Source organism: Marinoscillum sp. (assembly GCF_040222955.1).
Classification (GTDB): domain Bacteria; phylum Bacteroidota; class Bacteroidia; order Cytophagales; family Cyclobacteriaceae; genus Marinoscillum.
This window is the reverse complement of record NZ_JAVKCA010000025.1, coordinates 1-57671: the sequence shown is the minus strand read 5'-3', so window position 1 is coordinate 57671 and position 57671 is coordinate 1. Positions and strand designations below refer to the sequence as shown.

Annotated in this window: 54 protein-coding genes (1 of these 54 running past the window's edge); 35 read left to right on the top strand and 19 right to left on the bottom strand. The window is 46.4% G+C overall.

Going from position 1 to position 57671, the window contains the following annotated elements; genetic code table 11:
* Positions 1-40 carry the 5' portion of an alginate export family protein gene (locus RIH33_RS21310; RefSeq protein ID WP_406651559.1) on the bottom strand. It extends 1226 nt beyond the left edge of the window, so 40 of the gene's 1266 nt are visible here — the first part of the coding sequence; its start codon is at positions 38-40; its stop codon lies beyond the left edge, outside the window.
* Between the two features lie 188 nt (positions 41-228).
* Complete coding sequence (locus RIH33_RS21305) at positions 229-927, bottom strand: Crp/Fnr family transcriptional regulator (RefSeq protein WP_406651558.1); 699 nt, start codon at positions 925-927, stop codon at positions 229-231.
* Positions 928-1027: 100 nt separating this feature from the next.
* Between RIH33_RS21305 and RIH33_RS21300 the strand changes: the two genes are divergently transcribed.
* Genes RIH33_RS21300 through glp form a run of 7 tightly spaced genes read left to right on the top strand, consistent with a single transcriptional unit; the run spans position 1028 to position 6253 of the window.
* Positions 1028-1753: a sulfite exporter TauE/SafE family protein gene (locus tag RIH33_RS21300; RefSeq protein ID WP_406651557.1), complete on the top strand. Its 726-nt coding sequence runs from the start codon at positions 1028-1030 to the stop codon at positions 1751-1753.
* Positions 1753-1989, top strand: coding sequence for a MoaD/ThiS family protein (locus RIH33_RS21295; protein ID WP_406651556.1), 237 nt, complete (start codon positions 1753-1755; stop codon positions 1987-1989). Before RIH33_RS21300 ends, RIH33_RS21295 begins: the two co-directional genes overlap by 1 nt.
* Positions 1986-2762: a HesA/MoeB/ThiF family protein gene (locus RIH33_RS21290; RefSeq protein WP_406651555.1), complete on the top strand. Its 777-nt coding sequence runs from the start codon at positions 1986-1988 to the stop codon at positions 2760-2762. Before RIH33_RS21295 ends, RIH33_RS21290 begins: the two co-directional genes overlap by 4 nt.
* Positions 2752-3201, top strand: coding sequence for a molybdenum cofactor biosynthesis protein MoaE (locus RIH33_RS21285; RefSeq protein WP_406651554.1), 450 nt, complete (start codon positions 2752-2754; stop codon positions 3199-3201). Before RIH33_RS21290 ends, RIH33_RS21285 begins: the two co-directional genes overlap by 11 nt.
* Positions 3202-3225: 24 nt before the next feature.
* Positions 3226-4125 (top strand): bifunctional molybdenum cofactor biosynthesis protein MoaC/MoaB, encoded by a 900-nt coding sequence (gene moaCB, locus RIH33_RS21280; protein ID WP_406651553.1) that lies wholly within the window; start codon positions 3226-3228, stop codon positions 4123-4125.
* Complete coding sequence (gene moaA, locus RIH33_RS21275) at positions 4125-5099, top strand: GTP 3',8-cyclase MoaA (RefSeq protein ID WP_406651552.1); 975 nt, start codon at positions 4125-4127, stop codon at positions 5097-5099. The genes moaCB and moaA overlap by 1 nt, the downstream gene beginning before the upstream one ends.
* Positions 5099-6253 (top strand): gephyrin-like molybdotransferase Glp, encoded by a 1155-nt coding sequence (gene glp, locus RIH33_RS21270; RefSeq protein WP_406651551.1) that lies wholly within the window; start codon positions 5099-5101, stop codon positions 6251-6253. Before moaA ends, glp begins: the two co-directional genes overlap by 1 nt.
* A gap of 455 nt (positions 6254-6708) precedes the next feature.
* On the opposite strand, the gene RIH33_RS21265 is transcribed toward glp, so the two are convergent.
* The 3 genes from RIH33_RS21265 to RIH33_RS21255 form a co-directional block, all read right to left on the bottom strand.
* The gene (locus tag RIH33_RS21265) at positions 6709-7239 is read right to left on the bottom strand and encodes a hypothetical protein (protein WP_406651550.1); all 531 of its coding nucleotides are present in this window, start codon (positions 7237-7239) and stop codon (positions 6709-6711) included.
* 421 nt (positions 7240-7660) lie between these two features.
* On the bottom strand, positions 7661-11317 hold the full coding sequence (locus RIH33_RS21260) for a metallophosphoesterase (protein ID WP_406651549.1): 3657 nt from the start codon (positions 11315-11317) through the stop codon (positions 7661-7663).
* Positions 11314-12207: an SdiA-regulated domain-containing protein gene (locus RIH33_RS21255; protein WP_406651548.1), complete on the bottom strand. Its 894-nt coding sequence runs from the start codon at positions 12205-12207 to the stop codon at positions 11314-11316. Before RIH33_RS21255 ends, RIH33_RS21260 begins: the two co-directional genes overlap by 4 nt.
* Positions 12208-12325: 118 nt before the next feature.
* Between RIH33_RS21255 and RIH33_RS21250 the strand changes: the two genes are divergently transcribed.
* On the top strand, positions 12326-13552 hold the full coding sequence (locus RIH33_RS21250; RefSeq protein WP_406651547.1) for a Pycsar system effector family protein: 1227 nt from the start codon (positions 12326-12328) through the stop codon (positions 13550-13552).
* 3 nt (positions 13553-13555) lie between these two features.
* Here the strand turns inward: RIH33_RS21250 and RIH33_RS21245 are convergent, their stop codons facing one another.
* The 5 genes from RIH33_RS21245 to nirB all read right to left on the bottom strand — a co-directional run bounded on the left by RIH33_RS21245 (position 13556) and on the right by nirB (position 20262).
* Entirely contained in the window at positions 13556-14824 is a 1269-nt protein-coding gene (locus tag RIH33_RS21245) for an adenylate/guanylate cyclase domain-containing protein (protein WP_406651546.1), read from the bottom strand.
* 24 nt (positions 14825-14848) lie between these two features.
* Positions 14849-15520, bottom strand: coding sequence for a response regulator (locus RIH33_RS21240; protein ID WP_406651545.1), 672 nt, complete (start codon positions 15518-15520; stop codon positions 14849-14851).
* Complete coding sequence (locus RIH33_RS21235) at positions 15513-17303, bottom strand: type IV pili methyl-accepting chemotaxis transducer N-terminal domain-containing protein (RefSeq protein ID WP_406651544.1); 1791 nt, start codon at positions 17301-17303, stop codon at positions 15513-15515. The genes RIH33_RS21240 and RIH33_RS21235 overlap by 8 nt, the downstream gene beginning before the upstream one ends.
* Positions 17304-17375: 72 nt before the next feature.
* Complete coding sequence (gene nirD, locus RIH33_RS21230; RefSeq protein ID WP_406651543.1) at positions 17376-17750, bottom strand: nitrite reductase small subunit NirD; 375 nt, start codon at positions 17748-17750, stop codon at positions 17376-17378.
* A 4-nt stretch (positions 17751-17754) separates the two neighbouring features.
* The gene (gene nirB / locus RIH33_RS21225; RefSeq protein ID WP_406651542.1) at positions 17755-20262 is read right to left on the bottom strand and encodes a nitrite reductase large subunit NirB; all 2508 of its coding nucleotides are present in this window, start codon (positions 20260-20262) and stop codon (positions 17755-17757) included.
* Between the two features lie 87 nt (positions 20263-20349).
* Between nirB and cobA the strand changes: the two genes are divergently transcribed.
* The gene (gene cobA, locus RIH33_RS21220) at positions 20350-21111 is read left to right on the top strand and encodes a uroporphyrinogen-III C-methyltransferase (protein WP_406651541.1); all 762 of its coding nucleotides are present in this window, start codon (positions 20350-20352) and stop codon (positions 21109-21111) included.
* A gap of 37 nt (positions 21112-21148) precedes the next feature.
* Positions 21149-22171 carry a formylglycine-generating enzyme family protein gene (locus RIH33_RS21215; protein WP_406651540.1) on the top strand — a complete coding sequence of 341 codons (1023 nt, stop codon included), beginning with the start codon at positions 21149-21151 and terminating at the stop codon, positions 22169-22171.
* A gap of 26 nt (positions 22172-22197) precedes the next feature.
* Here RIH33_RS21215 and RIH33_RS21210 read toward each other — a convergent pair whose 3' ends face one another.
* Complete coding sequence (locus RIH33_RS21210; RefSeq protein ID WP_406651539.1) at positions 22198-22824, bottom strand: 2OG-Fe(II) oxygenase; 627 nt, start codon at positions 22822-22824, stop codon at positions 22198-22200.
* Positions 22825-23968: 1144 nt separating this feature from the next.
* Between RIH33_RS21210 and RIH33_RS21205 the strand changes: the two genes are divergently transcribed.
* From RIH33_RS21205 to RIH33_RS21145, 13 genes are all read left to right on the top strand, one after another.
* Complete coding sequence (locus RIH33_RS21205) at positions 23969-25081, top strand: ImmA/IrrE family metallo-endopeptidase (protein ID WP_406658509.1); 1113 nt, start codon at positions 23969-23971, stop codon at positions 25079-25081.
* Complete coding sequence (locus RIH33_RS21200; protein ID WP_406651537.1) at positions 25078-25650, top strand: DUF4411 family protein; 573 nt, start codon at positions 25078-25080, stop codon at positions 25648-25650. Before RIH33_RS21205 ends, RIH33_RS21200 begins: the two co-directional genes overlap by 4 nt.
* 196 nt (positions 25651-25846) lie before the next feature.
* Entirely contained in the window at positions 25847-26413 is a 567-nt protein-coding gene (locus RIH33_RS21195; RefSeq protein WP_406651536.1) for a Crp/Fnr family transcriptional regulator, read from the top strand.
* A 79-nt stretch (positions 26414-26492) separates the two neighbouring features.
* Positions 26493-27233 carry an SDR family NAD(P)-dependent oxidoreductase gene (locus tag RIH33_RS21190; protein ID WP_406651535.1) on the top strand — a complete coding sequence of 247 codons (741 nt, stop codon included), beginning with the start codon at positions 26493-26495 and terminating at the stop codon, positions 27231-27233.
* A gap of 645 nt (positions 27234-27878) precedes the next feature.
* Positions 27879-28163, top strand: a complete 285-nt coding sequence (locus tag RIH33_RS21185; protein WP_406651534.1) for an addiction module antidote protein — start codon at positions 27879-27881, stop codon at positions 28161-28163.
* Positions 28164-28482: 319 nt separating this feature from the next.
* A complete protein-coding gene (locus tag RIH33_RS21180) occupies positions 28483-28791 on the top strand; it encodes a nucleotidyltransferase family protein (RefSeq protein ID WP_406651533.1) in 309 nt (102 codons plus the stop codon).
* The gene (locus RIH33_RS21175) at positions 28781-29122 is read left to right on the top strand and encodes a DUF86 domain-containing protein (RefSeq protein WP_406651532.1); all 342 of its coding nucleotides are present in this window, start codon (positions 28781-28783) and stop codon (positions 29120-29122) included. The genes RIH33_RS21180 and RIH33_RS21175 overlap by 11 nt, the downstream gene beginning before the upstream one ends.
* A gap of 390 nt (positions 29123-29512) precedes the next feature.
* On the top strand, positions 29513-30151 hold the full coding sequence (locus RIH33_RS21170; protein ID WP_406651531.1) for a LysE family translocator: 639 nt from the start codon (positions 29513-29515) through the stop codon (positions 30149-30151).
* Between the two features lie 97 nt (positions 30152-30248).
* Positions 30249-30719, top strand: a complete 471-nt coding sequence (locus RIH33_RS21165; protein ID WP_406651530.1) for a nuclear transport factor 2 family protein — start codon at positions 30249-30251, stop codon at positions 30717-30719.
* 118 nt (positions 30720-30837) lie between these two features.
* A complete protein-coding gene (locus RIH33_RS21160) occupies positions 30838-31386 on the top strand; it encodes a GNAT family N-acetyltransferase (RefSeq protein ID WP_406651529.1) in 549 nt (182 codons plus the stop codon).
* Between the two features lie 2 nt (positions 31387-31388).
* The gene (locus RIH33_RS21155; RefSeq protein WP_406651528.1) at positions 31389-32282 is read left to right on the top strand and encodes a sugar phosphate isomerase/epimerase family protein; all 894 of its coding nucleotides are present in this window, start codon (positions 31389-31391) and stop codon (positions 32280-32282) included.
* A 355-nt stretch (positions 32283-32637) separates the two neighbouring features.
* A complete protein-coding gene (locus RIH33_RS21150) occupies positions 32638-33240 on the top strand; it encodes a class I SAM-dependent methyltransferase (RefSeq protein ID WP_406651527.1) in 603 nt (200 codons plus the stop codon).
* A gap of 619 nt (positions 33241-33859) precedes the next feature.
* Positions 33860-35548, top strand: coding sequence for an AMP-binding protein (locus RIH33_RS21145; RefSeq protein WP_406651526.1), 1689 nt, complete (start codon positions 33860-33862; stop codon positions 35546-35548).
* On the opposite strand, the gene RIH33_RS21140 is transcribed toward RIH33_RS21145, so the two are convergent.
* Positions 35545-36396 (bottom strand): DUF3298 and DUF4163 domain-containing protein, encoded by an 852-nt coding sequence (locus tag RIH33_RS21140; RefSeq protein ID WP_406651525.1) that lies wholly within the window; start codon positions 36394-36396, stop codon positions 35545-35547. The two genes, RIH33_RS21145 and RIH33_RS21140, sit on opposite strands and share 4 nt — an antisense overlap.
* A 104-nt stretch (positions 36397-36500) precedes the next feature.
* Here RIH33_RS21140 and RIH33_RS21135 point away from each other — a divergent pair, with 104 nt between their 5' ends.
* On the top strand, positions 36501-37403 hold the full coding sequence (locus RIH33_RS21135) for a DUF3078 domain-containing protein (protein ID WP_406651524.1): 903 nt from the start codon (positions 36501-36503) through the stop codon (positions 37401-37403).
* Between the two features lie 140 nt (positions 37404-37543).
* A complete protein-coding gene (locus tag RIH33_RS21130; RefSeq protein WP_406651523.1) occupies positions 37544-38293 on the top strand; it encodes a DUF2490 domain-containing protein in 750 nt (249 codons plus the stop codon).
* Here the strand turns inward: RIH33_RS21130 and RIH33_RS21125 are convergent.
* Both RIH33_RS21125 and RIH33_RS21120 read right to left on the bottom strand, forming a co-directional pair.
* Positions 38277-39197, bottom strand: a complete 921-nt coding sequence (locus tag RIH33_RS21125; protein WP_406651522.1) for a mechanosensitive ion channel family protein — start codon at positions 39195-39197, stop codon at positions 38277-38279. The two genes, RIH33_RS21130 and RIH33_RS21125, sit on opposite strands and share 17 nt — an antisense overlap.
* A 17-nt stretch (positions 39198-39214) precedes the next feature.
* On the bottom strand, positions 39215-40396 hold the full coding sequence (locus RIH33_RS21120; protein ID WP_406651521.1) for an S-adenosylmethionine:tRNA ribosyltransferase-isomerase: 1182 nt from the start codon (positions 40394-40396) through the stop codon (positions 39215-39217).
* 15 nt (positions 40397-40411) lie between these two features.
* Here RIH33_RS21120 and RIH33_RS21115 point away from each other — a divergent pair, with 15 nt between their 5' ends.
* The 4 genes from RIH33_RS21115 to RIH33_RS21100 all read left to right on the top strand — a co-directional run bounded on the left by RIH33_RS21115 (position 40412) and on the right by RIH33_RS21100 (position 45899).
* Positions 40412-41482, top strand: coding sequence for an o-succinylbenzoate synthase (locus tag RIH33_RS21115; RefSeq protein WP_406651520.1), 1071 nt, complete (start codon positions 40412-40414; stop codon positions 41480-41482).
* A gap of 99 nt (positions 41483-41581) precedes the next feature.
* Positions 41582-44080 carry a PIG-L family deacetylase gene (locus tag RIH33_RS21110; protein ID WP_406651519.1) on the top strand — a complete coding sequence of 833 codons (2499 nt, stop codon included), beginning with the start codon at positions 41582-41584 and terminating at the stop codon, positions 44078-44080.
* Positions 44081-44082: 2 nt separating this feature from the next.
* Positions 44083-44220 (top strand): hypothetical protein, encoded by a 138-nt coding sequence (locus tag RIH33_RS21105; protein ID WP_406651518.1) that lies wholly within the window; start codon positions 44083-44085, stop codon positions 44218-44220.
* Positions 44217-45899: a sodium:solute symporter gene (locus tag RIH33_RS21100; protein WP_406651517.1), complete on the top strand. Its 1683-nt coding sequence runs from the start codon at positions 44217-44219 to the stop codon at positions 45897-45899. The genes RIH33_RS21105 and RIH33_RS21100 overlap by 4 nt, the downstream gene beginning before the upstream one ends.
* A gap of 74 nt (positions 45900-45973) precedes the next feature.
* Here RIH33_RS21100 and RIH33_RS21095 read toward each other — a convergent pair whose 3' ends face one another.
* Positions 45974-46846, bottom strand: a complete 873-nt coding sequence (locus RIH33_RS21095) for a DUF2911 domain-containing protein (RefSeq protein WP_406658730.1) — start codon at positions 46844-46846, stop codon at positions 45974-45976.
* Between the two features lie 23 nt (positions 46847-46869).
* Between RIH33_RS21095 and RIH33_RS21090 the strand changes: the two genes are divergently transcribed.
* On the top strand, positions 46870-47496 hold the full coding sequence (locus RIH33_RS21090) for a DNA-3-methyladenine glycosylase (protein ID WP_406651515.1): 627 nt from the start codon (positions 46870-46872) through the stop codon (positions 47494-47496).
* A 140-nt stretch (positions 47497-47636) separates the two neighbouring features.
* Entirely contained in the window at positions 47637-49163 is a 1527-nt protein-coding gene (locus RIH33_RS21085; protein ID WP_406651514.1) for an OmpA family protein, read from the top strand.
* On the opposite strand, the gene ggt is transcribed toward RIH33_RS21085, so the two are convergent.
* From ggt to RIH33_RS21070, 3 genes are read right to left on the bottom strand one after another with little or no spacing between them, the layout of a single operon-like run.
* Positions 49160-50845 (bottom strand): gamma-glutamyltransferase, encoded by a 1686-nt coding sequence (ggt, locus tag RIH33_RS21080; protein WP_406651513.1) that lies wholly within the window; start codon positions 50843-50845, stop codon positions 49160-49162. The genes RIH33_RS21085 and ggt overlap by 4 nt on opposite strands.
* Positions 50835-51056: a hypothetical protein gene (locus RIH33_RS21075; protein ID WP_406651512.1), complete on the bottom strand. Its 222-nt coding sequence runs from the start codon at positions 51054-51056 to the stop codon at positions 50835-50837. The genes ggt and RIH33_RS21075 overlap by 11 nt, the downstream gene beginning before the upstream one ends.
* Before the next feature lie 34 nt (positions 51057-51090).
* Positions 51091-52647 carry a SulP family inorganic anion transporter gene (locus RIH33_RS21070; RefSeq protein WP_406651511.1) on the bottom strand — a complete coding sequence of 519 codons (1557 nt, stop codon included), beginning with the start codon at positions 52645-52647 and terminating at the stop codon, positions 51091-51093.
* 274 nt (positions 52648-52921) lie between these two features.
* On the opposite strand from RIH33_RS21070, the gene RIH33_RS21065 reads away from it, so the two are divergent.
* Genes RIH33_RS21065 through RIH33_RS21050 form a run of 4 tightly spaced genes read left to right on the top strand, consistent with a single transcriptional unit; the run spans position 52922 to position 57045 of the window.
* Positions 52922-53722, top strand: coding sequence for a hypothetical protein (locus RIH33_RS21065; protein ID WP_406651509.1), 801 nt, complete (start codon positions 52922-52924; stop codon positions 53720-53722).
* Between the two features lie 44 nt (positions 53723-53766).
* Entirely contained in the window at positions 53767-54786 is a 1020-nt protein-coding gene (locus RIH33_RS21060) for an oxygenase MpaB family protein (RefSeq protein WP_406651508.1), read from the top strand.
* Positions 54787-54788: 2 nt separating this feature from the next.
* Positions 54789-55967 carry a tetratricopeptide repeat protein gene (locus RIH33_RS21055; RefSeq protein ID WP_406651507.1) on the top strand — a complete coding sequence of 393 codons (1179 nt, stop codon included), beginning with the start codon at positions 54789-54791 and terminating at the stop codon, positions 55965-55967.
* A 19-nt stretch (positions 55968-55986) separates the two neighbouring features.
* Positions 55987-57045 carry an amidohydrolase family protein gene (locus RIH33_RS21050; protein WP_406651506.1) on the top strand — a complete coding sequence of 353 codons (1059 nt, stop codon included), beginning with the start codon at positions 55987-55989 and terminating at the stop codon, positions 57043-57045.
* A 61-nt stretch (positions 57046-57106) separates the two neighbouring features.
* On the opposite strand, the gene RIH33_RS21045 is transcribed toward RIH33_RS21050, so the two are convergent.
* The coding region (locus RIH33_RS21045) for a T9SS type A sorting domain-containing protein (RefSeq protein ID WP_406658729.1) at positions 57107-57671 on the bottom strand (565 nt) is incomplete at its 5' end.

Here is a 57671-nt window from a genome sequence, read left to right as displayed (position 1 = left end):
GGGCGACAATTAGCGCGATTAGGTAGGTCGTTTTTTTCATGGTCTTGGTTTGTTTAGCTTTTCAATTGCTACGTAATTAAACTAAGTATTATTACGTATTTATTGCAAACGTAGACCCTGAGGTAATTATAATTGCTGTTGAGCAGGCAGGTTAAATCATTCTTTTATCACATAAAAAAACCTGCGGTTTGGCAGGTTTATATGATTAAGTGTCAGTATTTGTGCGGCTTAGCTGTCAATAAAATAATTGTGTTCCGAAATTTCCTTTCTAAGTAATTCTACGTCTTTTATGTGAATCCTTTTACCCGGCGTTTCTATTAACCCGTCTTTGCGCAGGCCGGAGAGCGTTCTGATGACCTGCTCTTCGGTGGTGCCGGCAAAGTCTGAGATCTCCTTGCGTGACAGCTGTATGTTGATGATGCCTTTCGTATGCCCGAATTTGCGGTTGATGTACAAGAGTGCATCTATTACTTTCTCGCGCACGGTCATCTGGGCGAATTTCTTCACCTTGGCTTCACTGCGGTTGAGCTCCTCGGCATAGAAGGTCATCAGGTCGTAAGTGAGGGTGGGTACTTCCATCAGCATGGCCTTCATGGTTTCAGTAGAGAAGTTGCACAAGGTGGTTTTTTGGAGTGCTACGGCACTTATCTGATAAAAGTGACCCGCACCAAATCCCCGATGGCCGATGGTTTCACCATTCCCGGTAAACCGGACAATCTGCTCTTTGCCATAGAGCCCGGTTTTGGCCACTTTTACCTTGCCTTCACGGATGAAGTAAAGGCCATGAACCGGAGCCCCCTCAATGATAAAATTCTGACCTTTCTTGCATACCAGGGTTGATTTCTTTTCAAGATAGGCATGCATCTTATCGAAGTGATAGTTCTTTTTGATGATGCATTGCGCGTTAGTACAGCTTAAGCAATCCATAACAGGGAGCCTTTAGTGTGTAAGTAATATTAATACGTAAAATTACGTAGAAATACTGAGATGATCTACATAATTCTATCATATTACGTATAATTGCATTGTGGACTATGGCTTGTTATTGATATTGCTAATCGTGTCAGCGCTCTATGCTTCTGTGGGGCATGGGGGAGCCAGCGGGTACCTGGCCATTATGGCGCTGTATGGTTTTTCACCTGATGTGATGAAGCCCACCGCATTGGTACTCAACCTCTTTGTAGCCGGGGTGTCATTTATCCATTTTTATCGAAATGGTTACTTCAAGCCGGGACTGTTTAGCTGGTTTGTGATTACCTCCATTCCTGCAGCTTTCGTAGGGGGCATGATTGACCTGGATCCTTACATCTATAGAAAGGTGCTGGGTGTACTGTTGATATTCGCAGTGCTGCGGATGCTGGGGGTATTTGGCAAGATGCAAAAGGAAACCCAAAGCCCCTCCAGGGTATTGGCCATGTTCGTGGGGCTCTGCATCGGTTTTTTCTCGGGCATCATTGGGATTGGAGGCGGTATTTTGTTGAGCCCGGTGATCTTACTGTTGGGTTGGGCAGATGTGAAACAGACGGCTGCCATTTCAGCGCTTTTCATCTGGATTAATTCCCTCGCCGGATTGGCGGGTGATTATAGCAATGGGCTGGAGCTCTCAACCCAGATCCTACCATTAATAGTTGTCACAATTTGCGGTGGATTTTTGGGAAGTTACCTGGGTAGTTTTAGGTTTAATGAAGTGCGCTTGAGACAGGCCCTTTCGTTTGTACTGGCGCTGGCGTGCCTGAAATTAATACTGATGTGATGGACATGAACCTTAAATATTTTGGTATTCTATCGGAGATCACCGGCAGGCCCGAGGAATGGCTGGAATCTAAATCGGAGACTGTGGGTGATTTGCTGGAAGAATTGAATGAAAAATATCCTGGAATGAAGCTGGTACAGTGTCAGGTTTCTGTGAATCAGCAACTGGCAGAAAGGGTACTGGTACTCAGGAAAGGAGATGAAATAGCTATTTTACCACCATTTTCGGGAGGATGAACGACGAATACTATGCGCGGTATCAACGACACTTTACACTCACCGAAGTAGGTGAGGAGGGGCAGGTACGCCTGGCCCAATCAAAGGTGTTGGTGGTAGGCGCCGGAGGTCTGGGTTGCCCGGTTTTACAGTACCTGGTGGGTGCGGGAGTGGGACATGTGGCGGTGATTGATGGAGATCAGATTTCTCTGAGCAATCTCCATCGTCAAACGCTGTATACCACAGAAGAAACAGGCCGCTTCAAGAGCACCGTGGCCAGAGACAAGCTGGTGAAACTGAATCCAACGGTGCAAATCAGTGCTGTTGCGGAGTTTCTTACTATGGAGTTGGCCTTGAAACTGTTTCCCGATTTTGACCTGATCATTGATGGTACGGATAATTTTGAAGCAAGATACCTCATCAATGATGCGGCCGTGTTCACCGGCAAACCATTCGTTTCAGGTTCGGTGTTCAGGCACGAGGGGCAGGTATCCGTGTTCAATTATCAGGGCGGACCCACCTATAGGTGCCTTTTTCCACAGAGGGATCTTCCTGGCTTTGGCTGCGCTGAAACGGGGGTACTCGGCCCGGTGACGGGAGCCATCGGCTCCATCATGGCCATGGAGGCCATCAAGGTCTTATTGGCGCTTCCCGATGTTTTGTCAGGAAAACTGCTGATTTTAAATGCTTTGAATTGGTCCAGCTCAAACCTTTCCTTTTCCAGAAAGGAAGAGCAAGTGGCCCTGGCCAAAGCCCGAGTTTCTAACAAAGAATCATTATCACATGTCAAATAAACCTCCAAAAGAGCTGCTGGTGGACGGGCCCATACCGCCGGAAAAACTGGCCGCATCTGTGGCCAATCATCAGAGCAAGACCAATATCGGAGCCCATTCGATATTTCTGGGTCAGGTACGCGCGGATGAGGTAGAAGGTAAGCAGGTTGCTGCTATTGAGTTCACGGCATACCGTGACATGGCGAATGCCGTATATACCGAAATCAGAGAGGAAGCTTTTGCGAAATATGAGCTTACCTGCGCACATGTTTATCACAGTACCGGCCTTATTGCAGCTGGAGAGTTATGCTTTTATGTGTTTACCTCCTCTCCACGCCGAAAGGCGGCTATGGAGGCATGCGAATATTTTGTGGAACAGATCAAAGCGAGGGTGCCATTGTTTGGGAAGGAGATTTTTGAAGGTGAGGGGCACCAATGGAAGACTAATACAGGCGGATAAGTCCTGTTCGATCTAAAAATAGATATGGTAGATATTACACATAAATCAAATACACTTAGAGTTGCCACGGCACAGGCCATCGTGAAGGTGAGCACTGAAGAGACCATCCGGATGATCCGCGAGGGGGCCATCCCAAAAGGAAATGTATTTGAAATGTCTAAGGCCGCCGGGCTACTTGGAGTGAAAAAAACACCAGATCTGCTCCCCGATTGCCATCCTTTGCCCATAGAGTTTACTGGTATTGAGTACGAAATTTCCGGATTGGAAATCAAAATACTGATGACCGTCAAGACCATCTACAAAACAGGAGTGGAGGTGGAGGCCATGCACGGTGCGAGCATAGTGGCGCTGAATATGTATGACATGCTGAAGCCGGTGGATAAAGGAGTGGAGATCCATCACATCAAGCTAATATCCAAAAAAGGAGGGAAATCCTCCAATCCTCCAAATACCAAAGGAGTCACTGCACAGGTGATTGTCTGCTCGGATTCCATTTCCGCCGGTGAAAAGGAGGACCGGGCCGGCAAAGCGATCTGCGATAAACTTAAGGGCTTTGGCCTGACAGAAATAGCCTACAGGGTGATTCCTGATGAGCCCGATCAGATCCGGGGGATCTTAGAGGCGAATGAAGCTGGTTTGCTCCTATTTACCGGGGGTACCGGGGCTGGTCCCAGAGACCACACACCCGACACCATCGCTCCGCTGCTGGAGACACGCCTCCATGGCGTGGAGGAAACGATGAGAAGGTATGGTCAGGAGCGCATGCCGTTCGCCATGCTCTCCAGATCCATGGCCGGCATCAGAAAAGGACAGGTCATATTAGCGGTACCCGGTTCCACGGCGGGAGCTACGGAGGCTATGGATGCTGTATTTCCAGGGTTGTTTCATATATTCCATGTATTGAAAGGAGGGGGACACGACTGATGAACATCACTGATACTTTTGGACGAACGCACAATTACCTGCGCATCTCTGTGACAGACCGGTGCAACCTGCGCTGCTTCTATTGCATGCCGGAAGAGGGCATTGAGCTCACAGAGAAGGAACACCTGATGTCTTTGGAGGAGATCATCGCCATCGCCAGGGAGTTTACAAAACTGGGGGTAGACACCATCAGACTCACAGGCGGGGAGCCGCTGGTGCGTAAGAACTTTGCTTACCTTATAGAGGAGCTCTCAAAGCTACCGGTGACGCTGAAGCTGACGACCAATGGGATTTTACTCGATAAGTATTTTGACCTGTTTGAGAAAATAGGGCTCCGAAAGATCAACATCAGCCTGGATTCCCTGGACCAGGCCAAGGCACTTTATATGACCAAGCGTGATTATTTTCCCCGCATCATGGCCAATATTGAAGCAGCTCTGAAGCGCGGGTTTCAGATCAAACTAAACATTGTACTGATCAAAGGAGTGAATGACGCGGAGATCAAGGACTTTGTGGGCCTCACCCGCGACAAAAACATCAATGTTAAGTTCATAGAATTTATGCCTTTTAAAGGCAATCAATGGGACTGGAGCAAGGGTGTGAGCGAAGATGAAATCCTGAAAGAGGTTGGCCATCATTTTGGCGAGCCACAAAAGCAACAAGATCCGGCGCATAGCACGTCCTCCAACTATCAGGTGCCGGGCTTTCAGGGGTCTTTTGGGGTGGTGAGCACCATCACCAAGCCCTTTTGTGAGGGGTGTAACCGTATCCGCCTGACGGCTGATGGCAAGATGAAGAATTGCCTTTTTGCGACAGCAGAAACTGACCTGCTAACCCCATATCGTGCCCAGGCGGCTTTGAAACCGCTCATCCTTGAGGCGATCAAGGGGAAGAAGTTTTCCCGGGATGGGATGGAGGTGATGGAGCAGTCGCATTACGAGGGAAATAGATCTATGATATCAATAGGCGGGTGATGGTAAGTATTGAGGAGGCCTTTGAGTATATAACAGCCCAGCGCCCGGTCAGGGTGAAGCAACATGTTCAAGTATCGGAGGCGGTAGGTTTACACCTGGCTGATGCAATAGTTTCACCAATGGACATCCCTGTTTTTGACAACTCCGCTATGGATGGCTATGCCCTGTGTGGGGCGTCTGATACTTACCAGATCATCGGTGAGGTAGCTGCTGGCAGTCAAAGTGAGCTCACACTGGAGCAAGGACAGGCTGCTCGGATTTTCACGGGAGCCAGGGTGCCGAAAGGTACTACCGCTGTGATCATGCAGGAAAAAACGAATGTGGAGGGCAATGTGCTCTCCCTCTCGGAAATACCCGCTGCAGGCACTAACCTGCGGTTGCGAGGTGAGGAGATCAGGCAGGGACAGGAGGTGTTTCAGGCGGGACATTGCGTCAATGCAGCCACAGTGGGCATGCTGCTTACTTTGGGAATGACCAGTGTGTCCGTTTATGCCAGGCCACGGGTGGGTGTACTGGTCACTGGCAATGAGTTGGTGGAGGCTGGTGAGCCGTTGGGTGAGGGCCAGATCTATGAGAGCAATGGAGGTTCACTTCAGGCGGCCCTGCGGCAGCTGCCGGTTGATATCACTGCAGTAAGGAGCGTAACCGACGATTTTGAAGCAACCAGCCGAGCCATCGGTGATCTACTCGGTGAGGTGGATGTGCTCCTGATCAGCGGTGGCATTTCTGTGGGAGATTATGATTTTGTAAAGGAAGCACTCGCCCAAAACGACGTAGAGGAGATTTTCTATAAAGTGAATCAAAAGCCCGGTAAGCCCTTGTTTTTCGGGCGAAGAGAAACCCAGTTTGTTTATGCCCTTCCGGGAAATCCCGCTTCGTCGCTGACCTGCTTCTATCTTTATGTGACTCCTCTTATCCATCAGTTTTTGGGTAGGTCATCCAGAACCCGGGAGAAAGTGAACCTCGGTCACGATTTTGAAGTTCGCGGGACAAGGCCAACTTTCTATCGCGCGAAGGTAGAGCAGGAGCGCGCATCCATTCTGGATAAGCAGAGTTCTTCCATGTTACATTCTTTTGCAATGGGTAATGCCCTTGTTTTTTTACCTCCCGGCACTCACAATAAGGGAGCTGAAGTTTCCGTTTGGTACTATTAAAGGGTGCGGAAAGAGTCGAAGGGAAGTTTCTTGATTCTCGTTAACGACAGATATTGGTCGTTCATGCAGTTAAAACTGTCACTCAACGAGATGAGACCAATTACATCATTCAAAACCCTCAAATTTGCTTTAAAGGTTTTCAATCAAAGCTCGATAATAAAGCCTTCGATAAAGTGAAGTAACACTTACCGGTATTTTTTGATTGAAAACAGTAAACGAAAAGGACTTATATAACGTTATAGTATCAATAATTCAGAGGTAGATTCAAAACGAACACGTTAGAAAATATTTAAGAACAATCAGTCGCACTCGCGACGTAGATTGGTTAGGCGGTGATTAGGAGGGGCTTCATAAACCCCTCCTTTCTTTTGCCCTAAAACGGATCAAGCAAAGTCAGTGTGGAGCAACTCCGTGAAGTGCCTACGCGGCCAGGGGCAAGCAAAGAAAATGAAGGGTTAACCTCTTATTTTATTTCTAAGCCTATGACAATAAGAACTGTTAAGGTTTATATCAGCCCCGAACTTAAATATTTCTTCAGCGAATTCATCTCGTGCTTGTTTTGCAGTGGGAATAACAGAGTTTGACTTTAAATATTTGATAATTTCATCAGCTTTATCATCGTCATACATGTTACTCTCAGCAATTTTTCTTAATGTTTGGTTGAGCTGTGGATCAATGTTAGCACCTTCAATAAAGTACTGGAGATATTTAGTGAAATGACCATGACTAAATATATCAGATTCACTGTTTACTTTAGCTTCAAATTCCTCAATCCGAGATTTTCGTGAGATTCCGGTTTGAAATTCCTTTTTCGTAAAGTAGTTAATTCGTTGTTCAGGGATGGCCTCTCTATTAAGTAAAGATTCTGCCAATTCCTTCTGTGAGTTTAGTTTAGAAATTCTCAATTCATAATCTTCATCGGGATCAAGGGATAGAACTTGCATATACAGTTCATTTTCTTCCTCAGTTAAATTAATCTTGCTCATTTCTTTTTCGACATTACCACAAACCAGTTAACTACTACCGGCTACCCGCCACGTATCCCTATCAAATCTAGCAGATTTTGAGTTCTGAACAAACCATTATCGGCTATATGGCGCACTGAATACACATATAGAACCGCTTGATGTAATCGGAAATCAGAAGAGTATTGGCGCTAAGGCGGGCGGGGCATCCAAGGCAAGTGTGAATCATTTTGACTTGGGAATTTCCAAAAAGACCTAAGCTTATACAAGTCAAAATGATTTTTTGCGTTGGTGCCCTTTCTTTTGCTTCGTTTTCTTTGGGCAAGCAAAGAAAATGAAGGGTAAGTAGCTTATCCATTAGAATGGACTATACGGAGGGTTAGATCACTAGTGTCAACATCCATTTTCAATACAATTCTCCCATAGGTTTTCTGATCATCCCCTAAAACTGAAACCCAAAGGTGACTGTGGGTAACGTCTCTTCCTCAGAAAATGCCATATTCGCAGTGACCACCAACTGATTCAGGGGAGCCAGCCACAGCCCAAAACCTTTACTTGTGTGCCAGGTGTCAGACTTCTCCCCCTGCAGCCATACCCGTCCCATATCATGAAAGCCGAGAATACCCACACTCGCGGGAAACAGATAGGTTTTGAAACTGAAAAGTTTGGCCCGTACATCAAAATTATGATACAAGGAAGCTTCCCCAATAAACCGGCCTCTTCTGTAGCCACGTAGAGTTTCTTTGCCCAAAACCGCCCCATTGAAGAACTCCAGGTCACCCTCATTGTATTGCGCTCCTATCCGGTTGGCAAAGGTGACTTTGGATGGGATGCGTGTGGACAGATAGAAAATGAACTCTCCTTTCAGCGTACTGAAATTGTGGGACCGTGCATTCAGTCCATAATAGTGGCCATAAACAAGTTGTGCAAATACACCGCCCGTGGGCAGTCCCGGGTGGTTGCGGGTATCCGCGGCTATTTCTGTTTTCGCACCTACATATTGATGGCTTTGGTATAAGGCCTCCGGGTCTGTTCCGCTATTGGGCTGGTGTATGAATCTGTTATTGGCTTTGTCTTCCAACTCGAAAGACAGGTGTTCGGGACCTATCCGGAAACGACCTTTTGCTCCTATACCGTGGGTGAGGTTAAGATAAGTTTGCGAGCGCTCAAACCTGATCCGGTAGAAATCAATTTCATCCTCAAAACCACTGGCATCACCTTGGCCCTTGAAATCATAATTGGATTCATTTCCAAAACCAAAATAATTGGAGACCCCAAACGGCCGCTGAAGTGTAAAGTCAAGGTTCAGATCCCAATGACCAATAATATCACCCAAAGTGCCATTGTAGTAAATGTTAACGGCTCCTGTTTCAAAGGCACCATTGACCTTGAGTTCGTGCCTGGCGGCAAAAGGATCCTTGCGCCAACCTTCTTTGGTCAGGATAAAACCACCACCCAAAAACAAACCGTCATCAAAATTGAACTCCACGCTGGCCAGGGGAATGAGCTTGTTATATTCAAAAGCAGTACGGTTGTAAGCATTGACGTTGATGTTGTTGCTTAGCCTGGATTTGGTTTCTTTCGACGGGTGGAGTCGGGTGTTTTGCTTCAGGTCATAAACGATCGTGTGGTGCTTCAGCCCTTTCACACGGGAATGGTCGGTGATTTCGTCGGTGTCTTCCCCGCCAATGATTCGGATCGGGATGCCGCTTTTCACTTGTCCTTTGATTTCGAATACATCTTCACCTTGCAGACCATAAAGTCGGATCTCCTCAGTTTCGCTACTCAGGAAGGTGCGCTGGTAAATGACTTGCAGCAGCTCACCATCCTTTTTTCGCTTATGCACGGTGACCCGGGTGGTGTCATTACTCATCCGTTCCACCAGGAAATATTCGTGTTTGTTGGTGCCCACCACTTCCACCTCTCGGGAGAGAAACAAGTAATGTATCCGGGCATACCTTCGCATGTCGTCTCTTCGTGCTTTGAGTATCCGGGAGGTTTCTGCGGCAGCCTGGTGCCGGATGGTATCTGGCCAAACGTTAAAAGCACTGTCTATCTTTTCATTGGAGAGCCGGGTATTCAGGAGGTTGATCTGATGCTCCCATTGTGACCAGTCAAGCGCATTCAAAAAGGTACGGTCAAAAAACCGCGCACTGGCATTGAAACCGGGTGGATAATCCATCTTCTCGTCAAACCCCTCAGTGTTGGGAAGGGCAAATTTCCTGGAGGCCGCCCAGCCGATCACCCCTTCGTTGACAAAGAAGGCCTGATCACGGTCCCTGGGGATGGGCCGCCAGTAGTGTCCCTTTTCCGGTTGGTCAAAACGTACCCAGCGCCATTGATCCTCATGTCGGTCCCAGTCGCCTATCAGCATATCGAAGAGCCTGCTCCGCAGAGCAAAATCCTGATCGATTGTTTCATCATTATCACCTTGTATGGTGGCAATCACATCAGGTGTTCCTTCGATCTTCTCTCCATTTCCAAAATAATCCGCTGAAGCTGCTTCATCGTTTGGACGTTCTTCATAGAGCACCGGCATATTAGCAAATAGTGACTGGTAAGCCCCGAACCTCGGATCGTCGGGCACATACATCAGTTGTGGATTGGTGTGGTAGATGCCCGCAGCCTCTGCCAGGGTAGGTATGGCAAACACTCCAAAGGGATTAGCGGCAGAGATCTGATCCTGCACTATGTCCGCTGCCAATGTCTCATAGAGCGGAGCGGGGAGGAGTTTGGTGGTGTACTTATCCAGCGATCGGAGTACGTACTGGCGCCCGTCCTTTGCTTCCAGTCTTAAGGATTTGGTTTGATTGCCACCACCCAGTTTGAGGATTTCCAGTCCCCCATGTTCCTGCCCAATATTGAAAACCGGCATGGTGACCGGTGTAGACCAGAGTTGCCTGTAGTTTTCTCCCAGCCAAAATTCATGCGCATCGGATTTGATGGCATACCTGAGGCTGATCGGGCGTACTACGATGCTGTCGCTGTAATTTGGATTAAACAGCCACTTTGATGCAGGGTGTACTGCTTTGGAGTAGATGGGACTGTCATAAATCTTTTCCTGCAGCGCGCCATCAAAGAACTTCAGATCCACCGCTCCTGCCGGATGATAGGTGAGCTGGGCAAAGCCCCGTGCCTGGCCATGAAACACTGTGCCTTCTCCATCCGTCACGTTGGAGGATTTGGATCCTGATCCGCTGGTGACGTAATGGGCGGAGTCCTTATGGATGTACTGAAGCGAATGCTCATGGCCATTGACATATACCATGTCTTTCACCTGAGCAAATGATTTTACCATGGTATTTCGCACCAGTTTGTACCTTGGGTTGGTGAGGTCTTGCCGGCTTCCCAATACGGACCGGAAGGTGGGGTAAATACTGCCCAGAACTGGCAGCGGAATCCAAAGCTTTCGATTTACATCTGTCAGGGGGAAAATATGTTGTTTCAAGGTGTATTGGCCACCATGAGGACCATAGCTATACATGGGATGATGTCCGGCTACTATCACATGCTTATTCGCATTCTTCTTGAGCAGGTCATCCAGTTCCTCCAGTGCTTCCGCAGTGGATTTTGACTCACAGCCATCTTCACGACCAGGCTTATCCCAGGGATGAAGAAAATACTGAGTATCCACAATCAAAAGCGTGAGGGCATTGGTAAGTGCGATCTCCACGGGCCCGGGACAGGCATCTCTGGGGAGGAAGACTGTTGACGAGCCCATATATTCATCCACATAACGCTGCATGTTGAGTAATTTTTCCCATCCGTCTTTTCCGCCACCAGACCAGTCATGGTTGCCCGGGAGAATAATTGAGCGGCCCTTGAATGCTTTCATGATGTTGAGGGAGGCGTTGAGCTTGTTTTCCATGGCTCTGCGGGCAGGGTCTTCTCTGGATGGAAGACCATCTGGGTAAATATTGTCACCCAGAAAAATGAGTACGTCCGTGGGTTTGGCTGCGCTGGTGATTTTTTGTAAGAACTCCAGGTTGCTGTCAGGGGAGGTGGGAGCGCCTGCGTCTCCGATGAGGTAGACAGAGACTTCCTGTGCCGAGATCAGGGTAGCTGCCGTAAATAGTAGGAGGAAGAAAAGTACTCTCATTTTTTATGTGGCCTGAACTTCATAATGTATCCCTTGTCCCCCTCACCCTCGGAGCTGATGTACAAATCCCCACGGGAAGAAAAGGAAATGCCTTCTGGTTGGCTAAGCACCCTGGGCGCAATGGGGTAGGTGGCCTTGATGGCGCCGTTTTGATCCAAAACCACCAGTAGTTTTCCAACAGAAGCGAGCAGGTAGAAGTAGCCGTCCAGCGGATTATACGCAATGCCTGAGGGTTCAAATTTGATGCGGTCTTTATTGTATTCAAAATCCCTGTGGGCCTCAAAGAAGTCATCCATAAGCGTTGCTGTGATCTCGAAAAGGGGTTTGGGAAAGAGTTTTTTGGTACGAAGGTCAAACTGGTACACGGTTTTGCCTTTGGCATTGGTGCCTTCTATGTCCTCGTCTTCCTTGCAGGCAATCGTGAGATGGCCGGTGTACGGGTTATAGCCCAGCCCCTCCGTGTCATTTTTCCGGCTCAGTTTATTCTCGTGCTTTGTGGCCCGGGTACTGCTGTGTTTTGTGTAAGCAAACTCATAAATATCCCCGTCACTTTCCAGTACATAGATGGTGTCTCCTACAAGCTCAATCCCTTCAAAATCTCCGGGATTACTGAAAGCGATGGTGTTGGTGATCTTTCTTTTGGCCAGGCTATATTCATAAACTTTTCCGCCTTCATCTTCTACACATAGGAGGTGAGTGTCGTTGAGGTGAGTGATTCCCGAAATCTCTGAGAGGGAATAGGGGAGGAAATATTTATCATCAGGTATCTTTAGGTTGTAATACACCGAAACATCGTCGGTAATCAGAAAGAGACTGTCCGCCTGCTCACGAAATGTAGCGGTAGAGCATCCGGATTGAGCAAATGTCAGAAACAGGAAAAGATTAATCATTAAGAATGAAATAAATAACCCCCGGGAATTGTTATTTCTGGACATCTGATAAAAATACATTTAAATTAATCGGAATTTAGAAAATGTGGTATTTTGAGCCACCTAGATAAACTTTGAAATGGCCGGAGAAAGATCCGAACTACTAAAGGAAGCCCAGCAATTTGCCGAACACATCCTCAACAATGAGCTGGCACCTGAGATCAAATACCACTCAGCGGACCATACGCGCGAGGTGGTGCGTGCAGCACTGGAGATTGCCCGGGAGACGGGCGTAAGCCCGGAGGAGCTGGAGGTGGTGGAGCTGGCTGCGTGGTTTCACGACCTGGGCTATAAGCGGACCATTGCGGATCATGAGGAGGTAAGTGCTGAAATTGCATTGGATTTTTTAGCTGAAAAAGGATACGATGATGAACGCGCCGCCCAGGTGGTGGGTTGTATCATGGCGACTAAAATGCCCCAGAACCCCAAAAATGATCTTCAGGCTATACTATGCGATGCAGACCTGGCACATCTGGCGGAGGAAAATTACTGTGACAAAGCGGATCTGCTGCAAGAGGAGCTTCAGCGACTGAATGGCAAGAATATTTCGGACATCGACTGGTACATGTCCAATCAGCGGTTTATCACCGAGCATGAGTTTTTTACCAGCTATGCCAAAAAGAAATTTACGGACAGGGTGAAGAAGAACCTGAAAAAGGTGAATGAGAAATTAATGGAGATGAAAAACACGGAAGACGAAGTTTCTGCTCTGAAGGCACAGGTGGAAAAACTGAAAGGTAAGGTGAAGAAGGCGAAGGAGATCACCCCGACACGCGGGGTGGAGACGATGTTCAGGCTGACTTCCAAAAATCATCTGGAGCTCAGTGCAATGGCAGATACCAAAGCCAATATTATGATTTCGGTGAATTCGATCATCCTGTCTGTACTCGTGTCCGTACTTTTCAGAAAGCTGGAAGAATATCCACACCTGATCATACCGGCTATGCTCATGACCGTGGTCTGTCTTGCCACCATCGTTTTTGCGATTCTCGCTACTTTGCCCAACGTATCAAAGGGTACTTTCACAGAGGAGGACATTCAGAGTAAGCGAACAAACCTTTTGTTTTTTGGTAATTTCCATCGAATGGAGATGGAAAAGTATGAGTGGGGGATGAAGGAAATGATGAAAGATGCTGATTACCTCTACACCAGCCTGATACGGGATATCTATTTTCTGGGCGTGGTGCTGGGTAAAAAATACAGGCTACTGAGGATCTCCTATACCATTTTTATGTTTGGGTTTGTGGTGGCCGTGTTGGCATTTGGAGTGGCAGAAGCGTTCTTTAAGGCGCCTTATCCTTATTAGGATTTAAAAGACTTTCACAATTTCCACTTCTTTGTCCAACCCCTTCATTTTGATCATTCCTTTGGTTTCATACTGATCTATGTGATCCGCCAGCAGGTCAAACAGGGCTTTCGACATCAGTACTGTACTTTCCATTTCCTTATTGAGCTGCTCAATGCGCGAGGCTATGATCACCGGGGTACCGGATATGGAGAGTTGTTTTCGCGATTCTGTGCCGATGTTGCCTACCAACACCTCGCCGCAGTGCATTCCCATCCCTATGTCCAGTGTGCTGTGCTCCGGGTTTTGCTCCCGAAAGGTTTTGAGGAAATCCAGAATCCTGAGGGTGGCATTCCAGGCACTTTTGTAGTGGATCGCGTCTTTGAGGGGAGCCCCAAATGTGGCCATCAGCCCATCACCCATGATCTGATTCACAATGCCATTGTTGGCATTGATGATCTCTATGACTGGCGAAAAGAATTTATTTTGAAAAGCATTCACTTCCTGAGCGGTGAGGTGCTGTACTTTTTGAGTGAAATCCCGGATGTCCAGAAACATAATGGTTACGTCCAGTCGGGCGGTAAAGTCCTGTTTTTCCTTAAGTACTTCTACCATCTCCTTGGATACCTGCTGGCTAAATAGTCCTTCTATCTGCTCTTTGGCCTGTATTTCCTGAAAGGTGAGCGCCAGCCTTTTTCTTAGTTCACTGGCTACCAGTCCGGCACAGATGCCGCTTACCAGAAACATGAAGGATCGGATGTAATAAACGGCCAGCGGAAGGTGAAATTTAACAGGAAAGGTCTCGGTGACCCAATAGGTGTATGAAGCAATGAAGATGGAAACAAGTATCCCCATGCAGGCACTCAACCAGAAGTCCAGGTGGAGGGATGAGACGATGATGAGGATGAAAAAAACAAAGATAATGGGAGAATCCAGCAAGGTAGAGGTCTCCTCTATAAGTGAGGCCACCACCAGCCACAGGGCAGGGATGGAGACTTCCATGAGGACGGTATACCAAAAATAGGTTCTGGGTAATCTGCGATCAGTTCGCTGTAGTTTCAGCACCCATTTCCTGCCGGCGGTAAACAGCACGATCATCAGCGCTGCGGTGAGTAAGATAAGTGGGAAGGAAAATGGGTTGCGAAAAGTATCCTGCATCAGGTTGAAGTGCCGGATCTGCATAAAGAGCGCCAGGGCCACTGCAGCCAATAAAAAACCAATAAAGACCTCTAATCGCTTGATTTCGGATTTAACAATCTCTGTGTTGAGGTAACCTGGTAGAAGTTTTTTCATGAATGGATTCTCAGAATACTGAGGCTACAACATCTTATCCAGCCCTTCGCGTTCTACTTTTTTCAATAGTTCAGTGATATTGTTGACCTCCAGCTTTTTCATGATGTTGAAGCGGTGTGTCTCTATGGTACGGACACTTTTGCCAAGTGTTTCGGCTACATCCTTGTTGGATACCCCCTCATAAATGAGTTTCAGGATTTGTCTTTCACGCTTGGTGAGCTGGTAGTCTTCAGAGTTTGAGCCACTCGGCTCTGGTCCGTTGCCGGGTCGGGGGCCGCCGTTTCTGTAAAAATCCACAATGGTGGTGGAGATGTCTCCGCTGAAATATTTCTGTCCATTGTTCACCATGTGCACAGCCTTGTTAAACTCAGCCTTGTTGGTGTCTTTCAGGAGGTATCCGTCTGCACCGTATTCGAGTGCTTTTACGATGTACTCTGAGTCATCATGCATGGTGAGCACGATGATTTTCACCTCCTGATTGTTCTTTTTAAGCTGCCGGGTTACTTCCAGGCCGGTCATGAGTGGCATACGTATGTCCACTACCAGTACATCGGGAGTGTTGGAGTCCATTTTCTCTACTGCTTCCTGTCCATCCGACGCCTCCCATATGACCTGGATCTCAGGGTCATCTTCCAATACCATTTTGATGCCGTGACGCACTATTTCGTGATCATCGGCCAGGGCTACTCTAATCATTTTTATCTAGGGATAATGTGATAAATATTTTGGTTCCTTTTCCCAGCTCGGTAGTGAGGTTAAAACTACCGCCAATATAGGAAGTTCGCTCTTTCATATTAAAAATTCCATGTCCGGCTTTTTCAAAATGGCCGCTGCTTCCCAGTCGGTCATAGTCAAATCCTTTCCCGTCATCCTCTATCAGAATGTTCAGTGAGTTGATGTTATGTGAAAAGCGCACGGTGATGTGCGTGGCTTTGGCGTACTTCAAGGCATTATTTACGCTTTCCTGGATGATGCGATAAAGGTTGGTTTCAATGGTGCTTTCCAGTCGGTTGATAAACCTCGTTTCGTTCACGAACTCCACCTTCGCTTTGGTCACCGCATTGATCTCATCACAAAATTTCTTGATGGCCGGCACCAGTCCAAAATCATCGAGGCTGCTTGGTGTCAGGTTGAACGAAACACGGCGCACCTCCTGAATGATACTTTTCATCAGGCTTTTGGCATCTTCCAGTCGCATTTTCATCGGGTTGGAGGAAGGAGCGAAAGATTCGAGGAGGAGTTTCATGGCCGATAGCATTTGGCCCACGCCATCGTGCAGTTCTCTGGAGAGCCGCTTTCGTTCTTCTTCCTGACCTTCCAGAATGAGCACAGAGCGGTATTGCTGCTCTTTCACAGATTTTTCGATGCGTTCTCTGTTGAGCTCACGCGAACGAATCTTCGCTTCTTTGAACTCGGTGATGTCGTGAGAAATCATTTTGATCTCTCCCGTGATGGCTATGGGTATGAGAAAAGTCTCCACCCAGCAGAAGTCTCCCGGCTCGGTGATGAGCCTGATTTCTCCGGTCCAGTTTTTATTTTCCTGAAGCAATTGCATCAGGCCTTTGATGAAATCATCCTTATACCCGCTACTTTTCAGCAATTGCTGAAAGGTTTTAGGTGGCTCGGATTCTTCATATTCCATCATGTGAAGGAAGCGGGGAGCCAGGTAGCTAAATTCCCCCCGGGCGCTCATGCTGGCGTAAAGTGAGGGTGATTCCGGCTCCAGATTGACCGCCTCCAGGTCCTGATAAGACTTACCCAGCTCCTCGTAGAGCTTGGAGAGTTCCCGGGTCATCTTTCTGGAGGACTCTTCGGAGGCCATGAGGTCCAGCACGGTGGCACGCACACTTGTGGCCAGCGGACGGAAAATGAAAATGAGTTCTACAATGATGATGAGCAAAGAAATGATGAGCAGGTAATATTCCGTTTCTTTGAGCTCACGCACTTTTTCCTGGGCTTCCTCGTCATACTGGAAGACGATTTTGTCCATGCCTTCCAGAAAGGTGGGTTCATGATCCAAAATGGTGGCTACATAGCCGGCTCTGAGTGATGCGGTGCTGTCATCATGCTGAGCGGGCAGGGTAAGGAGGTCCTGTGCACCCTGGTAGATCGCCTCGTAGTGTGGCGAGATGGTCTCAAACATCTCCATGATGACCTTGGAGTTGGCCCCGGAAAGCCCCAGTTCGGCATCTCCAAACTGGAGTCCTTCATGCGATTGTTTCCAAAGCGCCAGTGCTTCACGCAGTGCTACGGTATTTTGGTGCCTTTCGCCTTTCTGATGCTCTATGATCAGGGCCAGCTTGCTGATTTTCTGACTGAGCATCCGCTGGCGACCAGCCACATTGATCACATGGGCGTCATCCTGCTGTCGGCTGATGGAAGTCTGGATGAGAATTTGGCTAACAACGATGCTCAGTGCAATGCAACCAAGTGCAATGAGGTAAAAAAGTCCTAAACGTTTAAATCTGGGTTTTGCCATGGGTCAACCTGTGCCAGGTCTGGGCATAAAAGTAAGTAATTGCCCTGATTAAACGCGACTGGATACGTAGTATTACGCAAATCCAACCAGGACGGTACCATTTTCCACTTTGACAGGATAGGTAGCCAGCTCACATTCATTGCCATTCAGATTAATCCCTGTTTTCAGTGAAAAGGTCTTTTTGTGAAAGGGACACGCCACTTTTGGTTCATCCCCATCAGAGCCGATCATCCCTCTACTCAGGATCATCTGGTGCTTATGCGGACACAAATTCTGGGTGGCATACCATTCCTTTCTGCGGGTAAAATTGAAAACAGCGATTTGCAGGCCTCTATATGAAATACAAAGGCCCCCGTCTTTTGGAAAATCCTCTACCCTGCATGCCGGGTACCAGGTGGTCACCTGGGCAGCGAGTACGGTTCTGTATTCGAGTATTTCTTCTGTCATTGTATTAGTCTTTTGTTACGGTTTGCCATTCTGCAGGCTTTTTCATTTCCCGCATGGGTACAAATTGCTGGGTAGGGTCGTATTCATCCGAATTGGAGAAATGTCTGAATCGGGCTTTCATTCCTTCGTCCTCAATGGCTTCTTTCCATTCACAATGGTAGGAGGCTATGAGGGCCTGCATGTCTTTTTCCAGTTCTTCACCCAGGCCGAGGCTGTCGTTGACCACCACTTCACGCAGATAGTCTATGCCGCCCTCCAGCTTATTGAGCCAGACCGCAGTACGGTTGAGTGGCTCCGCCGTGCGGATGTAAAACATGAGAAATCTGTCCAGGTATTTGATGGCCGTCTTTTCATCAATATCTCCCGCCAGGAGTTTGGCATGCTGGGGGTTGGCGCCACCATTGCCACAGACATACAGGTTGTAGCCGATTTCTGTGGCTATGAGCCCGAAATCCTTGCTTTGAGCTTCAGCGCATTCCCTTCTGCAACCGGATACCCCACCTTTGAGCTTATGTGGTGAGCGCAATCCCTTGTATCTGTTTTCGATCTCTATGGCGAAGGAGACCGAATCATGTAGTCCGTAGCGACACCAGGTAGAGCCCACGCAGCTTTTCACCGTCCGCAGGGATTTGCCGTAGGCATGACCACTTTCAAATCCCGCATCTATCAGCTCGCGCCAGATGGCCGGGAGATCATTGAGACGGGCACCGAACATATCGATGCGCTGACCACCAGTGATTTTGGTATAGAGATCATATTTTTTGGCTACCTGCCCCATGGCGATGAGCTTGTCGGGGGTGATTTCTCCACCGGCCACTCGCGGTACCACAGAGTAGCTTCCTCCTTTTTGAATGTTGGCTAAAAACCGGTCGTTGGTATCCTGAATGGTATCCTGCTTCAGGATAAGGTCGTTCCAGATACTCGCCATCAGTGAAGCCACGGCAGGTTTGCAGGTTTCGCAGCCATCCCCACTGCCATATTGATCCAGCAGTTCATCAAAGCTTTGGATGCCTTTCACTTTGATCAGACTAAAAAGTTCCTGACGGGTATAATCAAAGTGCGCACAGATGGTTTTTCTGACCACCTGTCCCATGGACTTGAGGGTAGCGGTAAATAGATCTCCCACCATGGGGGAGCATGCCCCACAGCCTGTTCCGGCTTTGGTGCAGGTGCGTACCTGCTGAAGGTCGGTGAGTTCCTGATCTTTGATGGCACACACAATGTCGCCTTTGGTCACATTTTCGCAGGAGCATATCTGGGCAGTGTCCGGCAGGTCCATGAGGCTATTGCCTCCGGATTCTCCACCTCGCGCACCCAGTATCAGGTCTTCGGGGTTAGGAGGGAGGGCCATGCCATTTTGGGTGATCTGCAGGAGCATTCCGTAAGCACTGGTATCGCCTACCATGATTCCGCCCAGTAATTTTTTGCGATCCGGTGAAAGGTTGATTCGCTTGTAAATGCCAGTGTTTTTGTCCTCAAAGACGATGGGGACACTGCCGGTTATTTCGCCGAGTGCGTCCCCGAAACTCCCCACTTCCACGCCGATCAGCTTCAGTTTGGTGGACATGTCGGCTCCCGTGAATTGCTTTTCGCCACTTCCCAAAACCTGATCCACTACCGTGTCGGCCATGTCGTAGCCCGGAGCTACCAGTCCGTAGACCATCTCGTTGTAAGAAGCAGCCTCCCCGATGGCATAGATGTGCGGGTCATTGGTTTGTAGCTGGCTATTGACCTTAAAGCCACCGCGCTTTCCTGTTTCCAGTCCGGCTTGCACGGCCAGTTCATCCCTGGAAATGATTCCACAGGAAATGACGAGCATGTCGGTGTCCAGTCTGCTGCCGTCAGCAAAGAGCAGGCCGTCCAGCTTTCCATTGCCCTGGATTTCGCTGGTGCTTTTGTTGAGGAGGATTTCGATTCCGAGCGATTCGATTTTGCTTTTGAGCATATTGGATCCTGCTTCGTCAAGCTGCCTCGGCATCAATCGTGAGGCAAACTCTACCACCTGAGCATCCAGCTTAAGGTCCATCAGCGCTTTGGCTGCTTCCAGCCCCAGCAGCCCGCCGCCCAGTACAGCGCCACGTTTTACGTTTTTGGCATAAGCGATGATCTGGTCCAGGTCTTCGATGGTTCGGTACACAAAGACTCCTTTTTTGTCCACTCCCTTGATGGGCGGTACCATAGGACGTGAGCCTGTGGCCAGAATCAGGTAGTCATAAGCCTCTGTTTCCCCGGTGTGGGTGCGAACCATTTTATGGTCCCGGTCTATTTCGATCACCAGCTGGCCTGTCTTCAGGGTAATGTTATTTTCTGCATACCATCCGGCAGGAGCCATGAGCAGCTTTTCTTCCGACTGGTTGGTGAAGTACTCGCTGAGATGCACCCGGTCATACGCCGGAATAGATTCTTCACCATAAACAAGGAGTGATACCTCCTGATGGTCGGCTTTGGCACGTAGTTTCTCGCAAAACTTGTAACCAACCATTCCATTACCGATGACGATGACCTTTTTCATAATCGCAGTTTATTTTTACGTAAAACTACGTAATATTACTTGATTTATAACAAATAAATTACGTATTTTTACGAAAAGAATTTAAGTATGTCAAAGCTATTATTAATAGGCGCCGGTCCCGGAGATCCCGAATTAATCACCCTGAAAGCCATCAGAGGACTTCAGAAAGCTGATGTGGTACTGTATGATGCGCTGGTGAATAAGGAACTACTTAAGCATTGCCGGCCAGACTGTGAGTTGGTCTACGTAGGAAAGAAGCCCGGAATTCATCAGTACCAGCAGATCTATATCAATGATATGATCGTGGACAATGCCAAACGCTACCAGACAGTGGTGCGGTTAAAAGGGGGTGATCCGTTTGTTTTTGGCCGTGGGCATGAAGAGCTGGAACATGCCCGGGCGCATGGCATAGATGTGGAAGTCATTCCCGGGATCAGCAGCGCCCTTTCCGTACCGGCATTGAGTGAGATTCCTTTGACCAAACGCGGAGTGAATGAAAGCTTTTGGGTGATTACGGGCACCACTTCCAACCTGGAATTGTCCCGGGATGTTTACCTGGCAGCTCAGTCCTCAGCCACCATTGTTATCCTGATGGGGATGAAGCAATTGCCTCAGATTATAGATGTTTTCCGAAATGCCAGGGGATCAGAGGAAGCCATCGGGATCATACAGAATGGCAGCCGACCCGATGAACGGTCTGTTTTTGGCACCATATCGACCATCGGCCGGCAAGTAGCCGATTCGGGCATCAGTTCTCCGGCCATCATCGTGATCGGTGAGGTGGTGAAATTGGGGCGGGAGTTTGACCTGTGTCTGCATGGCATTGATTCTGATCATACTGGCCTTTAGATTTCCTGGTTAACCCATTTTTGATAATCTTTGGCGCATGAGGTTATTAAAGTTTGGCATGATTTGCCTGTTGGCAGCAGGTTGTTCACAGGGCGATCAAGGTCGTGAAAAAGTAGAGGCTCCGGAAGGCATGGTTTATATCCCTGGCGGGACTTTTAGTATGGGTGCAAAATCCAGTGAGGCTTATCAGGATGAATTTCCGAGTCATGAGGTCTCAGTTTCTGCCTTTTATATCGATGCCACGGAAGTCACCAATGCCCAATTCACGAAATTTGTAGAAGCTACGGGCTATGTGACCATAGCCGAGCGGGACATTGACTGGGAAGAGATGAAAACTCAGGTACCTGAGGGTACCCCCGAGCCTCCGGACTCCGTACTGCAGGCGGGAGCGCTGGTATTTCAGCCAACCAGCAGTGAAGTAGATCTCTCCGATTATTCTCAGTGGTGGGTGTGGACCATTGGTGCCAACTGGCGCCATCCGGAGGGGCCCGAAAGTAGCATCGCAGAGCGAATGAACCATCCTGTGGTGAATGTGGCCTGGGATGACGCAGTGGCTTATGCCCAATGGGCTGGCAAGCGACTGCCCACAGAAGCAGAGTGGGAGTGGGCCTCCATGGGCGGACGCAAGGACATCAAATACCCGTGGGGAAATGAGTCGGCTGAAACTGCCTCAGACAAAGCCAACTTCTGGCAGGGTAAGTTTCCCTATCAAAATTATGTGTTGGATGGCTTTGAGACCACCGCTCCGGTGAAGTCCTTCCCCCCAAATGGGTTTGGGCTGTACGATATGGCGGGGAATGTATGGGAGTGGTGCCAGGACAAATACGATGCCCGTGCCTATGAGAGCTATCAGCGAAAAGGAGTGGTGGATGATCCCACAGGCTCCCCTCAATACTATGACCCACGAGATCCCTATACCCCCAAGCACCTGATCCGTGGTGGATCTTTCTTATGCAACGACAGCTACTGCAGCGGCTATCGGGTGTCCAGAAGGATGAGCTCCAGCAAAGACTCAGGCTTCAATCACACAGGCTTTCGCTGTGTGCAGGATGTGAAATAGGGAATAAAACGTTAAGTCCGGGATTCTCAGACCTGCTTGAGCCAGCCGGCGATACTCAGCCGGTAGCGGTTCAGTGAGGGGTGCACTTCATGCTCTACCTTATCACTCTCAAAGAATACAGCTCTGCCACCAGTAGGAGTAACGTCTTCTTGCGTGCCATCCGGATGGTACAGCGACAGTTTACCACCATCACTATCCAGCCAGTCTTCATTGAGGTACATCACCAGGGAGTATTTACGGCCTTTGTCACTTTTAAACTGGTCCAGATGCCGCTTGTAGAAGCTGCCCTGCTCGTAGTAGGCATAGTGAAACTCAAAGTCATTGATGGAAGTATAGCAGGTGCGGTTCAGGTAGGTGATGAATGCCTGAATCTTGGAGAGCACCAGCAGTTCGAATACGTCGGTGGTGTCATTTTCGATCCACCTGATCACATCGCCACGCACTTCGGCGTTTCGCTGGTAATCAAACTGCCGGGAGACCCCGGCTGGCCGCATGTCACCATTCTGTTTGTGTTGGAGGAGATTGCTCCGGAGGCCGTTTGCGGTGAGGGGATCTATGAAATCAGGGCATGTACCATGACCCTCGGTGAGTAAACCTTGAATAAGCGTTTCAAATCGTGCTTCCTCTTGGGTGAGCACCAGGTCGTTGGTCATGTGCGATATGTAAAGTGCCGCGAAGCTAGCGGAAAGGAAGGAGAGTTGGTGAAGTATTTTTCAGGGGGAAATGCCTTTTCTGGTCAGGTCAGCAAGGCGTGCGGTGACTCAGGAAAGCCCGGGTGCATTAGAGGGACTTCAAGCAATTATATCTCCCTATAGCCGACAATGGTTTGTTCAGGATTTACTACTACATTTGGTAACGTTACAGGCGAGTAAGAGCCAATGGTGGTTGATATTCGGTTGTTGGGAGGCATTGGCTGTTTCAAAATATTAAGCTTAATGAAGGAAAAACAGAAGCTATCAATTCTATCAATTATTGTTATTGGAATTTGTCTTATCGTCATAACAACTCAATTCGTCTATCTTCAAAACATCGAACTCGGCTTTTATGAATCCCTTATGAAATGGCTCATGGGTGAACAGGAGAACTATTTCGCTGAGTCATATTTTTGTCTAACTTTCTTCACGTTAATTATCGGAACGACAACTCTATCTGAAAGAAAACATCACGTTATTTTTTCGCTTATTTTGGCATTTTCAATCAGTGTATTGTTAGTAATTTCTCCTTTCATATTTGACAACCCTATCAACTATGCACTTAGAAAATCTGGAATTTTTTTAATAGTAATTATCATTTTACTTGTACCCTTAAACGATCTTTCTTATTCGAAATTCGAACGGCCTTGTAAATATTACTCTCTTTCAACAATGGACGAGGAAACCTCTATCTATGATGTTGCCTACTCAATTTTACCAATAATTGCGCTTGGAATCTCCTGGATTATATAAAACGACCTCCCAACAAGCGCTAGCTATTATATGCCAACTTAGTATTCTGCCAGTGTCGTGCAACTCGACCGTGAATCAGCCGCTAGGAAATGAAAGTGCATTCTATTGACTTCAGTTCGCAGGTTTTTTCTCTTTCTAAACGCAGTGGTTATCTGATACTTTGGAAGCACCGGCTGATTTCACTATTTTGCTTCCTTTAGCAGCTGGCGGGCATACAATCGCTAGCTAGTCGTTGTAGGGCATTTTCCTAGATAATAGGAACTTATGCTCTAAATTCTATCTTTGCTTAAAGTCTCTGTCAACATTCTTGAAAGTCGAACAAAACATATCACGATTAAAGCATCTAATGCGAATGTATCGCATGACAGGGAGTGAACTGCTCAAACAAATCAATCAAGGCCTAAAAAAGCCAATAGTTGAAACTGATATTTTCTCAAACGAAATCAAGGTCAATTATCTCAAGCGGATTGATAAGCTTTTTGGAAAGGGGCTACACTATTATCTAGATCCGAAATCACCTGAATTAGCAAAGGAAGAGAGCATCTTTTTTAGAAAGTCAAATTTTGCCACAGATGAATTAAGTCTTGGAGCGATTCAGATCGTGAACAAATTTGAAGAACTGAAGATTTCGCTTGAAGCAATTGCAACTTTGTCAGAAATTGAATTCCGAAGAGATATTAAGAAGTTTTCTATCAATGATAATCCAGAGCAATCAGCTACTCAAGTTCGAGAATTATTATATCCAAATTTCACAGACAAAAGGAGAGATTTTCTTAAATCTCTTATCTCAAAGCTTTCAGAACACAATATCCTGGTCTTTGAATTTGTAGAAACTCACAATAAAAAAGAGAAGGCTAATATTGACGGGTTTTATCTTAAGCCTAATGTCATCGTCCTGAAAAGACATCAGTCTTTTAGACGAGAGATTTTTACGCTCGCTCACGAACTTGGTCATTATCTTCTTGATGAAGAAGAAATTGAGAAGATTGACTATCAAGAAATGGCTAATAGAAACATTTCTATTATTGAAAGATGGTGTAATGAATTTGCCTTTTCATTTCTTTCAGGAGAGTATCTTAAGACACTTGATGCTCTTGAACCTTCAAATTCACAGAATGATTATAACATTGAAATCGTAGAAGAAGTATCAAGAAATACTCATTTGAGCGAACTGGCCATCTTCACGAGATTGCTCTATAAAAACCTGATAAGTCGAGGTAATTATGCCAAAGTAAGGGCAGATTACGATGAAAGATACAGGATTAAGCAGCTTGAAAAAGAAAGAGAAAAAGAATTACTAAAAGAGCAAGGAATTAAACAAAGAGGCTCAGTCGCAAAACCAATTTCCTCTCCTCTATTCATATCAACCATACAGACGGCTTTTTATGAGGGAATATTGAGTGAATATGAAGTAAGTAAAAGGTTAAATATCAAACCTGAAAAATTAGAAGAGTACATTCAATGATTGCAGTTATCGATACAAGCTCGCTTTTGGCCTTGGTTCGATACTATGGTCATTTTGACACAAACCAGCGGATGTATTCTTTTTTCAAAGAAAAGATATCGAATGGCGAAATAATTATACTTGATGAAATCTTGAATGAGTGTAAAGGAACGTCAAAGGGTTTGGTAGTTACAGAACTCGACTTTCTAACCGATAAAGAGTTCCTTAAAGAATTTAAATTGCCAGTACGGACAGAAGATATGCTGGCTCCAGCACCAACAAGATTTCTCAATCAAGTTGAGAACAATTTCACCACACCTAGAGCCAAATTGCTAACACCGGCCCAATTTGAAGTTCAAAAATCTGAGTTCCTGAAGTCCGCTGACATGCGTATGATCATCTATACTTTAAATCGTATTCATGAAAATAAAGACTTGGACATTCGCATTATTACTGAGGAATCAGAAGTTAGCAACGACAATAAAGCATTTAAGAAAATTCCAGCAATCTGTAAGCAACTTGGAATACGGCAACAGACACTTCCTGAAATATTAAAAGAATATTCAGGGATCGATCTTAAAATAGAATAATACGCCCTACAACAAGCACTATCATCCATAAGCTCACGGAGCTGCAAAGGCCAGTACGATGAGTTACTTTTATAGTCCCGATAGGATCGGGATGAAAAGTCCGGATTACAGATGATAGTTGGTTAGCGGACATTGAAACCGACACTTTTTACCAAATGATAAATCACCAAAATTTAGTTTTCACCAACTTGTATTGATGAAAGAATTTGTAGAATATATTTTGCAGTTTGGCAACCTGAACAAACAGCAAATTAACCTTGTAGCTAGTAAGGCAAATGAATTAAACCTTAAAAAAGACGAATATTTTTCAGAAGCAGGTAAAATTCCAAGACAAGTCGGATTTGTTATAGAAGGTGTCGTTAGAGGTTGCTACTACAACAATAAGGGTGAGGAAACCACCCGCTGCTTTATCAGCGAGAGTAGCTTAGTGGTTGACTATGTCAATTTTGAGGCGAATACCATTTCTTCTGAATATTTGCAGGCTTGTACCGACTGTAAACTTATTGTGTTTCAGAAACAAAGCTGGGATGAACTATCGCAGATTATTGTGGGATGGGATAACATTAAAAATAAAATGGTGCAATTGTGCATGTACCAGAAATCCAGAAAAGGCCCGGTAGTTTCGCAAGATGCTACAACTCGCTATTTGGAATTTATGGAAAGCTATCCTTCGCTTATTAACCGCATTCCGTTGACCTACATAGCATCTTTTTTGGGAGTTACGCAACAATCCTTAAGCAGAATAAGAAAAAACATTCGCTAATCCGCTTTTTACCATATGGTAAAACAGTTTGTTTTTCATCCAGCGAACTTTGTTTCAGAAATTTAAAAATGAGACAAAAATGAAAAAAGCACTTATTACAGGAGCGAACAAAGGAATAGGTTTTGGAACGGCAAAACTCTTGTTACAAAACGGATTTTACGTCTATATCGGTAGCCGAAATGTACAAAATGGAGTAAATGCTGTTGAAAAATTAAAGGCAGAGGGATTGAACAATGTCGAAGCGATACAGATGGATGTAACGGATGAATCTTCAGTGCAAAAAGGCCGTGAGGATATCGGGAAAAGGACTGATATTTTGGATGTCTTAATCAACAATGCAGGCATCAACGGAGGAAACAATCCTTATACGGCGCTTGAGGCTAAACCTGAAGAATTTCAGCTAGCATTTGATACCAATGTGATAGGAACAGCAAGAGTGACAAATGCATTTATTGATTTACTAAGAAAGTCGGATGAACCAAGGGTTGTAAACTTGAGTACGAGTGTAGCCTCTCTTGCCTTGCAAAGTGATCCCAACTGGCCAGCTTACGATTATGCCAAATATGCAGTCTATGCTGCCTCAAAAGCAGCGCTGAATATGTATACAATTCATTTAGCTTATGAACTTCGTGATACCAATTTCAAAGTCAATGCTGTTTGTCCAGGGTTAACTGCAACTGATTTTACTTTTGGCAATGGTGGCGATGTAGAAACTGCAGCCAAAAGAATAGTTAAATATGCAATGATTGGCGAAGACGGACCAACTGGTAAATTCTTTAGTGAAGAAAGCAATCCTGAAACAGGGGAAATTTCTTGCTAAAAGAAATAACCAACCCTAGCAAACACTCTTGCCCTTGTTGGTCTTGTGACCAACAAGCGAGTTGCGGTTAGCGCGATTTACCCTCTTTGCTCTTAGGAGTCCCGGCAACCATCCGGATAATCAGGAAAGCCGCAGTGCCCGGCTGATATGTGCCTGCCGACAAAGGCAGGCTTGGAATACACTCCTTGACCAGGTGCGGCAGATAAGCTATTTTTAACGCTATTAATACTAATAAGCTCGTGAGGCCACATGGCCATATCTGGGATTTGTGAGGCATCTCTTCTAAGTGCATATTTCAGCACAACCTTGCTAAAATGTATCCAAGTGAATACATTTATTGTATGTATTCTATTGAGAAGACAGGGGTATTTGACAAGTGGCTTAGGAAACTGAAAGACCAACGTGCGAAGGCCAAAATTCTATTCAGAATCCAAAGAATAGAAGAACAATGGAAATTTCGGAGATTGCGAACCAGTTGGAGAAGGGATCAGCGAACTGAGAATCCACTTTGCTAAGGGGTATCGAGTCTATTTGAAGGATATGGAGGCACAATCGTGTTGCTTCTGAACGGTGGCACCAAATCAACGCAACAGAAGGACATTGAAAATGCCAAGGAATTATGGTCTAACTATAAAGATAATTGAAATGACAACTACAGCAACAAAATTTGATATTGCAGAATACCTTGAAGATGATGCAATGATTGCAGAATATCTAAATACAGTTTTGGAAGATGGCGATTCTGAAGATATTATTTCAGCCCTTGGGCACGTAGCAAAAGCTAGAGGAATGTCGAAAATAGCTGAAGAAACAGGCTTGAGCAGACCCAGTTTGTACAAAGCTCTTTCGCAGGGTTCCAAACCACAATTTGACACAATTCTCAAAGTTCTTCGGGCAGTTGGGGGCAGTTTGAACATACCAACAACATAACCGAAAATACGCCTCACAACAAATGCTATGAATGAATGGGGTTCATGGGTAAGGATATTTTCGTGGGATCCCGAAAGCTTTCGGGAGGAAAGTCCTCTTAGGAGTCCCGACAACATCGGGACAATCTGGAAAGCCGCAGTGCCCGGCTGATACCGCCTGCCTACAAATGCAAGCTTAGAATGCACCCCTTGACCAGGTGCGGGAGATAAGCTAATTTCATCACCAGTAATTAAGCTCGGAGGCCACAGCGCCATATCTGGGATTCGTTGCCATTAATGAATTCCCCACTATCCCGGAATTGAATTATCTTTGAATAAGCATGATTCAGCTAATAGAAAATAACAAAACGGAAATAATCAACTTGTGTAAGAAGCATAAGGTTGATCGGCTATTTCTATTCGGTTCGGCTGCTAGAAATCAAATGACTTCAAAAAGTGATTTAGACCTTCTCGTTGAGTTTTCAAACTCAATTGAACTACTGGATTACGCAGACAATTATTTCAATTTAAAGTTTGGGCTTGAAGGTTTGTTGAAAATCGAAATTGACTTGGTTTCTGTTAAATCATTGAAGAATGAAATTCTAATTAACCAAATCAACAATTCGAAAGTTGAATTGTATGCAGCCTAAGCTCCTTAAATACATTCTGGACATCGAAAGTGTAATTGGAGAAATTGAAAACATAGACCGGCGCGTTGAGGGTGATTTCACCAGATTCATTGACGACATTCTGATTCAAAGAGCGGCAGAAAGAGACTTGGAAATAATTGGTGAAGCTGTCCGAAATATCCGAGACCAATTCCCGGAAATTAATATCAGCTCTTCCAGTAAAATCATTGGTCTTAGAAACCTCATTGCACATGCCTATGATAGCGTGGAACCAGAAATGCTATGGGGAATTATTCAAAGAGATATACCTGTATTGAAAAAGGAAATTCAAGAAATGAAGAAAAGCGCTTAACCACCCCTCTAAAAATGGGTCACGCTCATACTGTGGAAAAAGGCCTATTCTTCAGAGCGGAATTACGTCTTCGCTATATATGAATTCCAACAAACTCCTTGCCCTTGTTGGTCTTGTGACCAACAAGCGAGTTGCGGTTAGCGGCGATTTACTCTCTTTGCTCTTAGGAGTCCCGACTCCATCGGGACAATCTGGAAAGCCGCAGTGCCCGTCTGACCTGCCTACCGACAAAGGCAGGCGTTGTGAGTCACAGCAGATTTCACTATTTTGCTACTCCCGATAATTATCGGGATAGCCGGTGCGGGCACACAGTGTCACACATAGGTATATTATGCCAAAGTGTATCTGGCCTCTTAATTGTTAACTCAAGTACTTTAAAATTTCAAGCCTATGTTTGATTATAATTTAGCTCATTGGATTACTTTTTTTACAGCAGCGATACTTCTGAACCTCTCCCCTGGGCCTGATATGATCTTTATCGTATCCCAAACTTCTAAAAGAGGAATTCGATCTGGTTTTGCTTCTGTCTTTGGAATTTGGATTGGAACGTTTGTCCACGTGATTTTTGCAGCCCTTGGGCTTTCTGCAATTCTCATGACCTCAGCACTGGCGTTCTCAATTGTCAAATGGATCGGAGCAATTTATCTCGTCTGGATTGGCATTCAATCGATTCGCTCTAAAGGCAGTAATAACTTCAAAATTGACGATGATGTAGCGACCAAAAACTTATATAAATCATTGAGACAAGGTTTTCTTGTTTCGTTGCTGAATCCCAAAGTAGCTATTTTCTTTCTGGCGTTCTTACCACAATTCGTTGAACCTTTTGCCGGAACTGTTAGCTCCCAACTCTTTCTTCATGGCTCTCTAATCATTGTGGTAGCAGCTTTCATTGAAATCCCAATGATTTTAATCAGCGGTAAACTGATTAACTATCTGAACAAAAACGAAAAAGTATCTCTTTGGCTGGATCGTGGATTAGGGTCTTTGCTGGTTCTGCTGGGTCTCAAATTAGCAACAACGAATAATTGAGATTTGAACGTGAGAACAGGCATATCACAGACTGTATGAAGCGGCGCTTGTACGAGGAGAGCTGGGTACGCAGTAATTTTAAAAAACCGATAAACCTATGACATTAACCAAACTCGCTCAACTCGGGATTTTTACTTTACTCTTTTCGTTTTCAATAATAAGCTGTAATAATGAGGTTGCTGACAGGTCTTCTGCACTAGACGAAATAAGAGAAATGGAACAACTTCAGGTTCAGGGAATTCTGGAAAAAGATTCAACTTTACTTAGAAAAATTCTTGCCAATGATTTAATTGTGAATGCTCCAAGCAATACTGTGGTCGACTTAAAAATGGCTATGGAAGCTTTAAAACTTGGATATATTGATTACACATCCTACGAGCAGGAAATTGACGAAATAAAAATTATTGAAAATATTGGAATAGTAATGGGTTTGGAAACAGTCATGCCAACCGGTTTAACTGGTAAAGCTGGAACTACTGAAAAGAGACGGTTCACCGATATTTGGATGTATAAAAATAATCAATGGGTAATGATTGCAAGACAGGCAACAAATATCTCAATTGAATGATTAAGAATTCCGATTTTCCAGAAGGAAATCCTCTTCTGAATTTCCCTGGTAACAGAAGGTCAAATAATTTTTTCCTGGTGGTATAAAAGCCGTGCAACTAGACAGACTGGCCACAAAAATGATAGAAACAGAGCGACTAATTTTAAAACCTTTGACTTACGCACAATTAATAAAATATATTAAATGTGACAATACTCTGGAAGAAGAACTGAACCTGAAGGAAACCTCAAGAACCATTTCCGATGAGTTAAAGGAAGCGTTTGAGCAGACGATTCTTCCAAATGTGGCTGACGAAGCAAAGAACTATTTATACTCAACCCTATGGACGGCAATTTCCAAAGCTGAGAACAAGATGGTAGGTGATTTATGTATCATCGGCGAACCAAATGCAGATGGAGAAATTGAAATTGGCTATGGAACCTATGAGGAATTTCAGAATAGAGGATTTATGACGGAAATTGTCCAGGGGATTATCAAATGGGCAAAATCGGAACCCAAAGTAAAATCCATTATTGCATCGACGGACAAATCGAACATCGCCTCTTATAAAGTATTAGAAAAGAATCGATTTAGAATGACTGGGGAAACAGGGGTGCTCTTAAATTGGAAATTGGATATGGAAAGTGCCTTTGACGAAGAAGCCATGGAGACGCAATTAATGACCTGAAGATGAACAGAAGAACTTTTGTAGAGAAAACAGCCCTTCTGGGGGTGGCAGCTTTTTTACCCCTGTCTGGGCTTTCAAACCACCGGGCACAGCGCTATAAGATGGGCCTGCAGCTCTACACCATCCACGAAGACATGACCAGAGATGCCCTCTCCACGTTGAAAGCGGCAAAGACTATGGGCTATGAAGATTTTGAGACTTTTGGGTTTGATGGCGAAAAGGGGACATTCTACGGGTATCAATCTTCTGATTTCAAAAAAATGCTGGAAGATCTGGAGATCACTGCTTCCAGTGGGCATTATGGGTTTTCTTCGTATCTCCACAAGCCTGAAGCGGATTTAAGGCGATTTGTCGACCAGTGCATACAAGGTGCTCATGCCTTGGATACGAAGTACATCACCTGGCCATGGATAGCTCCAGAGCAGCGGACGATGGATAATTACAAGCTGATGGCTGAAAAACTCAATGTGATAGGGGAGCAGGTAACAGGCGGAGGTCTTGGGTTTGCCTACCATAACCACGGCTTTGAATTCACAGACCACAATGGCGAAAATGGCTTTGATACCATCTTAAAGGATACCGACCCTTCCCTGGTGAAGCTTCAAATGGACATGTACTGGGTCATGCGTTCTTCGGCATACACCCCTAAGGAGTTGATCAGTCAGCAGCCCGGCAGGTATGTGATGTGGCACATTAAAGACATGGATAAAGTGACCGGTGATTACACAGAGCTTGGCAATGGTGCCATTGACTATGCGGAAATACTTCCCGATCCGGCCAAATCCGGACTGGAATTTTATTTCCTGGAGCAAGGCGGGAACTATGCCCATAGTCCCATGAAAAGCGTGGCTGATAGTGCTGATTACTTCAAAAAGCATTTGCAACAATATATCTGACCATTTGAACGGCCCGCTCCCGGTTAAAATCACCTTAGTTTTTGCAATATTGTTGCAAATGCGTGAAATTGCTACCTCATCTTTATCATGGGCAGCATATGATACATGTTTTTACTACCGACATCCAGTCAGGCAAGCAAACAGAGAAAGCTCTCAAATACCTGAACAGTCATTTTCCTCACTCGATATTTCATTGGGATCTGAATGAAACCCCAAAACCTTATCCCTGTGGGCATACCATTTTAAGGGTGGCAGGAGAATTGGTACCGCCATCAGAAGTGATCACAGCGCTTTCTCAGTTAGGCTTCAGCTGTGAGGTTTTGGAGGACAAGGTTTGTGTTTAAACAGCGGGTAGATGACTGAGTTTTGGGAAGAGGCCTTTAGAGACAAGCGGGAAATGTGGGGCTGGGAACCCGCCAAATCCAGTGTATTGACGAGTGAATTTTTCGTAAGAAATGGCGTGCAAACCGTCCTTATTCCGGGGATTGGGTACGGGCGAAATGCAGGCGTTTTCAGAGAAAAAGGGATGTCAGTCACCGGCATTGAGATTTCTGAAACAGCCATTGACCTGGCTAAACAACACTTCGGGAATGACCTGACAATCCTTTATGGCTCCGTCACAGAAATGCCTCTTGACACCAATCTGTACGATGGAATTTTTTGTTATGCCCTCATTCACCTGTTGGATAAAAATGAACGGCTAAACCTGATCAAAGCCTGTTATGACCAACTGACTGACCATGGTGTGATGGTCTTTACGGCGATTACTAAACAAGCTCAGACCTATGGTGAGGGTACCCGCATCGGCACAGATCGATTTGAGATGTTTGGTGGGGTGAAAATGTTCTTCTACGATGAAGAAACCATAAAAAAGGAATTTGCCGGGTCAGGCTTGTTCGAAATTACGGAAGTAAATGAGAATTATCCGTTTTACCTGATTAAATGTAGGAAAGGTTAATTTAGCTCCATTACGTCTGAGGAGTCTCGGATCAAGCAATATTTGTGTGGGTTAACACTATATAGTTATATTTTATAAAACTGATTAAAACACTTGTGAATTCAGAAAAAGTAAGGACGTAAAGGCGGGCGGGACATCCAAGGCAAGTGTGAATCATTTTGACTCCAACAATTTCTAAAAAAAAACCAAACACTAGGAGTCAAAATGATTTTTTGCGTTGGTGCCCTTTCTTTTGCTTCGTTTTCTTTGGGCAAGCAAAGAAAATGAAGGGTAAGTAGCCAATCAATTAGATTGAGGTATATAAGGTTTCAGATCACTTCCTCACCATCCATCTTTAATTCAATCTCCCCACAGGTTTTCGGATTGATCCATAGTCTCCGCTTACCCGGCGGGGGCTGAAGGGCCTCCTTTTTAAGCCTGTATGGGTGATGGCATTTCCTTCCCGTTACAGGTTCCTTCCCGGGTGATCGCTCCATTTCGGCTTTCTCATCTCTGAGATGGAGGGGGTGGCTTATCCTTCTATTCTGTTTTTAATAATTAATAATTTATTTCGGTATTGAGATACACTAATTATCTTTAGCAAAAATGATTGGACTAATAAATCAAAATTTATCAAAGAATGAGCGACAGACCCTGGTTATCCAGTTACCCTAAAGGAGTTCCCCAATCCATAGATGCGGACAAATACACCTCACTGCCGGAGCTTTTTGTCGAATCGAGAAGTCGGTACGGCAGCAAGCCAGCCTATGAGAATATGGGTAAACAGATCACCTTTGAGGAATTGGGGGTGCTCAGTGATCAGTTTGCATCTTACCTTCAGCATGTACTGAAACTCCAGCCAGGGGATAAGATTGCTATTCAGCTGCCCAATGTGCTGCAAAACCCCATAGCCATGTACGGAGCCCTGAAGGCCGGGCTGACTGTGGTGAATACCAATCCACTTTATACCGCTTCAGAGATGAAGCATCAGTTTACAGACTCAGGTGCAAAGGCCATCGTGATCCTGGCCAATTTTGCCTACAACCTGGAGGCAGTTTTAAAAGACACCCAGATAGAGCATGTCATCGTCACCCAGCTTGGTGATTTACTAGGGGGCCTGAAAGGGATCCTGATCAATTTTGTGGTGAAGCGGATCAAAAAGATGGTGCCCGCTTACCACCTCCCCACTGCGGTCACTTTCAATGAGGCACTCAAACAGGGAAGCAATCATCAGTTCGTAGCTCCACAGATCAAGCCTGAAGACCTGGCTTTTCTGCAATATACCGGCGGTACCACCGGGGTGTCCAAGGGCGCCATGCTTACCCACAGAAACCTGATCGCCAACCTGCAGCAAATCGAGGCCTGGTTGGCCGAAACCAATCTGGTGGAGGGTGAAGAAATTTTCATTGCCGCACTTCCGCTTTATCATATTTTCGCACTCAATGCCCACGCACTGCTACCGGCAAAACTGGGAGCTAAGAACATCCTGATTACGAACCCCCGGGACATGAAGGGTTTTGTGAAGGAACTGAAGAAACATCCGTTTAGTCTCATCACAGGGGTGAATACCCTGTTCAACGGACTCCTGAACACTCCGGGGTTCAGCGAACTGGACCACAGCACCATCAAAGTGGCCCTGGCCGGGGGCATGGCCCTGCAGCGCGCGGTTTTTGACAAGTGGGAGCAGACCACAGGTAAGAAAATCGCCGAGGCCTATGGGCTCACAGAGACTTCACCAGGCTTGTGTATCAACCCTATGGGGGAAGGCAATCGGGTAGGCACCATCGGGTTGCCGTTGCCAGAGACGGACGTGGTGCTGCTGGATGAAGAAGGCCACGAGGTGGGACCGGGAGAGAAAGGCGAGCTGTGTACCAAAGGCCCACAGGTGTTTTTGGGGTACTGGAACAAGCCCGAAGAAACGGAAAAGTGCTTCATCAACGGCTATTTCAAGACCGGAGATATTGCCACTATGGATCCTGATGGTTATTTCCGAATAGTGGACAGAAAGAAAGAAATGATACTGGTATCGGGATTCAATGTGTTTCCCAATGAGGTGGAGGATGCCATCGCCTCACATCCGAAGGTGCTGGAGGTAGGGGTGATCGGGGTGCCTGATGCCAAATCTACCGAGGCTGTAAAGGCTGTGATCGTGAAGAAGGATGCCAGCCTTACCGAGGAGGAAATCAAGACGTTTTGCAAGGAAAACCTCACTGGTTATAAATGTCCGAAGCATGTGTCTTTTACCTCAGAGCTGCCAAAATCGAATGTGGGTAAGATCCTGCGCCGCATCATCAAAGAGGAAGACGCCAAGGTACATACTTACGATTAAGGCATTTTGTGTTTGTACAGCCCGGCCAGTTCTTTGAAGGGAATGGTCAGAAGGGTTGGGCCTTCCGCATCGGAGGAGATCTCATCGGGGTTGTAATAAAACACGATCCCCGATTGGCTGACTCCAAAATCTTCGCTGAGGCTAAATTGATCATTGTCAAACAGAAACCCCCGGTCAGATAATTGCTCATCTGGTGCAATACCGTTAGCTTTCCTGAACTCCTTTTCGGCCAGGTCCTGCAGTTTGGCGGTGCTGTTGACAAAGAAGCCCAGGTCTTCTATTTTCTCTCCGTCGGCGGAGATGTTGAGATAGGAAATGGATGAATTGGGCTGAGCGCCACCTGTGTAGCTTGAATGATTGATGACCAGGGAAATGAAATTGCGATCTGTTTTACCTACCTCCACCTCCAGGCGGATGTACCAGGGGGTAATGCTTTCGGGGAAATTTTCCTTGAAATCCTGATAGCTGGCCATGAACATTTTGCTCAACTCGTCAGTGCTTTCGGTACCCTCTGCCTCCAGGATGTAGTCGCTCAGTGTGCTGTTGATTTCCTGAGTCAATAGGGAGTTAATGGCTGCGTGTGTGTCGTGGCCTGCTGCAAACACAGGATAATTGATCGTGACCTCTGAGCAGGTCTCTGGTACGCAGTTTTCACTCGTCTTCTCCAAGCTCCGTATTTCATAGTCATAGCTGATGGGCTGATATCCTGATGCTTCTGCCGGGGTTTCGGCTTGTTTTTTAGTGGTATCGCAGGCGACCAGGCTCCCCATTAGCAGAGCAACGAGTGAAATTGAACGTGTTTTTAACATCATTGAACCATAAAATTCGGGCAGAAGGTAAAATTTCATTTGTTTTGTAACAGTTAAGTAACAGAATATGCTAAGCTAAGCACTGTTTAAATTTGTTAATACTTTCACTGGTAATAATCGTCTTACAATTTCTTATAAAACGTATGAATTTTAAAATCTTACTTACGGCAGGCATGATCTTCTGCGCTTCACAGCTTTTTGGACAGGTAAAAGACACTACCTACTGGGTTTCCGGCGGGTTTGTGGCGGCCACTTTTTCGCAGGTTTCACTGAGTGACAGCTGGTCTGCCGGAGGAGCTGAGAACGTTGCGCTGAATGGGGCAACAGGACTTTTTGCTGATTATAAGAAGGCTAGGAGCACCTGGGAAAATTCATTGGACCTTGGGTACGGCATGATCAATCAGGACAATCAGGGGTTCGAAAAGTCTGATGACAAAATCAACTTTGTGACCAAATACGGCTATCGGATCAAGGAGGGCAACGCCAATTGGTTTTTTAGCGGATTGCTCGACTTCAGAACTCAGTTTGATCAGGGGTTTACCCAGACCGAAGATGGCAGAGATAGTCTGATCTCTAAATTTATGACTCCAGGATACCTGACTGTTGGTCTTGGGGTGGACTATAAGCCCAATCCTAAATTGTCACTCAATTACATTCCCCTGACTGGGAAGTTCACTTTTGTGAATGATCAGGCCCTGGCGGATAAAGGTGCATATGGCGTGGATCCGGGTAGCAAAACCAGAGCTGAGCTGGGATCGTTTTTGAGGATTAAGTACAAGGATGAGGTATTGAAAAACGTGAACCTTGAAACCAGACTGGAATTGTTTTCTAATTACATAGAGGATTTCGGAACGATAGATGTGAACTGGCAAACCACCGTGGTGATGAAGGTCAATAAAGTGCTTTCGGCCAACCTATTCACTCACCTGCTGTATGATAAAGACATCAAAACCCAGACGGACGAAGGGGAAGAAGCCCGCGTACAATTCAAGAGTGTCTTTGGTGTGGGGCTGGCATACAATTTCGGTGCTCAGAGGGCCAAATAGAATAGATTGAAAATTTCAAAACATCGGTTAAGCGATGTAGTATGAAGAGGGGACCCGCCTGTTGTGATGGCGGGTCTTTTTTTAGCTATTGTGAAGCAATACTCTACATTTGCCACCTGAAATTAAAGGACTACCCGAATATGAAAAATCACCTGTTTTCAATAGTTCTTATCCTGGTGTGTGCACTTCAGGTATCCGCCCAACGTACAGTGGAACATCAAAATTTGTATTGGGTGAAATACCAGGCTGTGATTCCACTTTCGGATCAGTGGCGGCTAAAGCCCAGCATCGAGAATCGCAGATACTTTGAAGGCAACAGGCAGCACATGTGGCTGTTAACACTGGATGCCGATCGTAAACTAAAGAACGGGTGGCACGCAGGGGTGGGCTTCACACGATGGTCTATCCTCCTGCCCTCTGATCCGGCTTCAGAGTTTGAGGTTACTCAGGGTGAGTGGCGACCCTATGAGTACCTGACTCATTCATCCAGGCTTTCTGACCGGTTCACCCTTAGTTCCAGGTATTTAATGGAGGAGCGTATTCGCAAGAATGTGGGAGTGGATCCCGCATCTGGAGCTCCGGTTATTCAGGACGGATATTTTTTTCATTTCAGGTTTCGGATGAAGGCGCAGCTGGAATACCGGCTCACTCCATCTGATGCGGCCATACCAGTGCACATAGCCGTGTTTGATGAACTACTTGTGCAGTTCGGTACTGATAAGATCGACAATATTTTTGATCAAAACCGAATTTCCGGGCTGCTGAAATTTGGGGTAGGCAAGCAGACTGATCTGTCCCTTGGCTACATCAACTGGTACCAGCAGGCAGCTTCCGGCTCTGCTTATGTGCAGCGAAATATTCTTACTTTGTACGCTAACCAGAAGTTTTAGGTGTGGATGTCTCTATCACCATCGGTTGAGTCTTGATGTGGATGTCGCGCTGAGGGAACGGTATTTCTATGTTTTCTTCTTTGAAGCGCTTGAATATTTCAAAATACAATTCACTTTTCAGTACCCTGGGTCGATCCGTATGTGTGGCAGTCCAAACGGCCAGGTAGAAATTGAGTGAGCTGTCGCCATAGGCATCAAAAAGGACGGTGGTCTCCGGCGATTTGAGGACATGAGGATTGGCATTCGCCACGTCGAGCAGAATGCTTTTAATTTTTTCAGGATCTTCCTTGTAGCTCACCCCCACGGGTATTTTGAAACGGATGTTACGATCATTGTGACTCCAGTTGATCACCCGGCTGGAAATAAACTCCGAATTTGGAACAATCACAGAGATGTTATCATTGGTAAGTACCTGTGTGGCTCTGAACGAAATGCTGATGACATTGCCCTGTACATCTCCCACTTCAATACGATCACCTACTTTGATGGGTTTTTCAAACAAAATGATGACTCCAGAAATGAAATTGTCCGTGATGTTTTGCAGGCCAAATCCGATGCCCACACCCAGTGCTCCGGCGATTAGTGTAAGTGCTGTAAGGTCGATACCCGCAGATTGGATAATGACCACCGTACCTATGAGAATAATGGCAAATTTGGTAACGGTTCCCACAGATGCCCGCACACCTGCATCCAGGTTGGCACGGGTCAGGATTTTTTCAACCAGTACTTTTTTTACATATCGGGCCAGGAAAGTGAGCACGATGAAGGAGAAAATGATATACAGGATGGTGGCCAGGCTGATTTCGTTATCGCCAAGCTTGAAAAGCGAGGTTCCAAAAATGTCAATGAGCCTTTTGATGGCTACCCCCAGGTCGGCCCATATTTCATTGAAAGTCTTTTCCATGATTTAAAAATACGCTTTTAAGGCAGAAGTAATGAGCTGTCTCCATAACTTAAAAAACGATACTCGTTGGAAAGGGCCTCCTGATAGATGGTTTTCCAGTCTTTCCCCACGAAAGCAGCGACCAGCAGTATGAGGGTGGATCCCGGAAGGTGAAAGTTGGTGATGAGACCTTTGCAGATCCTGAATGTATAGCCCGGATAAATGAAGATTTCTGTATGTCCAATCAGCACCTCCGCGTTGGTGCGCTCCATCATGGCCAGCACATACTCCAGGCTTTCCTGTTTGGAGATCACATGGTCAAAGGAATATGCCGTCTCTTTGGTAATGTGAAATGCAGCCTCCGGGTTTTCTGAGAGCAGCTGGCCATACCAGAAAAGGCTCTCCAGGGTTCGCATACTCGTGGTGCCTACTGATATGATCAGGTCATTATCCAGCAGATTTTGAACATTTTGTTTCGTGACCAATACCTGCTCCCGGTGCATGGGATGCTCTTCCACACTTTTGGCTTTTATGGGCTGAAAGGTACCCGCTGACACGTGGAGCGTGAGGTAGTCGGTCCGAATGCCTCTGGCTTTGAGCTCGTCCAATATTTCGTCGGTGAAGTGAAGCCCCGCAGTGGGAGCAGCCACGGCACCCTCCGCTTTGGAGTATACCGTCTGATATCTGGGTACGTCCTCCTTAGTGGCCGACCGGCCCAGGTAGGGCGGGAGTGGTATTTCACCTATTTTGGTAAGAATATCCGAAAAAGTATCTCCACTGGTCCAGTGAAAGGTCACCTGATCCTCGCTGAGTCGCTCTGCTGTGAGTACGTGATCGCCTATCGCCAGACTTAGCTGCTGGTCGTTCTTCCATTTTTTAGCATTGCCTATCATCACATGCCAGGTACAGGTGGACTTGCTGGTCATGGCTGCTTCATATACATTGGAGGGGCTCACCGGGTCCAGCAGGAAAATTTCTATTCTGGCACCAGTCTCTTTGTGGAGAATGAGCCTGGCCGGGATCACTTTGGTGTCATTAAAAACCAAAAAACTACTTTTTGGTAGAAGTTGTGGGGTCTTATTAAAAATTTGGTGTGTAATTTCCCCTTTTTGATAAACCAGAAGTTTAGCGTCTGACCGGTTTTCCAGTGGAAATTTGGCAATGTGTTTTTCCGGGAGTTCGTAATGGAAGCTGCTCAGGTCTAAACTTTCTGAAGGCATTTTGATTTTGATGGTATGTTGAAGCTCGAATATAGGGACTACACCTTGGATTTTAAATTTGAAGCTGGTACAAGTAGAGGGATTTTGAAAGATCACCCGATCGTACTGCTGAAAATATATGATGCGGATCATCCGGAGGTGTTTGGGCTGGGGGAAGCCGCGCCGCTGCGCAACCTGAGTCCTGAGAAAGTAGAGGATGTCCGGGAATCGCTGGCTACGCTCGGTTCAAAATTAAAATCCATGTCCATGCCGGATTCTGAGGAGGAGGTTTTTGGGTTGGTGTCTCGTCTGGTGGCCCCCGATCTTCCCAGCTTGAAAATGGCCCTGGAGACGGCCTTTCTGGATTTGATCAACGGTGGCAGGCGGTTGATTTTCAATAATGATTTCTATAGAGGAAAAAGCGCTATTGCCATCAATGGACTCATCTGGATGGGAGCCGGGGAAGCGATGCGGGAACAAATAGCCGACAAATTGTCTGCCGGGTTCAAATGCATCAAGATGAAAATAGGTGCCATAGACTTTGATCAGGAACTTTCACTATTGAGGCTTCTGAGGGCGCATGATCCTGATTTGATCATAAGAGTGGATGCCAATGGTGCTTTCGCTACGGATGTGGTTTTCTCCAGGCTGAGTCAGCTGGAGGAGTTTGGTATTCATTCCATTGAGCAGCCGATAATGGCGGGTCAGCATGAGGCCATGCAGCTCCTGTGCAAACGCACACCGATACCCATTGCACTGGACGAAGAGCTGATCGGGGTGAATGAATTTTCTCAAAAGCAGGAGCTTTTGAAGCTCATCAGGCCACAGTATATTATACTCAAACCTACTTTGCTGGGAGGTTTTGGGTCAACACTTGAGTGGATTTCCATTGCAGAACAGCTCGGAATCGGCTGGTGGCTTACTTCCGCTTTAGAGAGTAATCTTTCGTTGAATGCCATTGCACAGTTTGCCGGGAGGTTTCCATCTTCAGGTTATCAGGGGCTGGGTACCGGTCAGCTTTATCACAATAATATTGATTCACCCCTGGAGGTTACAGGTGCATTTCTCAGTTACAACCATGAAAAAGAATGGATGAATGTATTTTAGCCAGTGCCGGGCCTGCCAGCTATCCTTTACTGCTACCACCAAACATGTTTATCAAACTTTGATTTTTAGTACACGTACTACTCAAACAATTGTCATTATATGATTATTAGAATTTCGTCAGCCTTTCTCATTTTGTTTTCCACCATCATCCTGCCCGGTCAGGGGCGGGGAGACTACTCATCAGGGGCCATCGTTCAGCGCCTGGAGAAACTCAATACACTGGGATCGGTGCTTTACATGGCCGCTCACCCGGATGATGAAAATACTCAGCTCATTGCATACTATGCCAATGGAGCCCATTTTCGGACGGGCTATGTCGCCGCCACCAGGGGTGATGGAGGTCAGAATCTTATTGGCCCTGAAATCAGGGAAAGTTTGGGGGTGATTCGCACCCAGGAACTGCTGGCTGCTCGCTCTGTCGATGGGGGAGAGCAGTTTTTTTCCCGTGCCAATGATTTTGGATACTCAAAAGATCCGGATGAGACCTTCAGGGTGTGGGATCGGGATCAGGTATTGGCCGATTTTGTCTGGGCTATTCGCAAGTTCAGGCCAGACGTAATTATTACACGATTTAGTCAGGAACCTGGCGTCACACACGGTCATCATACCGCTTCCGCCATTTTGGCCATGGAGGCTTTTGAGATCAGTGGAGACTCTACGGTGTATCCGGAGCAGCTCCAATATGTATCTCCATGGGCGCCTGCGAAGATTTTTTATAACATAGGGCTTTGGGCGTACCGAAGAAGTGGTCGTGTTTTCAACGACGAGGGTTACCTGAAGCTGGATGTGGGGCAGTACAACACGCATTTGGGGAAGTCCTATACGGAAATCAGTGCATTGAGTAGAAGTATGCACAAAAGCCAGGGGTTTGGATCTTCTGGCAGCAGGGGTGCCGACTTTGAGTATTTTGAGCAGTGGGGTGGAGCAGCTTCTGAGCAATCCCTTTTTGAAGGCATCAACACCAGTTGGTCGCGGGTGCCGGATTCTGAGGAAGTAGCTTATTTCATGGCCGAGGCCCGGCGCAACTTTGATCCGGCGCAGCCAGCCAATATCCTCGGTGAATTGCTCAATGCCCGAAAAGCCCTTTTGAAAATGCCCGATCAGTTTTGGAAAGAGGTGAAGCTGGCAGAGCTCAAGGAGACCATCTTAGCCATTACCGGCACTTACCTGGAGTTGACGAGTGAAAGGCCCTACTATGTACCGGGAGATTCTATCAAGGTCAATCTGGAAGTAATCAACAGAAGTGAAGCAGACCTGATCCTCTCTTCTGTAACACTGGATCAGAATGATGAACGTTTTATTTATAACCTTCCCCTGGAAAATAATCAGAAGAATCAGTTTTCCTACCAGTTTGCACTTTCACAGCGTACGCCTTATACCCATCCGTACTGGTTGAATACTGAGGCTACCGAAGGCATGTACTCCGTCAGTGATCAGCAATTGATCGGGCTTCCTCAAAATCCCCCGGTATTGAATGCAAGAGTGTCACTGAGTGTGGATGGTCAGTTTCTGGATTACGAAGTGCCTGTAATTTTTAAAACGACAGATCCGGTGAAGGGAGAGGTGCGGAGTCCGTTGGAAATCAGGCCGCCTGTGATGGTTAACCTGGATTCCAGGGCATTAATTTTCGCCGGGAATAAGCCCAAGAAGATGCCTGTGAAGGTCATCGCCGGGAAGGACCGGGTTTCGGGCAGTGTAATGTTGAACTTGCCCGAAGGCTGGAAGTCCTCACCGGGTTCTTATGAGGTGGCCATTGAAGAGGCGGGAGGAGAACAGTCATTTGATTTTCTGCTGACCCCTCCCGTGGCTCCATCTGTGGCTCAGATCTCGGCTGTGGTGGAGCTTTCGGATGGCCAAAAGTATGACCTGGGTAAGGAAGTAATTGCCTACGATCACCTGCCGATGCAGACCCTGTACCCGAAGGCACGGGTGAAAGTGGTGAAGCTGGATGTGGGTGAGCTGACCGGGCGCATTGGATATATCATGGGTGCAGGTGACGAGTTACCGTTTAGCCTGGAGCAGATCGGGTATCAGGTTGACCTTTTGGACAAGGACGATGTGAGTGCGGTGAACCTCGCCAGGTATGATGCCGTGATTTTGGGAATACGGGCTTTCAACACGCTCACATGGTTAAGTTTTAAGAATCAGGAGCTTTTTGACTATGTGAAAAAAGGGGGAAATATGATTGTGCAGTACAATACGAGCCACCAGTTGGTTACCCAGGAGATCGCACCTTTTCCGCTGAGTCTCTCACGTGACCGGGTGACTGTGGAGGAGGCTCCGGTAAAGTTTTTGAAACCTAAGCACCCGGTACTGAACACCCCGATCAAATTGAGTTCTGATGATTTCGATGGGTGGGTCCAGGAGCGGGGTCTTTACTTCCCGGGTGAGTGGTCCAAAGAGTTTGTGCCACTGCTGGGGATGAATGATCCTGGAGAGGAAGAGAAGCAGGGCAGTTTGCTGGTGGCCCCTTATGGAAAGGGCTTTTACTGCTACACCGGTATTTCGTTCTTCAGGGAGCTTCCTGCAGGGGTGCCTGGCGCTTACAGGCTCCTCATCAACATGGTATCACTAGGAAAAGCAGATAAACCCAAATAAATATGGAAGAACCTGAAAATGACCGTGACCTGGCTACCCCGCCGTACTTCAAGAACTGGAGTACCATTTATTGGCTGGTAATCGGCAACCTCGTGCTGATCATCTTTTTGTTATACCTGTTCAGCATTTCCTTCCGATGAATTATTTTGACCTGATTGTACTGTTTGGTACGCTGATTTTTATTGTGGTTTACGGGGTGTGGCGCACCAGAGGTCAGCAGAATATTGATGGCTATTTCCTTGGTGACAAGTCCATGAGCTGGGGGACCATAGGGCTTTCGGTGATGGCGACCCAGGCCAGTGCCATTACATTTATATCCACACCTGGCCAGGGCTATGAGAGCGGAATGGGATTTGTACAGAATTATCTGGGGTTGCCTATCGCCCTCATCATAGTTTCTGCGGTGTTTATCCCTATTTTTTACAGACTGAAAGTATATACGGCCTACGAATATCTGGAGTCCCGGTTTGACCTGAAGACCAGAATGCTGGGAGCGTTGCTTTTTCTCGTCCAGCGGGGGCTGGCAGCAGGGATCACCATTTATGCTCCGGCGATCATTCTGTCCAGTATTCTCGATTGGAACCTTACGGCCACCATACTGGTGACCGGCACGCTCGTGATCATCTATACCGTATCTGGAGGCACCAGGGCTGTGAGCATTACCCAAAAGCATCAGATGGCGGTGATCATGGGTGGGATGTTCGTGGCGTTCTTTATTCTCATTTCATACATCACAGACTATGTGTCGTTTGGGAGTGCGGTGAGTATAGCTGGTAAGCTGGAGAAACTGAATGCCGTAGACCTGGACTTCAATTTTGAAAAGCGCTATACCATCTGGTCGGGGCTGGCCGGGGGCTTGTTTCTGGCCTTGTCTTATTTTGGCACCGATCAGTCGCAGGTACAGCGCTACCTGGGAGGCCGAAATGTGACTGAAAGCCGCATGGGGCTCATGTTCAATGCCATTCTGAAAATCCCGATGCAGTTCTTTATTTTGTTTTTGGGAGTGATGGTCTATGTGTTTTATCTGTTTTATACCCCGCCGGTTCATTTCAAGGAAGTATCAGTGCAGCGACTGAATGATTCGGAATATAGCACTGAGTATCAGGACCTGGAGCGTGCCTATGAGGGTTTGATGAGTGAACGAAAAGCTCTGGCTCTGGATTTTTCAATCGCCCCGGAGGGCCAATCGGAGGCGATTGCTCAGAACCTGCAGAAGATTGACAATGAGTCTGTGGAGGTGAGGCAGCAGGTGAAGGACCTACTCGTGAAAATGGATCCTGAAATTGAGACCAAAGATTCTGATTATGTTTTTCTTACCTTCATTCTCACTTTTCTGCCCCACGGCTTGATTGGCTTGTTGATTGCGGTCATTTTTTCGGCGGCCATGTCTTCCACTTCTTCCGAGCTGAATGCACTCTCATCCACTACCACCATTGATTTCTACAAGCGTCTGATCAATAAGGATGACCGGTACCATTTGCTTATATCCAAAGGCCTCACATTGGTGTGGGGCATAGTGGCCATCTCCTTTGCGGTGCTGGCTAAAAATTCGGAGAACTTACTTGAGGCAGTCAACATTGTGGGATCAATATTCTATGGAACCATTCTAGGTATATTCCTGACCGCTTTTTTTATCAAATATGTGAAGGGAAGTTCCGTGTTTTGGGCGGCCATTATTGCGCAATCCAGCGTGATTGTTTTTCATTTTCTGACCATCTATGGGGTGTTTACACTGGGCTATCTCTGGTACAATGCCATCGGATGTTTTCTCACCATCGGACTGGGAGTGGTTTTTCAGATCTTTCAAAGGAAAGGGTAGTCTCTGAGTAGGGATAAAAAAACGAGGCCCCGTGGATGAAATCCACGGGGCCTCGTTTGTAATGTCAGAGCTTATTACTTCAGAGAAGCAATAAAATCCTGGTTCCTTTTCACATATCCAAAATCTCCGTCAGGATTGGCCTTGGCAATATCAAGTGATTTCTGAGCGGTCGCAATGGCTTCTTTTTTGTTGCCCATAGCTGCCAGAATACGTGCCTTGGTATGTACATGCCAAAACTGCTGACCATTTTCGCCAATTGCCAGGTAAGTATTCATCCATTCCAAGGCCTGGGGAAGGTTTTTGTTTTGAGACAGGTAAAATCCTGCTGCCTGTACATAGTTGGAAGGGTTTACCTTCGTTTTGGCCTCAATGTCAGCCATTACCTGCTCTACAAATGACACCTCTAAAGGCACTTTTACCGATACATCACTCCACGTAAGCTCGATATTGGCTTTAGTGTTGTCTTCGCTGATGTCTGAAATGTTGAATGTCAATGCTTCCACAGGTGAAGAAAGTTTCTCCGCCTTGACAGTGGCCTTTACCACTTCATTTTCGGCATTATAGCCATTCACGTTTCCGCCCAGGCTCAAGTCGCTGTACAGCATGAAAGACCACTCATCTTTACCAGGAATGGTGAAGATCAGGTACTCACCAGCTGGTACTTTTGTTCCGGCTATTGTCGCTTCAGTGCTGAGGGTCAGTTTGGAACCTGAGTTGGCACCCGTTCTCCATAATTGTCCGTAAGGCTGTAGGAAGTCACCACCTTCTCCAAATATTTTACGATCCTTTACTTTAGGCCGGAAGTAGTCAATGCTGACTTCTGTGAGGCCCACTACACTCGATACAGACCCTGCAGGGCTGGCTTGTGGAGTGTTAATTTGTGCCATGGCGGTACCATAAGCACATAAAAAAGCTAATAAGGTTAGTTTTGTGATTTTACTCATCATATTTAAGAATTTGTGTTTGAGATATGTTTGATCTTTCATCTTACGAAAAACTGCCGCAATCGTTCTATAATCATTCAGATGTAGTTCATGTGGCCAAAGAGTTGTTAGGTAAGTATGTTTTCACAAACATAGACGGAATTATCACAGCAGGCAAAATTGTAGAGACAGAGGCCTATTGTGGTAGAAATGATCGGGCGTGCCATGCCTCTGTGGGCGTGACTGAGCGCACAAAGGTGATGTATGAAAGGGGCGGGGTGGCCTATGTCTATTTGTGTTACGGAATTCATCATTTATTTAATGTGGTGTCAAATGTGGAGGGGCTGGCCGATGCGGTGCTGGTGCGTGCGGTGGAGCCCGTAGTGGGTATTGATATCATGCAAATTCGGCGCGGAATTAGGGTGCCGTTCGGGAAACTCACAGCGGGGCCCAGCACACTGAGTAAAGCACTTGGAATTCACAAAGTGCACAACGCGTTGAGCCTGGGCGGAAATACCCTATGGCTGGCTCGCAATATTGAAGCAACGGAAGAGTTGAAGATAGAAGAAGCCACCAGAGTGGGAGTGAACTATGCGGGTGCAGATGCGCTGCGTCCGTGGCGTTTCTACGTCAGGGACAGTTCTTTTGTAAGTGTAAAAAAAAGAAATCCCTGACCTGAGGACGGGGATTCTGCATGCTTTCATACACTTGTTTAACTTTACAGCTGAGGTTAGGGCCTCTTTGTATTGTTCAAAAATATATAAGATTTATACCAAATAAAAATCTTCACAATAAATCATTGAATATTCATATAATGCTCAGAAACATTGTTTTCGTCTTTTTGTTGGTTGTTTCTTTTTTCTGTAGTGCTCAGGTGCAATTTTTTGATAGCCCCAAACCATTGAAGCCTTTGAATACTCCAAGTAGTGAAAACTACATTTTCTTGGATTTTGACAATAGCCGGTTATACTTTTCACGGGCCAATTACAAGAGTAACAGGGGTGGAACAAAGGACAAGGGCGATATCTGGGTGAGTACTTACGACAGTGCCTGGACAACAGCATCCAATATGTCGCTGAATGACGATCAGTTCACAGCGCCTGCGGGATTGACCCCTGATGGGCGTTACTTTCTCTTTCACAAAGTGTGGTTCTCTGTGGGGCTGCATTATGGTGGAGTATTCGCCAAACCACTGGATGGTGGTGAGGTTTTTCAGGTAGACATTCCATTTTTCAAAAACCGTTCACCTATTCAGACCGGAACCATTTCTGCCGATGGCAGGTACCTGCTACTTAGCCTTGAAAACAACCTGGGGTATGGAGTAGATGACTTGTTTGTCTGCCAACTTCAGCCTGACGGTTCATGGTCAGCGCCCAAAAATCTGGGCAGTGTGGTGAATACGCCACTGCAGGAGTTGACCCCATTTCTGGCTGAGGATAACCGGACGCTTTACTTTGCTTCCAATGGCCTTGGTGGCCAGGGGAGTTTTGATATTTTCCAGTCCACCAGACTGGACGATACCTGGCAGAATTGGTCCTCACCCAAGAACCTGGGAACGGCTGTGAACACCTCAGGGTCTGAAACTTCTTTTACTTTCAGAAATGATTCAGATTACGCCTATTTTGTTTCTACCCAGAATAGTGACGGCTATGGGGATATCAAACGAATCAAGATAACATCGGATATTGTGGCGGCAGTAGCAGCCGATACCCTGGTGAGTATGGTGGCCACCTCAGAGGAGGAAGTATTTTTGACACTCTACCTGCTAGATAAAATTTCCGGTGAACCTTTACAGGGCACAGCACATGTAGTGCTGGAGGGAGACACCACCATTTACCCATCAGGTGACCAGGGGGAGGTACAAATACAGGACCTGGGTCAGCCCTTGAATTTCGAATTTAAAGCTGATGGTTATTTGTCCTCCAAGAGGATTTTTTCCAGAGATGACTTTGCTTCGGGGGTGCCTGTGAAAGTGATGCTGGATCCATTGTCTACAGGCAATACCATCACGCTGGAGCATGTACTTTTCTACAGGGGGACGGCCAATTTTGTGGAAGGGTCAGAAGAAGAACTTGATCTGGTCGTAGAAATGATGAATGAAAATCCTGACGTAAAGATTTTCCTCAAAGGGCATACGGATAACGTGGGTAACGAACAGCTCAATGTGTACCTGTCTAAGGAGCGCGTGATCGCTGTGACGGAGTATCTGGTGTCCGGGGGTATTGCTGCGGAAAGGATTAGCGGGGAGGGATATGGAGGATCAAGGCCCATCGCCAGCAATGCCGACGAAGCTTCCAGAAAGTTGAACAGGCGTGTGGAGTTTGAGGTGGTTCGTGATTAAAAGCCCGCAGCTTTGTCGTCACCACGGGGGTCAGCTCCTCCTTCCAGTCGGCCATCATCACGTACCAGGATACAGTCATTGCGACCTATTTTGTCGACAAACTCAAAGGAATGACCGAGCGCCTCCAACTCTTCTATGGTTTTCAGGCTGATGGCGTCAGTCTCGGCTTTGATCTGGTCCGGGAGCCACTGGTGATGAACCTTTTTGGCTGATACAGCCTCCTGCATGGTCATGTCATAGTCCACCACATTGAGTATGGTCTGGAAGACAGACGTGAGGATGGTGGCTCCTCCGGGTGATCCCAGTACCATTTTGAGTGCTCCATCTTTTTCTACAATAGTGGGGGTCATAGAGCTGAGCATTCTTTTCCCCGGGGCAATGGCATTGGCTTCTGCCCCGATCAGCCCGAAAAAATTGGGAACTCCCGGCTTGGAGCTGAAGTCATCCATCTCATTGTTCAGTACAAAGCCCGCGCCTTTTACCCACACTTTACAACCGTAGTTGAGATTCAGGGTGGTCGTGGTGGAGATGGCGTTTCCATCAGCATCTACAATGGAAAAATGGGTGGTCTCAGGGGACTCATAAGGAACGTTACCACCCTGTATACTGGCCGACGGGGTGGTTTGATGAATGGAAATGTCAGAGAATCTGGATGTGTTATAATCCGAACTCAGGAGCTGTTGGATGGGAACCTGGAAATAGTCCGGATCTCCGAGGTGGCTGGCCCTGTCGGCAAATACCCTGCGTTCTATTTCGGCCATGAGATGCACGGCCTTTGTGGAGTTGTGTTCATATTGGCCAACATTCAGTAATTCTGCCCCCTGGAGCATTTGTAATACGGCTACCCCTCCACTGGAGGGCGGAGGCATGCTGATGACTCTGTGCCCTCTGTATGTGCCCACCAGCGGGGTTCTCCAGATGGCCTCATAGTTTTGTAAATCTTCATGTGTCACCAGGCCATCACCCCGTTGCATTTCCTGCACAATTTGTTGGGCCACAATTCCTTTGTAAAAACCATCTCTACCCGAATCCCGGATGAATGAAAGGGTGGCAGCCAGCTGTGGCTGATTCACATAATCATTGGCTTCCCATCCGTTTTCTCTGACCACCCACGGACGATAGTGGTTGGCACGCCTGAAATCATCCTGCTTTTCATTCAAAGCTTCGGCTTCATTTTCGGTAATCAGGAACCCTTCGAAAGCCAGGTCGATAGCTGGTTGTACAAGGTCTGCCCAGGGAAGACTGCCGTATTTTTGGTGTAACTCCCACATGCCAGCCACACTTCCGGGCACACCCGCTGCCAGGTGTCCGATAGTGCTTAGTTCACCCGTCACGTTGCCCAAAGAATCCTGAAACATCTGTCTATCAGCCTGTTCTGGAGCTTTCTCTCTGAAATCGAGTGCGGCTATGCGCCCATCGGCCAGCCTGATCACTGAGAAACCCCCGCCACCGATATTACCTGCCCGTGGGTATACCACAGCCAGTGCAAATTGAGTAGTTACAGCCGCATCAATGGCATTTCCGCCCTGCTTAAGAATATTGAGACCAGCCTCAGTAGATAAAGGATGTGCCGAAACCACCATGGCATGATCACCCAATGCACCCTCCCTGGGTGTGGTGGTCAGGTTACAGGAGGAAAAGGAAAGCGCCAGTACTAACAGTATGTAAATCCTACTGGTCATTGATTTTCTTGGAACGGTTTAGGGATTTATATTTTTTGATGTGGACACGCTTTTTACCACGATCCTTTTTGTCATCATATGGTCGAAAGTGTTTTCTCGATTTGGTGATGGGAATCTTATAGTAAGAAGCATGACATCCCGAAATGACCGATCCACTCACCAGCAAAATGAGCACCAGCACTCCTGTACGCAGGTTCTTGATCCAAATCATTGCGGATAAGCTAGTCAATATTCTGCAGATGAGATTACACCTTTGTCAATTTCGTGTTTTTTGTATTGGGTGCCGGCTTCACTTTAATGGTGATCCCCTCACTGATTGCTGTCTTCTTGAAATCCTCGATGGTCTCCAAAATGTCTTCATCAATGAAAATGGATTCCGTTTCGTCAAAAACGACATGTGACTTGGGTGGAATCGCTCTTAAGGTTTTTCTTAAAAACGCCTTATTGAGAAAGCTTACATCCTTTTCCAGGGTGATCACAAAGTTGTCCGGCCCTAATTCTTTCATGGTAATGGCCTGATGAAGGTTGGCCTTCACTACATAGTACAGGCCTACGACTATACCTATGGTAATACCAATGAGTAGGTCTGTAAAAAGAATGGCCAGTATGGTGATCACGAAGGGTAAAAACTGCGAAGTTCCTTTGGCATATAGGTCTTTGAAAATGCTTGGTTTACTGAGTTTGTAGCCTACCAGCAGGAGCACGGCGGCCAATGCTGATAAAGGGATCATATTAAGAAATTCTGGAAAGAAAATCACCGACATGGCCAGCAAGAGGCCATGGAAAACAGCGGAAACCTTCGTTTGACCACCTGAACTGATATTGGCAGTACTTCGTACGATTACGGCTGTGACGGGTAGTCCTCCCAGGAGACCCGAAACCATATTACCTGTACCCTGAGCTTTGAGTTCCTGATTTGTCCCTGCAATTCTTTTATAGGGATCCAGTTTGTCTACCGCATCCAGGCTCAACAGGGTTTCCAGGCTAGCTACTATGGCAATGGTGAAAGCCGTGATGTAAACGTTCACGTTCAGGAATTGTGAAAAGTCGGGCATGGTGAGAAACCCAAGAAACTCCGAAACAGAGCTACTGATAGGCAAGGTAACCAGGTGCTTGCCCGAAAGTGAAAGGTCAGGGAGAAACTGGCGAAACAGAACGGCATTGGCAAGAACACCCCATGCTACGGCGACCAGCGGACCCGGGATCACATTGGTCCATTTCTGTCGTTTCATAAATGGTCTTTCCCATAAGATCAAAATGCTGATCGCAATCAGGCTGATAATCAATGCCCCTTTGTCAATGTTCTGAATGGCCATGATAATCTCTGTGAATGTGTTTTCACCATCTGGTTGATAAAAACTTTCATCACCTTCATAGTCACGGTCGTCACCCAGAGCATGTGGTATCTGCTTTAGTATCAATATAAGTCCAATGGCAGAAAGCATGCCTTTGATGACCGACGAGGGAAAAAAGTGACCAATAATTCCTGCCTTGAGGATCCCAAGGATGAACTGGATAAGACCGGCAAGAAAAACAGCAAGAAGAAAGGATTCAAAAGTCCCGAGCGATTCTATGGCGTTGAGCACTATCACAGTAAGTCCGGCGGCAGGTCCGCTGACACTTAGCTGGGAACCACTCAGTGAACCCACCACTATACCTCCAACAATGCCTGCAATGATACCTGAGAAAAGTGGCGCTCCTGAAGCCAGAGCAATTCCCAGGCAAAGAGGTAGCGCTACAAGCCACACAACCATTCCTGCAGGAAGATCATTCTTCAAATTTTCGCCAAAATATTTTTTCATACCTTCTTTGATTTCATTTTATACTAAAGGCAAAAATGAAAAATTTGTTTCGATATGAATCATTTTTTGGAAGATATGTAACGTATTACCTGAGAAAAGTTTTTTTCAAAGGATTTCATAGGTGAAGAGATGGTACAAGGATAACTGATTGTTTATCAGTGACAAAAAATGGAGTGCTTAAAGGATTTTAGAAGTATATTCTTTCATTTAATTGTTTGTTTATTTATATTCCCACACTAGAATTTGATCAACCAATCAACAACCTAATCAGCGAATGAAAATTAGTACTGAATCTACTCTCGACCAGAAGATTCCCAAAGGTTATCGTGTTTACCAAATCAAGGGCGTGGATGGCAGCATCCTGGCCAAAAAAGGAGGACCTTCAGCGGAAGACATTAAAAACAAAGCCACATACGAAGAACTGAGAAACAACCAAAAGGAATTTGGAGTTGCCTCCATGATGTCTAAGGTTCTGAGAAATTCCCTGTCCGAAGGAATGTCGGAGATATGTGAAACCTATGTATCCGGTAGGCTGACTGCTCAGTTTAGAAACATTGCTACATTCGAAGAGGGAAAATCAGGTACCCGACCATTGTACCTCAGCAAGCATGGGCACAACCTGAATGGTTTCGAGTTCAACACCACAGCGCCTTACGAGGATATTTTTGGAGCCAAGTATTTTGTAAAGTCCGGCAGCAGAAAAGGACAGGTGATCTTACACTTTCCAGCCTTTATTCCGGAAACCACTTTCAAAAAGCCCAAGGAGGCTACAAATTTCAAGATCAATGCACGTTTGGTGGCTTTGTCAGATTATCAATATGATATGGGTGAGAAGGTATACCGCGCAGTAAATAAGGAATTTCATGGTAAATATGGTTCTTATGAGAGTCCCATGCTTCCCTTACTGAAAATTCCCATTGAGCCGATGACCGCACAGGTTTCACTGGATCTGAAGGAATTGCCTGATCAGATGGCTCTTTTTCTGGTAATGGCCGTGAGCTTTTACCGGTATGAAAATGGTAAATTTCAGCATCTCTCCAAAGAGAGCGGCATGACCATCAAGCAAGTTTATTAATCATTTCTTTCTGACGATAGTTCATACGGTATATCCTATACAGTATGAACAAGCACGCCCATAGATATCAGAGTGATGAAATGGCTGATGAAGCTTTCCTATGGCTCAAGGCTCACCCCGCACAGTACCAACATTTCCTAACGGTGACCCAAAATGCCAGGTTGATCGACTTTGCTGATCACCACGGAGCATTTTCTACACTTGTCCGGCAATTTGATATGCCCGACCCTGATGTTGTGTACCACCTCAATTCCGGAGCGCGGTTTTTCGAGCGATACTGCATGGAAATCCTGACCATTTTGGGCCTCTATTCTTTACCTTATTGCTATGCCGGTGCCAACGGAGTACGGGTTTTGATGCAATCCCGGAAAATTCGGGAAAACCCGGAACTACGCCTGATTGAGACCGCTCAATTCGTTTTTGATGTATGCAGGGTTGATGCTTTTACTCCTCAGGGAGGAGGGCTGGCGTCCATTTTAAAGGTCCGGCTGATGCATGCAGCAGCCAGGTACTATGCAAGTCATTCTATCCGGGATGAAACCCCCATCAATCAGGAGGATATGTTGGCGACAATGCTTTCATTTTCGCTGATCGTGATTCGTGGACTAAGGAAAATAGGCGTGAGCGTGGATAAAATTACCGCTGAGGAGTATTATCAACTTTGGGTATATATTGGCGGACTGATGGGAATAAGGAAAGAATACTTGCCGCAAAACATGCAGTCGGCAAGTGTGCTGGAGCGGGGTATTCGCAGACGGGAATTCAAAAAAAGTGAAGGAGGTGTGGAGTTGACCAAAGTGCTGGTCGCTTACCTGTCTTCAATGGGTGTAAAAGGGATTAGCCCAGAAAGCCTGATGTATTATCTCCTCGGGGAGAATTTGGCTGATATTCTTGACTTAAAGCCTCAATCGATCCTGAAGAGCCAGCTGGTGGCTACTGGACTCAGAACGCAGAATTTCTTCAAAGCATTCAGTGAACGTAATTTTCGGGATGTATTGGTCGACTTTGAAAGGAATTTAAAAAAGGAAAATATAAAACCAGCGTTCAATATTTCGTTTGAGTAAGTATGTTGAGAAATTATGTCCTATGGTTGGGTCTTTTTTTGGTGACGGTTTCGGTCCAGGCTCAGTCAAAATACCAGCGAGCTGAGGAGCTATATGAGCAGGCGCAGCAGGCGTACCGAACCCGAAATTACAATGAAGCACTTGATCTGGTAAACCGGTCCATGCAGCTCACGCCCACGGCAAATGCTGCATATCTGAGTGGCCTGGTTCATGAAGCCATGGGCCGGGACCTGCGGGCGGTCTCCTCCTATGAAGCCACGCTCAAGCTGGATCCGAGGTATGATGAGGCCATTTTTCAGAAGGCTATTATTTATTTGAACTATGGAGATCCTGCACAGGCACATGCTGATCTGAGTGTTTTGATCAATACAGAGGGAGTGACACAAACCCGGGGGGTGTATTTTGAGGTGGACCCAAGTGGTCAGGAACAGAATCAGATTCTATCTGTGAATAACCTGAGGTCAAAGCTTTTTCATTACCGCGGGCAGGCCAGCGAGAAACTGGGCGAGTATGATGCGGCACTGGCTGATTACAATGAGGCACTCCGGATGGATACTCTTACAGCTTATCTGATTAGCAGGGCACTACTTCACGAGAAAATGAATAACCAGGAGGGTGCGTTGGCAGATTTGAAACTGGCCATCGCTATTGATCGGGGAAATCAGCTGGCCTGGTATAACCTGGCACTACTCGATCCGTCTGTAGCGTTGCCTGACGATCTCCTGGGAGAGGAGAGCTTTGGACCCACTTTGAGCCTTTTGGCGTCACGGGCCATGTCTGAAGGGAATTATATTTTGGCTAAAAAGTACTTTGACAGGAGCATTGAAAATGATGATGCCGATGCACTTTCATATATCAACCGGGGGCGGATTTTACTAAAAATGAATCAGTTTGTGCCCGCTCGTGCAGATTTTAATGAGGCAAGTAGACTGGAGCCGGGCAGGATAGAAATCTACTACCTCATAGGCAATTCTTATTTTTATGAAAAGAATTTTGAGCGCGCAGCAGCGTATTACAATCAATACCTGACAGCAGACCCCACCAATGGGATGGTATGGTACAATGGCGCCATGTCTTACCTGGAGATGGACAATGCGGAGGAGGCTTGTCATTACCTGCAAAGAGCGAATACGCTGGGAATGCTACAAGCTGAGAAGGTACTAAAGAAGTATTGCCGATAGGATTTATTATTTTTGAGGAATGACAGCACCCAAGACCCCACTTAAAATAGACATGCATACGCATATCCTGCCGGAGAAGCTCCCCAATTTTGCGGAGAAATTTGGATATGGTGAGTTTATCAGCTTGCTCCATCACCGACAGGGAGCTGCCCTGATGATGAAGGGGGATAAGTTTTTCAGAGAAATAGAAGAGAACTGCTGGGATCCGGAGGTTCGAATCCGGGATTATGAAAAATTCAACACAAAAATACAGGTAGTTTGCACCATCCCGGTGATGTTTAGCTACTGGGCTGAACCAAAGGATTGCCTGGACCTTTCTATGTTTTTGAATGATCACATAGCTGAGGTAGTGGAGAGACACCCTAAGCATTATATAGGTCTGGGTACGGTGCCTATGCAGGATGTGGACATGGCCATTGGGGAGCTGGAGCGAATGAAGGAATTGGGACTCCCCGGGGTGCAGATTGGTTCTAATATCAATCAACATAACCTGAGCAAACCCCGGTTTTTTGAGTTTTTCGAAGCTTGCGAAAAGTTGGATATGGCTGTATTGGTTCATCCCTGGGATATGATGGGTAAAGCCGATATGGAAAAGTACTGGTTACCCTGGCTGGTGGGGATGCCCGCAGAGACTGCCCGAGCCGTCGCTTCTATGATCTTTGGTGGGGTGTTTGCCAGATATCCTAAACTGCGCGTATGCTTTGCACATGCGGGGGGATCTTTTTTGACCACCATTGGCAGGCTGGAGCGAGGATTTGAATGCCGCCCCGATTTGGTGGCAGTACACAATAATGTAAATCCGAGGGAGTACCTTGGTAAATTTTGGGTGGACAGCATTACCCATGACCCTATGCTGCTCGATTATGTCATCAAACTCATAGGGTCGGATAAAGTATGTCTGGGTTCTGATTACCCCTTTCCACTGGGCGATTTAGAGATTGGTAAGTTTATCGAGGAAATGAATTTGCCTGAAGATGACCTGGAAAACATCATGTACCGCTCGACTTTGGACTGGCTGGGACTTGGATCGAAAGAAGAAGATCAGAAAGTACTTAGTTCATTCAAAAAAGAGAATTAAGAGACCCATCAAGGGGTGAAAAGAGCGCGGCGGCCGAGGAATCGGCCGCCGCGCTCTTTTTTTATTTCTTTATCACCCTGAAAGACTTTTTGGAATCTGGCAGTTCGATAATGATGTGATAAACGCCTGCACCAAGTCTGGAAAGATCGAGTTCGACTGCTTTGGACTCAAAACTGATGTGCTGGTTATAGAGCGTTCTGCCGGTCACATCCATGATCATCACCCTGCTGTCAGGGATGACCACCGTAGACCTGATGGACAGATGGTCCTGTGCCGGGTTAGGGTAGAGGGTCCAGCTGATGTTGGAAGCTTCCACCACGACATTGATGATTTCAGTAAATCCTTCAAATCCATCGAGATCTACTTCCCTGATCCTGTAGAAGTTGTATCCGTCAGGTGCATTCTGATGGGTAAACTGATAATCATTGACCAGCTCCTTGATGTTGACGGCCTGTACGGTGCCTAGCACTTTGAAGTCCTGGCCAGCGGTGCTGTGTAGCACTTCGAAGTGGCTGACATTGACTTCATTGGCGGTTGTCCATTTGAGGGTCACATTCTCATTTAGAGCGGTACCTGAGAAGGAGATAAAGTCAAGTGGGAGTGGTACGTCTGAGCCATCCAGGATG

Coding starts and splice junctions, on each gene's coding strand:
- RIH33_RS21305 (WP_406651558.1), bottom strand. CDS start 927: ATGGATTGCTTAAGCTGTACTAACGCGCAATGCATCATCAAAAAGAAC.
- RIH33_RS21295 (WP_406651556.1), top strand. CDS start 1,753: ATGGACATGAACCTTAAATATTTTGGTATTCTATCGGAGATCACCGGC.
- RIH33_RS21290 (WP_406651555.1), top strand. CDS start 1,986: ATGAACGACGAATACTATGCGCGGTATCAACGACACTTTACACTCACC.
- RIH33_RS21285 (WP_406651554.1), top strand. CDS start 2,752: ATGTCAAATAAACCTCCAAAAGAGCTGCTGGTGGACGGGCCCATACCG.
- moaCB (WP_406651553.1), top strand. CDS start 3,226: ATGGTAGATATTACACATAAATCAAATACACTTAGAGTTGCCACGGCA.
- moaA (WP_406651552.1), top strand. CDS start 4,125: ATGAACATCACTGATACTTTTGGACGAACGCACAATTACCTGCGCATC.
- glp (WP_406651551.1), top strand. CDS start 5,099: ATGGTAAGTATTGAGGAGGCCTTTGAGTATATAACAGCCCAGCGCCCG.
- RIH33_RS21265 (WP_406651550.1), bottom strand. CDS start 7,239: ATGAGCAAGATTAATTTAACTGAGGAAGAAAATGAACTGTATATGCAA.
- RIH33_RS21260 (WP_406651549.1), bottom strand. CDS start 11,317: ATGAGAGTACTTTTCTTCCTCCTACTATTTACGGCAGCTACCCTGATC.
- RIH33_RS21255 (WP_406651548.1), bottom strand. CDS start 12,207: ATGATTAATCTTTTCCTGTTTCTGACATTTGCTCAATCCGGATGCTCT.
- RIH33_RS21250 (WP_406651547.1), top strand. CDS start 12,326: ATGGCCGGAGAAAGATCCGAACTACTAAAGGAAGCCCAGCAATTTGCC.
- RIH33_RS21245 (WP_406651546.1), bottom strand. CDS start 14,824: ATGAAAAAACTTCTACCAGGTTACCTCAACACAGAGATTGTTAAATCC.
- RIH33_RS21240 (WP_406651545.1), bottom strand. CDS start 15,520: ATGATTAGAGTAGCCCTGGCCGATGATCACGAAATAGTGCGTCACGGC.
- RIH33_RS21235 (WP_406651544.1), bottom strand. CDS start 17,303: ATGGCAAAACCCAGATTTAAACGTTTAGGACTTTTTTACCTCATTGCA.
- nirD (WP_406651543.1), bottom strand. CDS start 17,750: ATGACAGAAGAAATACTCGAATACAGAACCGTACTCGCTGCCCAGGTG.
- nirB (WP_406651542.1), bottom strand. CDS start 20,262: ATGAAAAAGGTCATCGTCATCGGTAATGGAATGGTTGGTTACAAGTTT.
- cobA (WP_406651541.1), top strand. CDS start 20,350: ATGTCAAAGCTATTATTAATAGGCGCCGGTCCCGGAGATCCCGAATTA.
- RIH33_RS21215 (WP_406651540.1), top strand. CDS start 21,149: ATGAGGTTATTAAAGTTTGGCATGATTTGCCTGTTGGCAGCAGGTTGT.
- RIH33_RS21210 (WP_406651539.1), bottom strand. CDS start 22,824: ATGACCAACGACCTGGTGCTCACCCAAGAGGAAGCACGATTTGAAACG.
- RIH33_RS21205 (WP_406658509.1), top strand. CDS start 23,969: ATGTATCGCATGACAGGGAGTGAACTGCTCAAACAAATCAATCAAGGC.
- RIH33_RS21200 (WP_406651537.1), top strand. CDS start 25,078: ATGATTGCAGTTATCGATACAAGCTCGCTTTTGGCCTTGGTTCGATAC.
- RIH33_RS21195 (WP_406651536.1), top strand. CDS start 25,847: ATGAAAGAATTTGTAGAATATATTTTGCAGTTTGGCAACCTGAACAAA.
- RIH33_RS21190 (WP_406651535.1), top strand. CDS start 26,493: ATGAAAAAAGCACTTATTACAGGAGCGAACAAAGGAATAGGTTTTGGA.
- RIH33_RS21185 (WP_406651534.1), top strand. CDS start 27,879: ATGACAACTACAGCAACAAAATTTGATATTGCAGAATACCTTGAAGAT.
- RIH33_RS21180 (WP_406651533.1), top strand. CDS start 28,483: ATGATTCAGCTAATAGAAAATAACAAAACGGAAATAATCAACTTGTGT.
- RIH33_RS21175 (WP_406651532.1), top strand. CDS start 28,781: ATGCAGCCTAAGCTCCTTAAATACATTCTGGACATCGAAAGTGTAATT.
- RIH33_RS21170 (WP_406651531.1), top strand. CDS start 29,513: ATGTTTGATTATAATTTAGCTCATTGGATTACTTTTTTTACAGCAGCG.
- RIH33_RS21165 (WP_406651530.1), top strand. CDS start 30,249: ATGACATTAACCAAACTCGCTCAACTCGGGATTTTTACTTTACTCTTT.
- RIH33_RS21160 (WP_406651529.1), top strand. CDS start 30,838: ATGATAGAAACAGAGCGACTAATTTTAAAACCTTTGACTTACGCACAA.
- RIH33_RS21155 (WP_406651528.1), top strand. CDS start 31,389: ATGAACAGAAGAACTTTTGTAGAGAAAACAGCCCTTCTGGGGGTGGCA.
- RIH33_RS21150 (WP_406651527.1), top strand. CDS start 32,638: ATGACTGAGTTTTGGGAAGAGGCCTTTAGAGACAAGCGGGAAATGTGG.
- RIH33_RS21145 (WP_406651526.1), top strand. CDS start 33,860: ATGAGCGACAGACCCTGGTTATCCAGTTACCCTAAAGGAGTTCCCCAA.
- RIH33_RS21140 (WP_406651525.1), bottom strand. CDS start 36,396: ATGAAATTTTACCTTCTGCCCGAATTTTATGGTTCAATGATGTTAAAA.
- RIH33_RS21135 (WP_406651524.1), top strand. CDS start 36,501: ATGAATTTTAAAATCTTACTTACGGCAGGCATGATCTTCTGCGCTTCA.
- RIH33_RS21130 (WP_406651523.1), top strand. CDS start 37,544: ATGAAAAATCACCTGTTTTCAATAGTTCTTATCCTGGTGTGTGCACTT.
- RIH33_RS21125 (WP_406651522.1), bottom strand. CDS start 39,197: ATGGAAAAGACTTTCAATGAAATATGGGCCGACCTGGGGGTAGCCATC.
- RIH33_RS21120 (WP_406651521.1), bottom strand. CDS start 40,396: ATGCCTTCAGAAAGTTTAGACCTGAGCAGCTTCCATTACGAACTCCCG.
- RIH33_RS21115 (WP_406651520.1), top strand. CDS start 40,412: ATGTTGAAGCTCGAATATAGGGACTACACCTTGGATTTTAAATTTGAA.
- RIH33_RS21110 (WP_406651519.1), top strand. CDS start 41,582: ATGATTATTAGAATTTCGTCAGCCTTTCTCATTTTGTTTTCCACCATC.
- RIH33_RS21105 (WP_406651518.1), top strand. CDS start 44,083: ATGGAAGAACCTGAAAATGACCGTGACCTGGCTACCCCGCCGTACTTC.
- RIH33_RS21100 (WP_406651517.1), top strand. CDS start 44,217: ATGAATTATTTTGACCTGATTGTACTGTTTGGTACGCTGATTTTTATT.
- RIH33_RS21095 (WP_406658730.1), bottom strand. CDS start 46,846: ATGATGAGTAAAATCACAAAACTAACCTTATTAGCTTTTTTATGTGCT.
- RIH33_RS21090 (WP_406651515.1), top strand. CDS start 46,870: ATGTTTGATCTTTCATCTTACGAAAAACTGCCGCAATCGTTCTATAAT.
- RIH33_RS21085 (WP_406651514.1), top strand. CDS start 47,637: ATGCTCAGAAACATTGTTTTCGTCTTTTTGTTGGTTGTTTCTTTTTTC.
- ggt (WP_406651513.1), bottom strand. CDS start 50,845: ATGACCAGTAGGATTTACATACTGTTAGTACTGGCGCTTTCCTTTTCC.
- RIH33_RS21075 (WP_406651512.1), bottom strand. CDS start 51,056: ATGATTTGGATCAAGAACCTGCGTACAGGAGTGCTGGTGCTCATTTTG.
- RIH33_RS21070 (WP_406651511.1), bottom strand. CDS start 52,647: ATGAAAAAATATTTTGGCGAAAATTTGAAGAATGATCTTCCTGCAGGA.
- RIH33_RS21065 (WP_406651509.1), top strand. CDS start 52,922: ATGAAAATTAGTACTGAATCTACTCTCGACCAGAAGATTCCCAAAGGT.
- RIH33_RS21060 (WP_406651508.1), top strand. CDS start 53,767: ATGAACAAGCACGCCCATAGATATCAGAGTGATGAAATGGCTGATGAA.
- RIH33_RS21055 (WP_406651507.1), top strand. CDS start 54,789: ATGTTGAGAAATTATGTCCTATGGTTGGGTCTTTTTTTGGTGACGGTT.
- RIH33_RS21050 (WP_406651506.1), top strand. CDS start 55,987: ATGACAGCACCCAAGACCCCACTTAAAATAGACATGCATACGCATATC.